Here is a 56,477-nt window from a genome sequence, read left to right on the forward strand (position 1 = left end):
GCACGGGCGAGCCGTGGTCCCAGGTCTCGGTCGGGGAGCCGGCGTCGTAGGTGGCGCCGCGGCTGACGACCGTCACGACCGGCCGACCGGCGAGCGGCTGGACGTCCCCGGCGAGGACCCCGGGCACGTGGACCCGGTCGATCCAGGCCTTGAGGGTCGACGGCACCGTGTAGTTGTACAGCGGCGCCCCGACGACGACGGCGTCCGCGGCGAGGAGCTCGTCGATGACCTCCTGGCGGAGTGCCTCGGCCTCGGGCGCGACGGACTCCTCGGCGGTGCGGTCGGACGCTGCCCAGTGCAGTGCCGAGGTCTCGAGGTGCGGGAGCTGGTCGACGTGCAGGTCCCGGCGCACCACCGTGTACTCCGGGCCGCGGGCGCGCCAGGCGTCCGCGAACGCGGCGGTCAGGGCGCGCGAACGCGAGTGGGCGAGGTCGGCGGAGGAGTCGATGTGCAGCAGCGTGGGCATGCGGCCCACGCTACCGACGCGTGCCCCGGTGGGACGGGCAGCCGACGGCCCGTGTCCCCGTGGACGTGGCGCGGCCCCGTCGTGTCCGCGAGGGACACGGCGGGGCCGCGGGAGGAGCCTCCCGGCCGGCCACGGCGTGACGGGGCGGACGGGAGGCTGCGGGTCAGCGGTGCACGGACGCCGCCGCGCGTTCGAGGGCGTCGCGGAGCGCACGGACCGCCGGGGAGGACGACCCTGCGGCGCGGACCACGGTGAAGATCGTCCGTCGCGGACGATCGGGCAGGTCGACGAGCCGGCACGTGGTGGTCCGACCCGTCCACATCAGGTCGGGCATGAGGCTGACGGCGTTCCCGGACTCGACCAGGCGGATCTGGGTCTGCAGGTCGGCGGTCTCGTACCGCACGTCGGGCTCGAAGCCCCACCGGCGGCAGACCTGCTCGGCGAAGTGCCGCGACGCCGTTCCGCGGGGCTCCATCACCCACGGCATCGCCTCGGCGTCCTCGATGGACGACACCGGCGCCAGGGCCGTGTCGACCGGCGGCAGCGCGAGGCGCACCTCGTCCGTCGTCAGGTCCGACCGGTGCAGCCCGGACAGGTGCGGCGCGGTGTGTGCCGGGTACTGCTCGGCGATCACCATGTCGAACTCGCGGGCCCACGTCTCGTGCAGTGCCGTCTCGGGCTCGCGCTGGACCATCTCGATGCGCACGTCCGGGTGCGCGACGGCCATCTCGTGCAGCGCGTTCGGCATGAGGGCGAGGGCGGCCGACTGGAACACCGCCACGCGGACCCGTCCCTGCACCGTGGGGAGCGACGACTCCACCTGCGCCTGCGCCTGGTCGAGCACGTCGAGCACGTGCCCGGCGGCCTGCACGAGCACCTCGGCCTGCGGGGTGAGCTGCAGGCGACGGCCGACCTTGCGGAGCAGGGGCACGCCGGCCTCACGCTCGAGCACGGCGAGCTGTTGCGACACCGCGGACGGCGTGAAGTTGAGGGCCTCCGCGACGGCTGCCACGGTGCCCCGGATCGAGAGCTCCCGGAGGAGGACGAGACGACGGACATCGAGCATGCAGAAACAGTAGCTGTCCTGCACGGTACGCATCAGCAGGAGTTGCTTCCGCTTACGCTTCTCGAACTCCACACTGAACCCATGACCGACCTCCAGGCACGCGACGCCGAAGCCGCACCGACCCCGCACGACGACCTGGCGGACCAGTCCGTCGCCCTCGTCCGCCAGTGGTTGGCCGAGGCCGAGACCTACCCGGTCGACGGCTCGGCGAAGCAGCTCGCAGGCGTCCTCGCCGACCCGGCCGGGCTCGACTTCGCGGTCGGGTTCGTCGACGGCGTCGTCCGGCCCGAGGACCTCGGGGTGGCCGCCCGGAAGCTCCGGCAGATCGCGCCCGGTGCGCCGGGGTTCCTGCCCGCCGCGCTCCGCGGGCTCGTCCGGCTCGGCGGTGGCATGGCCCCGGTGCTGCCCGGTGTCGTCGTCCCGATCGCGCGGCGGGTGCTCCGCGAGATGGTCGGACACCTCATCGTCGACGCGACCGACGCCAAGCTGGGGCCGGCGATCGCGAAGATCAAGCGCGACGGCGTCCGACTGAACGTGAACCTGCTCGGCGAGGCGGTGCTCGGTGAGAAGGAGGCCTCGCGCCGGCTCCAGGGCACGCAGCGGCTCCTCGCCCGTGACGACGTCGACTACGTCTCGATCAAGGTCTCGTCGACCGTGCACCCGCACTCGCCGTGGGCGTTCGACCACGCCGTCGAGGACATCATCGCGAAGCTCCGCCCGCTCTTCCGTCGCGCCGTGCAGAGCTCGCCGCGCAAGTTCATCAACCTCGACATGGAGGAGTACAAGGACCTCGACCTGACGATCGCGGTCTTCACGAAGCTCCTCGACGAGCCGGAGTTCACCGACCTCGAAGCCGGCATCGTGCTCCAGGCGTACCTGCCGGACGCGCTCGCCGCGATGCAGCACCTGCAGGATTGGTCGGCCGCTCGTCGTGCTCGCGGCGGTGCCGACATCAAGGTCCGCCTCGTCAAGGGCGCGAACCTGCCGATGGAGCAGGTCGAGGCCTCGGTGCACGGGTGGCCGCTCGCCACCTGGCACACGAAGCAGGACTCGGACACCAACTACAAGCGCGTGCTCGACTGGGCCCTCACGCCCGAGCGCATCGCGAACGTGCGCGTCGGCGTCGCCGGGCACAACCTGTTCGACGTCGCGCACGCCTGGCTGCTCGCCGGGGAGCGCGGCGTCCGTGACGGCATCGAGTTCGAGATGCTGCTCGGCATGGCGCAGGGGCAGGCCGAGGCGGTCCGTCGCACGGTCGGCTCGCTGCTGCTCTACACGCCGGTCGTCCACCCGGGCGAGTTCGACGTGGCGATCGCCTACCTGATCCGACGGCTCGAGGAAGGCGCGTCGCAGGAGAACTTCATGTCGGCGGTCTTCTCGCTGGCGTCGTCGCCCGCGCTCTTCGCCCGCGAGGAAGCACGGTTCCGCGACTCCCTGGCCCCGCTCTCGCAGCCCGGCGGCCTGGACGCCCCGGCGCCGCACCGCGTCGGCGACCGGTACGCGGCGGTCGAGCGGCCCCGCCCCGGTCACTTCGAGAACACGCCGGACAGCGACCCGTCGGTCGCGACGGTCCGCGAGTGGGGTGCGGCGATCACGTCGCGCGTCGCCACGTCGACGCTCGGGGAACGCGCCGTCCAGGAGGCCCGGCTCACCTCCGCCGAGCAGCTCGAGACCGTCCTGGGTCGCGTCCGCGCCGCCGGGACCGAGTGGGGCTCGTGGTCCGGTGCTGCGCGCGGCGCGGTGCTCCACGCCGTCGGTGACGCGCTGGAGGCGAACCGCGCCGCCCTCGTCGAGGTCATGGCGGCCGAGGCCGGCAAGACGATCGACCAGGCCGACGTCGAGGTGTCCGAGGCGATCGACTTCGCGCACTTCTACGGCGAGCTCGCCGCGCAGCTCGACGACGTCGACGGCGCGTCCTTCTCGCCGGCCGCGCTGACGCTGGTCACGCCGCCGTGGAACTTCCCCGTCGCGATCCCGGCCGGCTCGACCCTGGCGGCCCTCGCTGCCGGGTCGGCCGTCGTGCTGAAGCCCGCGCCGCCGGCCGAGCGCTGCGGTGCCGTGCTGGCGACGGTCATCGAGACCGCGCTCGACGCCCACGGCGTCCCGGCCGACGTGCTCGCCTTCGTCCAGGTGGCCGAGGACGACCTCGGCAAGCAGCTCGTCGCTGCTCCCCAGGTCGACCGGGTGATCCTCACCGGCGCGTACGAGACGGCCGAGTTGTTCCGGTCGTTCCGTCCGGACCTGCCGCTGCTCGCGGAGACGTCGGGCAAGAACGCGATCATCGTCACCCCGTCCGCCGACCTCGACCTCGCGGTCAAGGACGTCGTCGCCTCCGCCTTCGGGCACGCCGGGCAGAAGTGCTCCGCCGCCTCGCTCGTGGTGCTCGTCGGGTCCGTCGCGTCGTCGCGCCGCTTCCGCTCGCAGCTCCTCGACGCCGTGTCCTCGCTCACCGTCGGGTACCCGACCGACCCGACGACGCAGATGGGGCCGATCATCGAGCCCGCCGCCGGCAAGCTGCTCGAGGGTCTGACGAGGCTCGGCTCGGGGGAGTCGTGGGCGGTCGCACCGAAGCGCCTCGACGACACCGGCAAGCTGTGGAGCCCCGGTGTCCGCGACGGCGTCCGGCGTGGGTCGGCATTCCACCGCACCGAGTACTTCGGCCCGATCCTCGGCATCATGACCGCGAAGACCCTCGACGAGGCGATCGACATCGTGAACGAGGTCGACTACGGCCTGACCTCGGGACTGCACTCGCTCGACGCGTCCGAGATCGGCACGTGGCTCGACCGGATCGAGGCGGGCAACCTCTACGTCAACCGCGGGATCACCGGTGCCATCGTGCGGCGGCAGCCCTTCGGCGGGTGGAAGAAGTCCGCCGTCGGAGCCGGCACCAAGGCGGGCGGGCTGAACTACCTGCTCGGGCTCGGTTCGTGGTCGCCGGCACCGGCGTCGGCCGGTGGGGCGACGTCCGCCCCCGTGCGCTCGTTCCTCCGCGCAGCCGGGGTCACGTCGGAGTCGCTCGAGCGGGCCGCCGCGTCCGACGAGCAGGCCTGGTCGTCGCTCTTCGGTGCAGCGGTCGACGTCTCGGCGCTCTCGGCCGAGCGGAACATCGCGCGGTACCTGCCGTACCCCGGAGTCCACGTCCGCCTGGCGTCGGCGGAGGAGCCCGCGGTCGAAGACCTCGTGCGTGTCGTGGCCGCGGCGGTCCGCGCCGGGACGACGATCGACGTCTCGTCGGTGGCCGCGCTGCCGTCGGTCGTCGCATCGGCCGTCCGGGCCCTCCCGAACGTCCGGTCCGTCGCCGAGGGGCAGTCCGACGAGGCCTTCGCGAAGCGCATCGAGCGTGGCGAGTCCACCCGCGTGCGGCTCGTCGGCGGCGACACCGCGGCGCTGACGACCGCGATCGGTGGCCGTCCGGACGTCGCCGTGTACGGGGAGCCCGTGACCGAGGCCGGGCGGATCGAACTGCTCCCGTTCCTCCGCGAGCAGGCGGTGTCGATCACGGCGCACCGCTTCGGCACGCCGAACCACCTCACCGACGCGCTGATCTGACCGGCGTCGGGCGGCTCGACCGGGCCGCCCGACGCGCGGGCGGCCGGAGTCGAACCACGGAAGCGACATCGAACCAGCACCGCGCGCTGGTTCGATGTCGCATTCGTGGTTCGATCCGTGAGGCGGTCCGTGCGCCTTCCGGACCGTCGGACGCGTGGGGGACGGTGCGCCGTACCGTCCGGCAGCCGCGCTGCGTACCGTCGATCGCATGTGCGAGTCCGTCCAGTGCCCGGTGTGCGGCAAGACCTCGTGGACCGGCTGCGGCGACCACGTGCGCGATGTCTTCCGAGGCGTCCGACGTCGAGATCGCTGCACGGGCCACGGGCTCCCTCGGCACGTCCTCGACACCGCGGGCTTCCGGTGAGGACGGCCGACGGCGGCATCGTCGATCCGCAGGGGTTCGCGCACGTCCGGTTGACCGTGACGGACATCCGACGGAGCAAGGCGTTCTACGCACAGCTGTTCGGCACGGCCCCCGGGAGCGACTTCAGCGACGAGATCGACGACCCCACGATCCACGACGACCCCTGGCGGACGTACGGCGGGTGCTCGTTCACGTTCCACGGGCAGACGCTCGGGCTCCGACCGGTCGCTTCCGCGGGGGACCGCTTCGACCCCGACCGGGTGGGCCTCGACCACCTCAGCCTCCGGGTCCGGTCCGTGGACGACCTCTACCGCGCCGTCGAACGGCTCGACGCGGCGGGCATCGTGCACGGGGCGGTGACGGACCTCGAACCGTTCGGACTCGTCATCCTGTCGCTGCAGGACCCGGACGACATCAACCTCGAGCTCGCGGCGCCGCGACCGTCGGACGCCTGACCGACCGGGTGCGCCGGGCTGGCCGGTAGCCGCACGCTGCCCGGTGTCGCTCAGCCCTCCGGCGTTGGCTCGGGTGCATGAGCGAACAGATCGTCAAGCCCCTCGGCCTCGCCCACGTGCGGGTCACCGTCACCGACATCCACCGCAGCAAGGCCTTCTACGAGCAGCTGCTCGGTACGGCACCGGCGATGGACTTCAGCGAGCACGCCGACGAGCCCGGCATCACCGAGGACCGTGAGCGGCTCTACGGCGGCGCGATCTTCCCGGTCGGCGACCAGCTCTTCGGGCTGCGTCCGGTCGCGCCGAGCGGACAGCGCTTCGACCCGGACACCGTCGGCCTCGACCACGTGAGCTTCGTCGTGGGTTCCGTCGACGAACTGCACGCTGCTGCCGAACGCCTCGACGCCGCCGGCATCGAGCACGGCGAGGTCACCGACCTCGGGGACGCCGGCATGGTCATCCTCTCGGTGCAGGACCCGGACGACATCAACCTGGAGCTCGCCGCGCAGAAGTGACCGGACGGCGACGGGCCCCGGCCGTCACGGGCGGAGGATGTACGCGAACGTCGTCCTCGCCCGGACGGGATCGGGGTCGTCGCCGGAGATCAGGTCCGCGTAGGTGAACGACTCCGACACGCGGACCAGCAGCCGTGCGAGCTCCTCAGCGGACAGCGGTGCCGGGTCGAACGCCCCGGCCTCCTGTTCCGTCGCGATGACGGAGGTCACGACGGCGACGAACCGGCGCTGCACGTCGCTGTCGGTCGTCGTGAGCAGGCGCAGGGCGCGGCTCGGTTCGCGGGTCAGGAAGGCGCGGAAGTACGGCGCGCGGATGAGGTCCGCCGTGAAGTGGTCGAGCACGTCGACGATCCGCGCCGCGCCGGACGGGGCCGCCGCCCGCCCCGCGGCGTCCAACGTCGGTACGGCGAGCGACCACAGGATCTCCGAGAGCAACTGGTCGCGGTTGCCGACCCACCGGAACAGCGAGGTGCGGTCGACACCGAGCGACGACGCGAGCGAGCCCATGTCGATGCGCGCTCCGTCGATGAACGCACGTCGCGCCGACCGGAACGCGCGCTGGGAGTCGCCGTGGGCCTCCAGTCTGGCCGCGAGCGCGCTCGGGACGAGCGTCGACCCGAGCGTGCCGAGTGGTTCGTTCCTCACCGTTCCCCCAGAGTGCCGATGCCGGTCTTGCAACGTTTTCGAGAATGATGCATCGTTGGTGTCATGTCAACGTCGATCACCGACACGCCTCTGCTCGAGTCCGACTTCTACCGGTTCCAGGAGGGGCTCACGGCCCGTGAGCGGGAGTCGCTCGGGCAGCTGCGTGCGTACCTCGAGGCCGAGGTCCGTCCGATCGCCGACCAGTACTGGGCCCGTGCGGAGTTCCCGGTGCAGACCATCGCGCCGCTCGCCGAGCTCGGCATGTACGGCCCGGGCATCCCGCTCGTGCGGCACTTCGAGAACTCGGCCGTGTACCGCGGTTGGGCGGCGCTCGAACTCGGTCGCATCGACGCCGGCGTCTCCACGTTCATCGGGGTGCAGTCCGGCCTCGCGATGAACTCGATCGCCGTCGGCGGCAGCGACGAGCAGCAGCAGGAGTGGCTGCCGCGGATGGCTCGCGGCGAGGTCGTCGGCGCGTTCGGGTTGACCGAGCCGCTGTCGGGCAGTGACTCGGCGCGCGGGCTCCGCACCACGGCGCGGCGCGAGGGCGACACCTGGGTGCTGGACGGCGAGAAGCGGTGGATCGGCAACGCGACCTTCGCGGACGTCGTCGTGATCTGGGCGAAGGACGTCGCCGACCAGCAGGTCAAGGGCTTCCTCGTCACCACGGACACGCCGGGCTTCACCGCCACCAAGATCGAGGACAAGATCGCGCTGCGCACCGTGCAGAACGCCGACATCGTGCTCGACGGCGTCCGGGTGCCCGAGTCGCGCCGACTCCAGCGCGCGGACTCGTTCCGCACCACGGCGGCGGTGCTCCGGCTCACCCGTACGGAGGTCGCCTGGCAGGCCGTCGGCATCGCGATCGGTGCCTACGAGGCAGCGCTCGCCTACGCCCGCGAGCGCGTGCAGTTCGGCAAGCCGATCGCCGCGCACCAGATGGTGCAGGACCTGCTCGTGCGGTCCCTGATGAACATCACCGCGTCGATCGCGCTGTGCACGCAGGCCTCGGCGATGCAGGACCAGGGGATCGGCGGCGACGAGCACTCCGCGATGGCGAAGGCGTTCGCGACGGCGAAGATGCGCGAGACCGTCGGCTGGTGCCGCGAGGTCCAGGGCGGCAACGGCATCGTCCTCGACAAGGGTGTCGCGCGGTTCTTCTCCGACGCCGAGGCGATCTACTCGTACGAGGGGACGCGCGAGGTGAACACCCTCATCGTGGGCCGGGCGATCACGGGCGAGGCCGCCTTCGTCTGACGGCTGCCGCCCGTCCTCGCGACGTTGCACGCGTCGATCGACGCGTGCAACGTCGGAGCATGCGACCGCACCCGGTGCGCGTGCATCGTGCGACACGGCACCCGTCGATCGACGGGTGTGATGTCGCGGACCGCGCGCTCGAGACCTGACGGGCACCGCGCCGGCGACCGTCGACGGCTACGCCCAGAACGCCGCGATCGCCTCCGCCGCCGCCTCGCCCTGCCGACGACCCTCGGTCGCCGAGGGCGCCTGCGTCGACAGCGACAACGAGTTGTCCCCGAACGCGTGCTGCGCCCCGCTGTCCGCCACGATCGTCTCGACCGAGCTGCCACCGGCCCGCAGGGACTCCACCGCCAGGTCGAGCCACGGCCCGAGCGGCGACGGTCCCTCCGGCCCGCACGCGACGACGAGCACGCGCTCGTACCCGGCGGCGACGTCCGCGTTGGTGGCCGAGCGGAGACCACCGTCGTAGTGCGGGACGCCGTCGATGTGCACGGGGGACCACACGAACGGCACGGAGCAGCTCGCGGCCACGGCGCGGGGGAGCGGCACGCCCGACTCCGCGGTCAGCACCCGGAACGCCCCGTCGAGGGCGTCGATCGTGGTCAGCGCGAGTCGCTTCGCCGGCCAGTCGGTCGACGGCAGCGTCTCGGTGAAGGTCGCGGTGCGCTCGTCGTCGGACTGCCCGGTGACGACCTGCTGCGCCACGGCGCCGAGCCGCGCGCGGGCGTCCTGCTCCGAGGTCGCGCCCGCGAGCACCTGCAGCAGGCGGTCCTGGAAGTCCTCGCCGGCGATCCGCTCCGGCTCGACGTAGGTGCTCGGCAGCGGCGCGTGCTGCTGCTCCCACGCCTGGGCCACGGCGCCGGCGCGGACGAACGACCCGACGACGCTGCCGGCGCTCGTCCCGACGACGAGGTCCGCTGCATCGAGGTCGACCCCGGCGTCCTGCAGGGCGGAGAGGACCCCGACCTCCCACGCGATGCCGGCGACGCCGCCACCCCCGAGGACGAGTGCTCTGGTTCCGGGCGCGGGCGTCGAGACGTCGGTCATGGGTCCTGTGTACCAGGTGGGCGCGGGACGGCCGGGAGGCGCGGGGCGGATCCGCCACGCGCCTCCCGGCCGTCACCGGGTCGCCTCGGTGACGCGGCGTCCGGACGCGGGTCGCGCCTCCCGTCCGTCACCCGGTCGCGTCGGTGACCGGTCCTACTCGGACGCGACGTCGATCAGGACCTTGCCGACCGCGTCGCCCTCGACGGCGTCGTGCGCGGCCGCGGTGTCCTCGAGCGCGAAGCGCGTCAGGGGGAGGCCGACGTCCTCGCCGACGGGCAGGACGTCGGCGCGCAGCGCGGCGGTGACGTCCTCGGCGGCGGCAGCCAGCGCTCGGTCGCCGATCGTGTACAGCAGCAGGAACTGGTAGCGCGCGTTGACCGACATGTTCGGGCGGATCGGCAGCGTCGCGTCGTCGCCACCGTTGTTCGCGTAGATCGACACGACGCCGTGGTTCGCCAGGACGTCGGCGACGAGCTGGGCGTTCTGCGGGATCGAGACCTCCACGACGATGTCGACGCCGTCCGGGGCGATCTCGTGGATGCGCGCGGCGGCGTCCTCGTCGCGGTAGTTCACGGTGTGGTGCGCGCCGGCGGCGGTCGCCAGGGCAGCCTTCTCGTCGGAGCTGATCGTGCTGATCACGGTCGCGCCGGCCCACCGGGCGAGCTGGATCGCGGCGTGCCCCACCGCCCCGGCGCCACCGGCGACCAGGACCGTGCGGCCCTCGAGCGCACCGGGGGTCAGGCGGTCCGGACCGTCCTCGTGGGTGGTGAGTGCGCGGTGGGCGGTCATCGCCGGGACACCGAGCGAGGCACCGACGTCGAAGCTCGTGCCCTCGGGCAGCACGACCGCGCGCTCTGCCGGGACGACGGTGTACTCCTGCGCGGTGCCGGTGGGACGGCTGGCGGCTGCCATGTACAGCCACACGCGGTCTCCCTCGTGCAGGGTCTCGACGCCCTCGCCGACGGCGTCGACCACGCCGGCACCGTCCTGGTTCGGGGTGATCTCAGGGAAGGGCAGGCCGTCGCCGTAGGTACCGCCGGCGCGGGCCTTCCAATCGGTGGGGTTTACACCGGAGACGACCACGCGGACGCGGACCTCGCCGGGGCCGGGCTGGGGGACCTCCCGCTCGACCAGGTCGAGGACGCTGCTGTCACCGGGCTTCGTGTAGACGATCGATCGCATGTGTCCAGGCAACCACCGCCGGTTCCCGAGTCTTCCTGCGGACGGTCAGCGGCGGTCGGCCGCGCGTGTCCGCGGCGCCGCGTGACGCCGCACCGGTGCCGTGCGGGTCCCGGTGCTGCGCGGTACAGCGGCACACGGCGACGCGCTCAGCGCGCGTCGTACACGTCGCGCGAGTCCTGCACGTCCGCCATGTGCGACGTCGCCCAGTCCTCGAGCGGCGCCAGCACCGCGCGTAGCGAGCGACCCCGCTCGGTGAGCTCGTACTCGACCCGCGGCGGGATCTCGGGGAAGACCGTGCGTGTCACCAGTCCGTCCCGCTCGAGCGCGCGCAGCGTCTGCGTGAGCATCTTCTGCGACACCCCCTGCACCCGGTTCGCGACGGCGGAGTAGCGCTGCGGTCCGTCGACGAGCGACCCGATCACCAGCACGCTCCACCGGTCGCCGATGCGGTCGAGCAGCTGCCGCGAGGGGCAGTCCGCCGCGTAGGGGCTGTACTCGAGTGCTGACATCCCGACCTCCGCTACGCACTCTGAGGTGCCTACTTCCCAGGAGAGAGTAACGCGAGTACCGTCGGTCGCACCAGTCACGGAAGGACTCTCATGACCAACATCGTCGTCTTCGGCGGCACCGGGTACGCCGGCTCCGCCATCGTCCGCGAGGCCCTGTCCCGCGGTCTCGCCGTCACCGCCGTCGCCCGCGACACCTCCAAGCTCGACGACGCCGAGGGGCTCACCCTCGCGCAGGGCGACGCCTTCGACCCGTCGTTCGTGGCGGACGTCACGAAGGACGCCGACGTCGTCGTGGTCTCGCTGCACGCGGTCCAGGCGGACGGCAGTGAGCTCAAGGACAAGTTCCAGCACTTCGTCGACGCAGCGGCTGCTGCCGGCGCCCGGCTCGGCATCGTCGGTGGTGCGGGTTCGCTGCTCGTCGCCGAGGGCGGTCCGGCGCTCTACGAGACCGCCGAGTTCCCCGACGCCTTCAAGGGCGAGGCGAAGAGCCACGGTGAGATCCTCGACCGCCTGCGTTCCGGCGGGTACACCGGCGACGTCGACTGGTTCTACGTGAGCCCGGCCGCGGCCTTCGGCGGGTACAACCCCGGCGAGCGTCGGGGCACCTACCGCACCACGGACGACCTGCTCCTCACCGATGCCGAGGGCAACTCGGACATCTCCGGTGCGGACTACGCGATCGCGATCGTCGACGAGATCGAGCACCCGGCGCACCACCGCGCGCGGTTCGGCGTCGCGTACTGACGCGAGCGGCCGGCGCGACCGGCTCACGGACGGGAGGCACGGTGCGGGGTGGCACCGTGCCTCCCGTCCGTTGCGTGGTGCGGCGTGCTCCTGCACAACGGAACGCACGTCGCGCCGTGTGTTTCCGTGGCGCGACGTTCGTTCGGTTGTGCCGCGCCCCTGCGCGTGTTCCGTTGCCGGACGGGAGGCGCGGTGCGAGGTGGCACCGTGCCTCCCGTCCGCCTCGTGGTGCCGCGTGCTCCTGCACAACGGAAAGCACGTCGTGCCACGTGATCCCGTGGCGCGACGTGCCTTCGGTTGTGCCGCGCCCCTGCGCCTGTTCCGTCGCCGGACGGGAGGCGCGGTGCGGGGTCGGCCCGTGCCTCCCGTCCGTCGCGTGGTGCGGCGTGCTCCTGCACAAGGGAAAGCACGTCGTGCCACGTGTCCCCGTGGCGCGACGTGCTTTCGGTTGTGCTCCAGCGCCGCGCGCCCCGCAGCCGCGCGCCCCGTGCGCCGCGGGCCGCGGGCCGCGTGCGCTACCGCGCCTCGATCGCGGGCAGCGGCACGTGGTGCCGCATCCGCACCGCCAGGTGCAGCCCGCCCCGCCGTGCGAGCACGACGCCGGCGACGACCGCCGCCACCGCGGGGACGCCCCCGGCGACCACCATGCCGACGTGCGCGCCGAAGTGGTCGACGACCTGCCCCATGACCGGCCCGCCCACGGCCTGGCCGCCGAGCAGCACGAGCACGTAGAGCGACATCACCCGGCCTCGGATCGCGACGTTCGACGACAGCTGCACGAGCGAGTTCGACGCCGTCATGAACAGCAGTTGTGACATCCCGACCGCGACGAGCGCCACGGTGAACGGCGCGATCACCGGGATCGAGCCGCTCACGACGAGCAGCACGCCCGTCCAGAACACCCCGCCGACGATCGTCCGCAGCCGCACGGTCGCGCGCCTGGTCGAGAGCAGCGCCCCGGCGAGGGCTCCGACCGCGACCGCGGAGTTGAACACCCCGTAGCCGCCCGCGCCCACGTCGTAGACCTCGGACGCGAAGGCCGAGAGCAGCACCGGCATCGTCAGGGCGAACACCGAGAAGAACGCCATGAGCACGACCGGCACCAGGATCGTCGGCTTCCGGACGGCGTAGCGCAGGCCCTCGACGAGCTGTCCCTTGGCGCGCGGCATCGGCGGTGTCCGGTGGAGCTCCGAGGTCCGGAGGAACCCGAGCGTCACGACCACGGCGACGCAGGCGATCGCGTTCACCCCGAACGACCACCCCGCCCCGACGGCGACGAGCAGCGCTCCGGACAGCGCGGGCCCGATCATCCCGCCGAGCTGGAACACGCTCGAGTTGACGCTGATCGCGTTCCGCAGGTGCTGGTGCCCGACGATCTCGGTGACGAAGACCTGCCGCGCGGGGTTGTCGATGACGGTGACCATCCCGACGAGGAACGCGATGACCCAGATGTGCCACGCCTCGACCACGCCGGTGAGGGTCAGGACGGCGAGCAGTGCGGAGAGCACCGCGAAGGCGCCCTGGGTGAGCATCATGAGCGCGCGCTTCGAGAACCGGTCGACGAGCACCCCGCCCCAGAGCCCGAAGAACAGCATCGGCGCGAACTGGCACGCGACGGTGATGCCGACCTGCGCGACGGAGCCGGTGAGCTGCAGGACGAGCCAGTCCTGCGCGATCCGCTGCATCCAGCCCGCGGTCATCGCGACGAGGTTGGTCGCGGTGAACAGCCGGAAGTTCGGGACCGACAGGGCGATGAGGGTGTGCCGCCACGGTGGACGCTCAGCCTGGATCGGGAGTGGTTCGGTGGGTGGAGGGAGGGTCGTCGATGACGCACTCACGGTGGTGGGGCTCCGGATCGTCGGGGGTGGAGTCAGTACCCGTTCGAAACTACGTGGCGCCGGCCCATTCGACACCCCTATGGTGGCTATCACTCCATTGCGATGTCGAATGGCGGCGGCCCCTCCGCCGGAGGAGGTCACGTGCTCGACCCGGTGCTGCTCCGCACGTTCCTCGCCGTCGCCGAGACCGGCAGCTTCACGCTCGCCGGGCAGCGCCTCGGCATCAGCCAGCCGACCGTCTCGCAGCACGTACGACGGCTCGAGACCGCGGTGGCGCGGACCCTCGTGGCCCGGGACACCCGCGGGGTGGCGCTCACCGACAACGGCGACGCGATGGCCGGGTTCGCCCGCTCGATCCTCGCCGCGCACGCGACCGCCGACGCCTACTTCTCGGGGGCGGCGACCCGGGGACGCCTGCGCTTCGGGGCGGCGGACGACCTCGCGATCACCCAGCTGCCGCGGATCCTGCGGGACTTCCGCCGGCTGCACCCGCAGGTGAACCTCGAGCTGACGGTGAACCAGTCCGCGCCGCTCCTCCGCCGGGTGCACGCGGGTCAGCTCGACCTCGTGTTCATCAAGCAGACCGCGGGGGAGTCCGCCGAGGGCACCCGCGTCGCGACCGACCAGATGGTGTGGATGGCGCAGGACGGCATCGCGCTCGAAGCCGACGAGCCCGTCCCGCTGATCGCGTACCAGGCGCCGAGCATCAGCCGGCAGATGGCGATCGACGCGCTGGAGTCCGCCGGGCGCACCTGGCGGATCACCTGCAACACCCGTGACGTGAACGGCGTGCTCGCGGCGGTCCGGGCGGGCATCGGGGTCGCGGTGTTCCCGCACTCGCTGATCCCGGCCGACCTCGTGAAGGTGTCGCAGCGGCTCTCGCTGCCCGACCTGCCCGCCGTCGACTACGTGCTCATCGCGAACCCGACCGTGCAGCGCGAGCCGATCGACGCCCTGACGAGCGCGATCCTGTCCCGCGGGGTCGTCCGCGCCGTCTGAGCGCTACGGCGCGAGGGTCGGCGTCGTCCCCGTGCCGGTGAGGTCGGGCAGCGTCACGCCGGCGGGTGCCAGCAGCGCCGCGGCGACCGCCCAGAGGAGCACGAGCGTGCCGACACCGCCGAGCACCGCCCCGAGGAGCGCCACCGGTCGCTGCCACGTCGCCGCGGGGGTCCGGAGGGCCGTCACCGACAGCGCGAGTGCGAGCACTCCGAGGACCAGTCCGGTCGCGTGCACCGTCGCCGGCGCCGTGAACCACAAGGCGGCGAGGGCGAGGGCGGCGACACCGGTCACCGCCCCGAGCACGGCTGCCGGGGTCGCCCCGATCGCGGTGCGGCTGCGGTCGCGGGACGCCCGACGGTCGGCCTGGAGGCCCTGCTCACCGTCTTCGTGTCCGCCCACCTCGGCGTCGGTGCCGGTGCGAGCCGCGGCCGGTCCCGACCGGCGACCCCGCCGGTAGGGCGCGGACACACCGCCGGCGACCGGGGCACCGGCTGCCGACGGCCCGGCCGCCGCCGTGGGTGCGGCAGCCGCTGCCGTGGGCACGGCGGCCGCCGGCGTCGACGCGGCGGCGGGTCCGCCCGGGAAGACCGACGGTGCCTGGACGGTGGGCGCGGCGGGCGCTGCGATGACGGCGTCGAAGCCGGACGGCGCGGGGTCGACGACGGTCGGCCGCGGTGCCTGCTGCCGGGCGAAGCGCGCCGGCGTGCGGTACCCGATCGGTCCGGAGGGCTCGGGTTCCGCGCCCTCGACCAGGACGTGCTCGAGTCCGGGGACCGAGAAGCGGGGCTGTCCGACGACGGGGGCGGCGGGAGCGGGGGGCTGCACCGGTGCCGGGGCGTGAGCGCTGTGCGTCGGGTCGACCGGCGGAGTGAGGGGGCCGCCCGACTCGGCGGCGTCGACGGGGGACACCGGCAGGGGTGCGGTGTCGAACGGCGGCACCTGCACCGTGGGCGAGGTCGGGGCCGGCGGGAGCAGGTGCTCCTGCGGCGGGTAGTCGGGCACGACGACGTCGACGGCGGGCAGCGCGTCGGTCGGGTCCTGCGGCGGCGTCGGACCTGCCGCACCCGGCATCCCGGGGGTGACCACGGGGACGGCCGCGACCGCGTCGAGGACGGGTGCCTGCGGGGCGGGGGCGAGTGGTGCCTCCCGGCCGACGGCGGTGTCCTCGGGGGGTGCGACGACCCACGCAGGGACCGCTCGACGCGGCCGGTCTCGGTCCGGCATGCGGTGCGACGCCACTCGTGCTCCCTCGCTCTTCTGATCCATCGTCATTTCTATCCGCGTGCATGGACCGCTGCGCAGCCCCAGTTCCGGGGTCGCGCAGTCCACTTCGCGCAGGATGCCTCGCGGCCGGGGCTCGCGAGACGCAACGAAGGCGGCTCCGCGCCGAGCTGTACCGCTGCGGGGAACCGCCTTCGTGGCGTGTTGCGGAGGTGGGGGCTACATGTCGCGGTAGCGCTCCGCCTCGGCGAGCTTCGCCCGGAGCTCGTCGGCGGTGTACCGCGTGACGTACCCGGGGGTGTCGCGCTGGATGCGCCAGCCCTCGGCGAGGGGGCCCGCGTCGACCACGTCGAACCCGAACTCGTCGATCAGGTCGGCGACGACCCGCTTGGCGTCGGCGTCGTCGCCCGCGACCACCAGGGCGCGGCGGTCGGGGGTGCCGGCGGGGGTGCCCTCGTCGGTCAGCGCCGTGGCGGCGATGTGGTTGAACGCCTTGACGACCCGGGCACCGCGCAGGTGGTCCTGCAGGAGCTCGGCGGTGGTCGTCGTCTCCTCGTCGAGGGACGCGATGTGGCCGTCGCGCTGCGGGTAGTAGTTGTTGGTGTCGATGACGACCTTGCCGACCAGGGGCTCGACCGGGATCGTCTCGATCGCCGCGAGCGGGGTGGTCACGACGACGATGTCGCCCGCTGCTGCCGCCTCGTCGCGGGTGGCCGCGCGGGCGTGCTCGCCGAGCTCCGAGACCAGGTCCTGCAGGGTCTCGGGGCCGCGCGAGTTGGCGATCACGACCTCGTGGCCGTGCTGCACGGCGAGGCGCGCGAGCTGGGATCCGATGTTGCCTGCTCCGATGATGCCGATCGTTGTCATGCGGTCGTGCAACGCGGCGCCGAGCAGTGCATTCCCACCGGCGGTCGCCCCGGGCCGTCGTCGCCGTGCGGCCGCTGCCCGTCGGGTGCATGATGGCGCCATGGCCCACGAGTTCCGCGACGAAGCCGACCGCGACCGCTACGCGATGTACGTCGACGGCGAGCTCGTGAGCGTGCTCGACTACCGGGCCGCGGAGGACGCCGTGTCGTTCCCGCACACGTACACGGTCCCGAGCCACCGCGGGCACGGCTACGCGGCGGAGCTCGTCGCGCACGCCGTCGCCGACGTCGAGGCGAGGACCACGAAGCGCATCGTGCCGATGTGCTGGTTCGTCGGCAAGTGGTTCGACGAACACCCCGAGAAGGCCGACCTGCTCAGCCGCGGCACCGCGGACTGACCCACCCCACGCTCCGGCCGCAGCGTCGCGGCCGCACCCGAGCACCCGGAGGCACCGTGCCCACGATCACCCCGTTCCTCTGGTTCGACGACCAGGCCGAACAGGCCGCCACGACCTACACGTCGCTCTTCCCGGACAGTCGGGTCGACAGCGTCGCCCGGACGCCGGACGGCACCGCCCTCGTCGTCGAGTTCACGCTCCTCGGACAGCCCTACCGGGCGATGAACGGCGGCCCGGGGCACCCGCACACCGACGCCGTGTCCTTCCAGGTCGACGTCGACACGCAGGACGAGCTCGACCGGGTGTGGGACGCGCTCCTCGCCGACGGCGGCCGACCGCTCGCGTGCGGGTGGCTGCACGACCGCTGGGGCCTGACGTGGCAGGTGACCCCGTCGATGATGGGCGACCTGATGACCGGCGGCGGTGACCCCGAGGCCAACGCCCGGGTGTTCAAGGCGATGCAGGACATGGTCAAGCTCGACATCCCCGCGCTGCAGGCCGCAGCCGCCGGTCACTGAGGGGGAGCAGCCCGTGACCGCCGGTAGGGTGGCGGCACCCACCAGCGCCGAGCACCCGGCGCACGCAGTGACAGGCTGGAGAACGCGATGAGCAGCCCGAGCTCGGCGGTCCGTGACGCCGGACGCCCCGACGACGAGGTCCGCAACGGCGACATAGGACGCGCCTACACCGAACTCGCCCGCATCACGCGACGTGCGAGCATCCGGGCGCGCGGCGACGACCTCGTGCTCAGCGTCGTCGACCAGTCCCTCGTCGACTTCGTCGTGCAGCACCCCGGGTGCATGGCGATCGACATCGCCCGGTACCTGCGGCTCAACCGCTCGACGATCTCGCGGCAGCTGTCCGGCCTGCTCGCGGCGGGGCTCGTGCGGACCACCGACGGTGGCTCCGGCAACGCGAAGCCCCTCGAGGCGACCGACGCCGGCCGTGCCGCCCTCGACCGCTCGGTGCGCCTGCACCGCGACGCGCTCGAGGAACGGCTCGCCGACTGGTCGGACGACGACATCGCGCTCCTCGCCGGGCTGCTCGAACGACTCGGCGCCGCCGACGAGGCCGGTCTGCCGATGCCCGCCCGCGCGACGCCGGACGGCCACGCCGGTACGGACGGTCCCGACGCCCCGTGACCACCTCGTTCGTCCTGCTCTCCGACACCCACCTGCCGAAGCGCGCGAAGGACCTGCCGGCTGGGCTCTGGGCGGACGTCGACGCGGCGGACCTCGTCGTGCACGCGGGGGACTGGGTCGACCTCGCCACCCTCGACGCCGTGCAGGGGCGCTCCCGTCGGTTCGAGGGCGTCCGCGGCAACAACGACGGCCCCGAGTTCGACGACCGGCTGCCGCTGGTGGCCCGCTTCACGGTGGAGGACCTCCGCTTCGCCCTGGTGCACGAGACCGGTGCGGCGACGGGTCGCGAGCGCCGGGCGGACGCCGCGTACCCGGACACCGACGTGCTCGTGTTCGGGCACTCGCACATCCCGTGGGACTCGGTCGCGCCGTCGGGGATGCGCCTGCTCAACCCCGGGTCGCCGACGGACCGCCGCAGGCAGCCCGACTTCACGTGGATGCGGGGCACGGTGGACGGGCGCGCGCTGACGGTCGAGACGGTCCGGCTGCAGCCGGCGGCGCGCTGACGCGACCGCACGACCACCGGACGGGCGAGTCGGCAGACGGAGGATGCACCGGCCGGGAGGCACGGCTCGGGTCCGCCCCGTGCCTCCCGTCCGTCCCGTGCCGCGTGTGACGGCGGTGGTCCGGTCAGTCGCGCTGCGCCGGCGGGTCCGCCGGGGCCGACGGGCCCACGTGTTCCGTCGGCATCCGGAAGAACGCGAGTTCCCACTCGGTCGACCGTCGGTGCGCCCGCGCCATCCGCCCCCGCTCGGACGGGTCCGCGGCGGCCCCGAGCCCCTCGACGCGCGCGGTCGCCTCGGCGCTCGCCGCAGCGAACGCCGGGTCGCCGTACGCGCCGAGCCAGTCCGCGAAGGGGTGTCCCTCCGGGGCGCGGCCGAGCTGCGTGCCGACCCAGGCGTAGACCCGGAAGCACGGCAGCACGGCGGCGGCGAGCACCGCGACCGACCCGCTGTCGGCCGCGGCCTGCAGGTGGGCGAGGTACCCGGCGCACGTCGGGTGGACCGGGTCGTCGGCGTGCGTGCCCGCCAGGCGGCGGTGGTGCAGGTCGCGTGCCTCGTCAGCACAGCCCGCGGCGGCCGAGGCCCAGAACGCCGCGGGCTCGCCGTCCGTGGTGGCGGCCAGCCGTCGCAGGTGCTGCTCGTAGGCCCGCAGGTAGTGGACGTCCTGCGCGAGGTACCGGGCGAACACGTCCCCGTCGAGCGTGCCGTCACGCAGGCCCTCGAGGAAGGAGCACGAGAGCGTCCGGTCGAGGGTCTCGGCGACGTCCGCCCACCACCGGTCCGTCCAGGTCGTCGCGGGGAGCGCGGCACGGGTGAGCGCACCGTGGTCGACCGGTCCGTTGCCCGTCCCCACCCGGAGCGCGTCGGCGCCACGGAGTGCGGCGGTGAGCCACGTCTTCGCCCCGCCGACCGCGAGCTCCCAGTCGCCGTCCCGTGCGGCGAGCGTCGCGATCGCGCTCGACAGGGAGCACCCCGTTCCGTGCGTGTTGGTCGTCGCGATGCGCGGGCCCCGGAAGGTGCGGGCGGAGCCGTCGGGCCGGACGAGCACGTCGTCGGCGGTCGGCCCCGTGTCGTGCCCGCCCTTCGCGAGCACCAGGACGTCCCATCGACGGGCCACGAGCCGTGCGGCTTCGAGGGGCGTCGGTGCGGTGCCCCCGGCGAGCGCGACGAGGTCGGTCAGCTCCGCGCGGTTCGGGGTCACGAGGTCGGCGAGCGCGAGCAGGTCGCCCATCGCGGCGGTCGCCTGCCGGTCGAGCAGCCGGTCGCCGCTCGTGGCCACCATCACCGGGTCCACGACGACCACGGGCGGGCGGTGGTCGCGGAGCCAGTCCGTGACCGTACGGACGACGTCGACGGTGCCGAGCATCCCGATCTTGACGGCGTCGACCACCACGTCGTCCGACACGGCGTCGAGCTGGTCGCGGAGGACCCCGACGTCGGGGACGTGCACCGACCGCACGCCGTGGGTGTTCTGCGCGACCAGGGCCGTCACGACGCCCATGCCGTAGCCGTCGTGCGCCGTGATCGCCTTGAGGTCCGCGTGGAGTCCGGCGCCGCCCGTCGGGTCGGTGCCCGCGATGCTGAGGACCCGCGGCACGTGCGGCCGCCCCGGCACCGGCACCGGCGGCACCGGCGGCGACGTCGAGCCCACGGCGGGCTCGGCGGCGGTCACGACCCGCTCCAGGCGCGGAGGTACGCCGCCGCTGCCACGTGCGGGTCGGCGGCGGCGCAGATCCCGGACACCACCGCGACACCGGCGACACCGGCCGCACGCAGCGGCGCGACGTCGTCCAGGGTCACGCCGCCGATCGCGACACACGGGACCCCGAGCGGGCGCGCCGCACCGGTGATCCGGGCGACGCCGTCCACGCCGAGCGCCGGCGGGTGGTCCGGCTTCGTCGAGGTCGGGTGGACGACACCGACGCCGAGCAGGTCGACGGTGCCGCGGGGCAGCTCCGCGAGGGCCGCCAGGTGGGCCGGGGTGTTCGCGGTGAGCCCCACGTGGGCGTCCGGCCCGAGGAGCGCGCGGGCCGCCGCGACGGGCAGGTCCGACTGGCCGAGGTGCACGCCCGCGACCCGGTGTCCGGCACGTCGGGCGGCGAGCGCGACGTCCGTCCGGTCGTCCACCACGACGGTCGCACGGTCCCCGACGGCGTCGGCCACCGCGGCGGTCAGGGCGAGGAGGTCGCGGACCGGTGCCTGCTTGTCGCGCACCTGCACGAGCCGCACCCCGGCGTCGACCGCGGCACGGACGACGCCGAGCACGCCCCTGCCGTGCCGGTCGACGAGCACCGGGTCGGTGACCAGGTAGACGCCCAGGTCCGTCGGGGCGCTCACGGTCGGACCACCGTCGGCGCTGCAGCGGATCCCGGGATCGTCGGTGGTGCGGACTCCGTGGTGATGCGCGCCACCCGGAGGACGTCCTCGGGGGTCAGCGTCGCCAGCCGGTCGAGGAACAGCGGCTGGAAGGTCCCCGGGCCGCCGGCGTCACGCGCGGCGAGCTCGGCGGCGACCGTGTGCACCACCGTCCCGGCGACGGCTGCTGCGCCCGGGTCGTCCGGGACCACCGCCGCGAAGGCGGCGACCACCGCGCCGAGCGCGCACCCGCCCCCGGTGATGCGGGTCAGCAGCGGCGACCCGTTCGCGACCCGCACCACGCCGGTGCCCGGCGCGACCAGCAGGTCGACGGGACCGGACACGGCCACGGCGCCCACGAGCCTCCCGTCCGACGCCCGGAGCGCTGCCGCCCGCGCCTCGTCCGTGCCGGCGGTGCTGTCGACCCCGCGGCCGCCGTCGGCGTCGCCGAGCAGGGCGAGGACCTCCGAGGCGTTCCCGCGCAGCACGGTCGGCCGGAGCGCGAGGAGCTCGCGGGCGAGGGCGGTGCGGACCGGCAGCGCGCCGACCGCGACGGGGTCCAGGACCCACGGTGTGCCGACGTCGACGGCCGCGGATGCCGCCTCGACCGACGCCGCACGCGGCTCCGGGTGCGGGGTGCCGGTGTTGACGAGCAGGGCGTCGGCGACGCGGGCGAACGGGCCGGCCTCGGTGGTGACGTCGACCATCGCCGCGGAGGCGCCGAGGGCGAGCAGGACGTTCGCCGTGACGTTCTGCACCACGGTGTTCGTGATGCACTGCACCAGGGGGCTGCGGGCGCGCACCTCCTCGAGCAGCGTGGCGGTGCGGTCGGCCCAGTCCGGGGACGGGGAGCCGGCGGGTCCGGGTACGGGCGCAGCAGTGTGCATGGACGATCCCTTCGCGAGTACGAGCTCGAGCAGGTTCGACGGGTGTGATCTCAGCCGCTCGGTGCGGCACCCCGTGTCTCGGACGACACCGTACACGACGTCCGACGACCTCCTCCGGGCACTCCGGGGGTGCGGTGTGCCAGTGTTGACGGGTGCCTGACGTGACCCCTCCCGGACCGCCGCCCGGACCCCGCGACCCCGGCGACGCGTGGGCCGTCGGACCGGACGGCACCAAGGCCTGGGGACGCTTCGGCGCGGCCGGCCTGCTCGTCGACGACGGTGCCGGCCGGGTGCTCCTGCAGCACCGCGTCGAGTGGAGCCACCACGGCGGCACGTGGGGGATCCCCGGTGGTGCACGCCACCAGGACGAGGACGCCGTCACCGCCGCGCTCCGGGAGTCCGCGGAGGAGGCCGGGGTGCCCGAGGACGGCATCGACCTGCGGCACGCCGCCGTGCTCGACCTGGGCTTCTGGACCTACACGACCGTCGTCGGTCGCGCCCGCCGCCCGTTCGAGCCGGTGATCGCGGACCGCGAGAGCCTCGCGCTGTCGTGGGTCCCCGTCGCCGAGGTCGACGCGCTGCCGCTGCACCCGGGCTTCGGTGCCTCGTGGCCGGCGCTGCGCGGCGCGATCGAGACGGTCCCGCACGTGGTGGTGGACGCGGCGAACGTCGTCGGCAGCGTCCCGGACGGCTGGTGGAAGGACCGTGCGGGCGCGGCGGAACGGCTGCTGTCGTCCGTGGCGGCGCTCGCCGGACGGGGCGTGGGCGCGGGGGAGCTCGGGTTGCCCTTCGCCCGCTGGTGGCCGCGGTGGACGGTGGTGCTCGAGGGCGAGGCACGGGCGGCCGGCGCGGGTGCCGGTGCTGCGGGCACGGCGGCGGGGGCCGTCGGTGCCGGCGACCTCGGCGGTGCGGCCGACTCGGTCGGGATCGTCCGCGCCGAGGGCTCCGGCGACGACGCGATCGTCGAGGCCGCCCGGTCGGCGCTCGGCGACGGACACGCACCGGTCGTCGTCGTCACGGCGGACCGGGAGCTCCGCACCCGGGTCGAGGCCCTGGGCGCCGAGGTCCGCGGCCCCGGCTGGTTCCGCGAGCAGTAGCCCGCCGCAGCCGCGTCGGTCCGCTGCTGCGTCGGTCCGGTGCGGCGTCAGCCCTCCGGCACGTACCGCTTCGACGACACCAGCAGCGCCACCCACGACACCACCCCGAGCCCGACCACGACGGCCAGGATCACCGACACCGGGACCCCGGCACCGCCCGCGATCGCCGCGATGACCGCCGGTGCCAGGAACCCGCTGTACGCCACCGCGTAGAACGCTCCCGTCAGGCCGGCGAGGTCGCGCGACCCGGCGATCCGCTGGACCTCGAGCAACGAGGACACGAGCGCGGTCCCCATCCCGACGCCGATCACCACGTTCGCCGCGAGCCCGACCCACACCGACTGCAGCTCCACCGCCAGGAGCACGACCCCGATCCCGACGGTCATCACGGCGACGGCGGTGACGAGCCCGCGCGCCGAGGACACCGAGTGCACGCGCTTGGCGAGCGGCTGCACCGCGCTCGAGACCCCGAGGGCGACGACGGTCGCGGCGGTCGCGAACACCAGGCCCCACGGACCGGTCGCCCCCGCGAGCCGGGTCGGCAGGTACCCGTAGCCGATCGCAGCGGACCCGAAGATCCACGGTGCCGCGACGGCGACCACCCGCGTGAACCGTCGGTGCCCGGCACTCGGGATCGCGAGCTGCCGCCACCACGGACCGGCGAGGCCACCGTTCACCGCGGTCTCCGGCGCTCGCCACACGACGAGGGCGAACGGCGCCGCGACGCAGATGTGCACGAGGAACGGCAGGACCTCGGGCACCGGCCCCCACTGCGCGATCCCACCGGCGACGAGGGCACCGATCCCGGACCCCAGCGTGAAGGCCAGCGACGCGCGCCGTGCCCCGGAGCCGGCATCGGCCGAGGGGTCGTGGCGGCCCTGCGAGAGCTCCTTCACCCAGCTGTTGCCGACCGCCATCGCGATGCCGACCGTGATGCCGGAGAACAGCCGGCCGGCCGCGAGGAAGCCGGGTCCGAACGGCCCGAGTGCCAGGAGTCCGCTGCCGACGACGGCCGCGGCGATGCCGACGAGCATGAGCGGCTTCCGCCCGTGCCGGTCCGAGAGCGACCCGGCGACGAGCAGCGCGGGTGCGAGCCCGAGGACGTAGACCCCGAGGAAGACGTTGACGAGCACGGACGAGTAGTGCGCCCGCTCCTCGTACATGAGCAGCAGCGGCGAGAACTGGTTGCCGCCCCACGAGCACACGAAGACCGCGCCCCAGACCATCGCCCACGGGGCCACCCGGCTGACCGGCACCGGCACGGAGCCGGTGGTCGGGATGCTCCCGGTCGCGCCGCTCACAGCGCGCCCCGGTGGGACGCGACGTGCGCTCGGAGGACCGCCGCGTACCGCTCGGCGTCCCCGTCGTCGAGGGCCGCGGCGAGCGCCCGGTGCTCGTCGAGCGACGCCTGCAACTGCTCCGGTCGCACGCGCATCAGCTGGTGCCGCAGCCGCTGCTGCCGGTCGCCGAGCGTCCGCGCGAAGCGGACGGCGATCGCGTTCCGCGACGCCGCGACGACGGCGCCGTGGAACGCCGCGTCCCGCTCGACGAAGCGGTCGACGTCCCCGGCGGCCACCGCCGCCTCCTGCTCCGCCAGCTCGGCCTGGAGGAGCGGTGCCAGTTCCGGCACGCGGCCGTCGGTGACGACGCGGGTCGCCGCGGTCGACTCGATCGCCTCACGCACCTCGAGCACGTCCGCCGCCTCGTTCGGGGACATCGGGCGCACGACGGCGCCCCGGCGGGCGCCGAGCAGGATGAGGTCCTCGGCCGCCAGGCGCAGGAACGCCTCGTGCACGGGTGTCCGCGAGACGCCGATCTCCCGGCAGAGCACGTTCTCGCTGATCGCCGTGCCGCCCGGCAGGTCGCCGCGGATGATCGCCCGCTTGACGTGCTCGTACGCCCGTCCTGCGGCGGAGACCTCGGTGCTGGTGTCACTCACGGCAGCCGATCCTACGCCTTGCATGCAAGCTTGCACACGTTGTGGAGCGAGATCGTCACGCGGTCGTCGTGACCGGATCGAGACACCGCCCACCCGGCGTCGCTACGCTGACCCTCACGTCAACGGAGACGTACCGATCAGGAGGTCACGATGGAGCGTGTCACCAGAGCCGACGACCGTGTGCACCGCCCTGCGGGGCCCTGGACACCGACGGTGCACCGGCTGCTCGCGCACCTGCACGAGCAGGGCTTCGTCGCGGCACCCGAACCGATCGCCGTCGGGGACGCCCTCGAGACGGTGAGCTTCGTGCCGGGCACGGCGGGCAACTACCCCTGGAGCACCGAGATCGCGAGCGAGGCGGCCCTCGTCACGTCCGCGCGACTGCTGCGCCAGTACCACGACGTCGCGGCGACCTACCCGCGCGACGACGCGGTCGACGTCTGGTCGCAGGCAGAACGGCTGCCGGTCGAGACGATCGTGCACGGTGACTTCGCGCCGTACAACTGCGTGTACGACGGCATCGCCGCGGTCGGGCTCATCGACTTCGACACCGCGCACCCCGGGCCGCGCGTCTGGGACGTCGCGAGCGCGGTCTACCGCTTCGCGCCGTTCACCACCGGTCTCGTCGAGGGCAGTTCGGCGCCGGGACTCGACGAGCGCCTCGACCGCGCGGCGGAGTTCTGCCGCGCCTACGGGCTCGACGACCGTTCCCGCGGGGTGCTCGTCGAGACGATCACGGCCTCGCTCGTCGCCCTCGTCACGACGATGGAGACCGAGGCCGCCGCGGGGAACCCGAAGTTCCTCAGCGACCTCGAGCACGGGCACGCCGACCTGTACCGGGCCGACGTGGCGTGGATCGAGTCCCACGCGGACCTGATCCGCGCGGCCGTCACCGCCGACTGACGTCCGCGCGGACGAGCTGCGCTGCGCACCGGCGTCGGTGCGGGACACCGGCGTGCACGTGAGACGCCGGCCTCGGTGCGAGACGCCGCTGTGCACGCGAGACGCCGGCGTCGGTGCCGGACGCCGCGGAGCCGTCGAGACGCCGCCGGATCCCGCGGCGTCTCGATCGGCGGACGGCGTCTCGCACCGACGCCGTCGTCTCGCCGGTGTGGGACGCGCGTCGGACCGCGGCGTCCCGAGCAGACGCCGGCGTCTCGGGGCGCGACGCGCGCGTCGGACGTGCACCGGGCCTCCCGGCAGCTCCCAGCCCGCACGCGGCGGACTCCGATGCTCCAGCGGGTAGTGTCGCAGGGCCATGACCGACAGCCCGGCCGACGCCACCCCGTACGAGGTCCTCGGCGTACCCGCGACCGCCGACGACGACGCGCTCCGCCGTGCGTACCGTCGTGCCGCCCGCGAGACCCACCCCGACCTCGGTGGTGACGCCCGGCGCTTCCGCCAGGTGCAGATCGCGTGGGAGCGCATCGGGACCCCGGCTGCCCGCCGGGCGTACGACGCGGGCTCCCGCACGTCGACCCCCAGCGCGGCGTCCGGTCCGTCCGGGTCCTCGGTCTGGTCGCACGACGGCGAGGGGTTCGCGCCCCCGACGGCTCGGCGCGACTCCCGGCCGCGGGCGCGCTCGTACGGGCACCCGGGTGGTCGTTCCCGCGAGGTCTTCCTGCAGGCCGAACGCGAGTGGGTCGGTCTCGGCGACCCCGTCGAGGACCCGTACGACCCGGCGCTGGTCCGCTCCGCGCCGCGGCACATCCGCCGACTGCTCGCCGAGGCCCTCGCGGAGGAGGCGACGGCGTCGATCATCGCGGGGATGGGCATCGGTGTGACCGTGTGGCACGACCTCGACGCCGGTGCCGAGGGCAAGCTCGACCACGCCGTGCTGACCCCGAGCGGACTCTGGGCCGTCGAGTCGATCGACTGGGGCGCTCCCGTGCGCATCGAGCACGGTGACATCGCCGGCGAGACCCTGGCGCCGGGCGAGCGTCCGGTCAAGGAGCTCGTGCGGGCGGCCCGAGCGGTACAGAAGCAGACCCGCGTGAAGTTCACCGGACGGCTGATGGTCGTGCCGGACTCCGCCGTCGACGAGGACGTCCAGGTCGTCGGGTCGGCGCGCAAGCCCACCGCGCTCGTGGTCCGTCGCAGTGCGCTCGGTCAGGTCCTGAACGGGGTGTTCTCCCCGGAGGGCTCGGTCGACGTGTTCGACGTCCGCGACCGCCTGCAGCAGACCGTCCGCTTCGTCTGACGGCGGCGCGACGCCCGGTCGCGTCAGTGGCCGCGGAGCTTCTCGAGGTCGCGGCGCTCCCGCTTGCTCGGACGACCGGCGCCTCGGTCCCGGGTCGGGACGAACCCGGCCTCCTCGCGGGGGAGCCGGGGCGGGGTCCGGTCCTCGAAGTGCTTCGCCGCCTCGGTCGCGCTCGTCCGCTTGAGGATGATGCCCGTCACGACGACGATGCGGTCGAACCCGTGCTGACGGACCCGCACCTCGTCCCCGGGGGCGATCGGCTGCGCCGGCTTCGCACGTTCCCCGTTCACCCGGACGTGGCCGGCCTTGCACGCACTGGTCGCGGCGGACCGGGTCTTCGTGATCCGCACCGCCCAGATCCAGCTGTCGACGCGCGCCTTCTCCATCCCACCACCCTAGGCGGCGCAGCCCTGCGAGCAGCCCGCGCCGGGGAGCCGAGCGGGCCGACACCCGAGCCGTGCGACCGGGCCGTACGCTCGACGGGTGCAGGAACCGCGGCAGCAGGACCCGGACGGCCGGGCTCCGAGCGAGCAGGATGCCCTCGCCCGGGCGCTGGCGCTCGGCGTCCTGCGTGCGGCGTCCCCCGGCGACCGGCTCGTCGTGCGGGCACGGGTCGGGGACGGCGCTCGCGACGCCCTCGGCACCCTGTCCGCACGGACCGTCGACACGGTCACGATCGAGACGCGACGGGGGCACGTCGACGTCCCGCTCGCCGACGTGGTCGCGGCGAAGCACGTGCCCCCGCCGCCGACACCGCGGACGCGCCGCCCCTGAAGGGCCAGGGGACGCAGCCGCGCGACGCAGCCCGGCAACGCAGCCCGCGACGCGGCCGGCAACGCAGCCTCGCGACGCAGCCCGCGACGCAGCTCCACCCACCTCGCCCGACGGCGAGCAGGCTCCGCCCGCGCGGCGCACCGGCGAGCCGTCGCCGTCCCCGCAGCCGTCGCCACGTAGCCTCGACCCATGGCCGTCCCCGTCCCGCTCGGTACCGAGGACCGAACCTCCCGCCTGACGCTCCGCCGCCCCGACCGCTGGCGCCGCGAGGACTCCCCGCAGGCCGACCTCCGGCTGACCGGTGACGACGTCGTCCTGACCGTCCGGTCCCGCCCCTCGGAGCGCACCGTCGCCGAGGAGCACACCAGCCTGCTCGAACGCCTGCCCGGGTCGGTCGAGGGCCTGCGGCTCATCGGCTGCGACCCGTGGACGACCGCGGGCGCCCCGGCACGCCTGGTCGAGTACGTCCGCCCCGACGAGGACGGCGACGTCGCGGGCGCCCACCTGCTCTTCGTGACCGGCCGGCACCGGGTCGACCTGACCGTCGAGCGGCCGCTCACCCGGATGCTCGCGACCGACGACCTGGTCTCGACCGTGCTCGAGTCGGTCCGTGCCACCGAGCCGGCACCCTCCCGCCCGCAGCGCGAGCTCGAGGCCCTGCCGGTCGCGGCGCCGGTCCCGCAGCTCGACGGGACGCACCTCGGTCCCGACGCGCTCACGACCCTGCGCAGCCTGGCAGGACGCCGGTGGGACCCGATGCTCCTGCGCTCGCCCGCCGGTCGCGAGCTCGTGCAGACGGGGCTCGTCGGCCGCCTCGGGACGCTCCCCGAGACCACCCAGGAGCTCCTGGCGCCGTGGGCCGACGACACCCGGCCGGTCACCCTCGAACAGCGCCTGCCCGACGGGCGGACCACGCGCCTCCAGGCCTGGTCGGAGACCGTCGTGGACGGGACGGACGAGACGGGCGGCACCGTGGCCCGGCTGCCGGTCGAGCGCGTGGTCGCGCTGGCGGCCGGGAGGCTCGGCATCCGCCCGTCGTGGACCTTCCCCTTCCGCACGGGGTCGCTCCACGCAGACCTGCTGGCCCGCAGGACGGGTGCGGCCGACACCGCGCCGGACCTGCCGGTGGCCGTCGCCGAGGCCGACCCGCGGCTCGCGCGCTTCTGGGCCGCGCCGTGGACGGTCTCGTCGATCCGTCGCCCGGGTCGACCGGCCCCCGTCGTCGTCGTGCACGCCGAGGGCATCGGGTTCGCCCGGGTCGGACGCACGGAGGCCGGGGAGACGGCCTTCCGGTCCGACTCCCCGGCGAACGTGTACCGGTCCGTGGTGCGCGCGCTGCTCGGCTGAGGCTGCTGCTGCTGCTACCGCTGCTGCTGCTGGCGCTCGCGCGGCGCCCTCGCTAGGCGGCGGGGCCTGCGGTCAGGGTCACCGTCACGGTGTGCGCCGTGCCCGAGGCATCGGTGTAGCCGACCTGCACCCGGTCACCGACGGCGTGCGAGCGGATCGCGGACGTCAGTGCGTCGTTGCTCGTGACCGCCGTGCCGTCGAGGCTCGTGATGGTGTCGCCGGCGACCAGTCCCGCTGCTGCGGCGCCCGAACCGTCGACCGTCCCGGCGACCGGCACACCCGCGGTGGTCTGCGTCGTCGCGGTCGAGCCGACCTCCACGCCGAGGAACGCCGGCAGGCCGATCGTGACGGTGTCCGAGGACTCCCCGGCGAGGATCTTGTCGGCGATGGCCTTCGCGGTCGTGATCGGGATCGCGTACCCGGTGACCTCGGCGGAGCCCGACGACGCTGCGGTGGCCATGCCGACCACCTCGCCCTCGCTGTCCAGGACCGGACCGCCGGAGTCGCCCGGGACGATCTGCGCGGCGACCTCGATCAGGCCCTGCAACGACTCCGTGCCCGTGCCGGACTCGCTCTGCACCTGGATGTCCTGGTCGAGGGCGGTGACCGTGCCCGCGGCGGCGACGAGGTTGCCCGTGCCCTCCGCGTTGCCGACGTCGGTCACCGCGTCCCCCGTCGACGGTTCGCCGTCGTCGTCGAGCGTCACCGTGGACAGGCCGGACGCGTCCTGCAGCTTGAGCACGGCCACGTCGTGCGTGGCATCGGTGCCGACGACCTCGGCCCGGTACTGCTTGCCGGTCGTCTCGTCGGTGACCGCGATGCTCGTGGCGCCCTGCACCACGTGGTTGTTCGTCAGGACGAAGCCGTCCGCGGTGAGGACCATGCCGGTGCCCGCGGCCTGCGACGAGGTGTCGTAGTTCATCACGGTGTCGATCGTCACGACGCCCTTCGTCTGGGCCGCGGTCGCCGGGGTCGCGGCGGTCTGCGTGCCCGTGCCCGTGCCGGTACCGCTGCCGCTGCCGCTGCCGCTGCCGCTGCTGCCGTCGCTGCCCGAGCCGTTCCCGTACCCGGGCACGGTGAAGCCGTTCGTCCCGCCGCTCGTGCCGGAGCCACCGCCCGGCAGCGTCGTGGTGCCCTGCGACTGGCTCGACGTGGTCGTGGTGCCCTGCGAGGACAGGCCGAGCGCCGTCCCACCGGCCGCGCCGATGATCGCCAGCGCCGCTACGCCCGAGCCGATGACGAGTCCGAGCCGCCGGGGGCGCTTCGCGCCGGGGTGGTTCGCTGCCGCCGCGCCCGAGGTCCAACCCCAGGGGGTGCTGCCGGCCGTCGCGCCTGCTGCCGCCGTGCTCGTGCTCGCGGTACCGGGACGCGGGTCGGTCGGACCGCCGAGGGCCGCGCTGCCGAGCAGGTACGGGCCGCGACCGTCCGGGGTGTAGGCGTACGGCCCCGAGCCGTCGGTGCCGTACAGCCACGGGCCGCTGCCGTCGAAGGCGTACGCCGGGCGGAGGGCGTCGCGGTCGGCGTGCGGGGCCTCCCAGCCGGGACGGTCGGTCGCGCGCTGGTCGTCGGCGGGGTTCTCGTTCATGGGTGCTCTCCGGTCGTCCCTCGACCACCCGAGGGGTGGCGGTTCGTTCCTCGACGACCCGGTCGGGCGTCGACGGAGACCAGTACAGGAGCCGAACCCATGACGACCCTATGAACCGACCCTGCGCCGGCTCCGGGCTTCCTCGGGGGCCGCCGAACGAGGGGCGGGATTAGGCTTGCCGCACTTCCCATGCGCGCGTCCTCACCCGTCACCCCTGCAGTCCGGCCCCGCCCGGCACCCGCCTCGCGGTCCCGTCTCGTCGGGGCAGCGCTGCTCGCCGTCGCCGTCCTCGTGGTGGCCGTCGCGCTCTCCGTGGCGTTCGGCTCGCGCCCGATCCCGCTCGGCACCGTCCTCGACGTCGTCCTGCACCCGCACCGGGACGACGAGGTGGGACTCATCGTGCTCGGCAACCGCGTCCCGCGTACCGTCGTGGGGCTGCTCGCCGGCGCCGCGCTCGGGGTGGCCGGTGCCGTGATGCAGGGCGTGACCCGGAACCCGCTGGCCGACCCGAGCATCCTCGGCATCAACGCCGGAGCAGCCCTCGCCGTGGTCGTCGGGATCGCGGTGTTCGGCATCAGCGGGACCGCCGCGTACCTGCCCTTCGCCTTCGTCGGGGCCGGGCTCGCGGCGCTGCTCGTCTACGGCATCGCTGCCGTCGCCCGGCGGGGCCTGTCGCCGGTGGGCCTCGCGCTCGCCGGAGCGGTCGTCGCCGCCGCCCTGTCGTCGGTCACCACGGCGGTCCTCGTGTCGAGCCAGAGCCTGCTCGACCAGCTGCGCTTCTGGCAGGTCGGAGCGCTCGCCGGCAAGGACCTCGGCACCGCCGGCGTCGTGGCCGTCCCCGTCCTCGTCGGACTCGTCGTGGCCGCCGGGCTGGGACGCTCCCTGAACACCCTCGCGCTCGGGGACGAGCTCGCCGCGTCGCTCGGGCAGCGGGTCGTGCTCGTCCGCATCGTCGGCGGTGTCGTGACGGTCCTGCTCGCGGGGTCCGCGGTGGCAGCCGCCGGACCGATCGCGTTCGTCGGCCTCGCCGTCCCGCACGCCGTCCGCCGACTGAGCGGGCCCGACCAGCGCTGGACGATCCTCCTGTCCGCCCTCGTCGCACCCGCCCTCCTGCTCGTCGCCGACGTGATCGGGCGGGTCGTCGCGTACCCCGGGGAGCTGCAGGTCGGCATCGTGACCGCGCTCATCGGCGCCCCGGTGTTCATCTGGCTCGTCCGGTCGCGGGTGGTGACCGGCCTGTGACCGCGGTCCGTCGCGAGCTCGCCGTCCTCGGCGCGGTGCTCGTGCTCCTGGTCGCCCTCGTGCTCGTCGGGCTCGGGGTGGGGGAGATCCCGCTCTCGCCGCTGCAGGTCGCCGGCGCCCTGGTCGGACACGGCGACACCGTGTCGGACTTCGTGGTCGGGCAGCTCCGCGGCCCCCGGGTCGCCGGTGCCGTGCTGGTCGGTGCCGCGCTGGGCGCCGCCGGCGGCATCGTGCAGAGCGTCGTCCGCAACCCGATCGCGAGCCCCGACGTCATCGGCATCACCTCGGGCGCGAGTGCCTCGGGGCTGACCGCGATCGTGCTCTTCGGGGCGAGCGGCGGTGTGCTCTTCGGGTCCGTCGTCGTCGGCGCCCTGCTCGTGTCGGTCGTCATCGCCGCGCTCTCCTGGCGTCGGGGGATCACCGGCAACCGCGTCGTCCTGGTCGGCATCGGGGTGGCGGCGATCTGCCTCAGCATCACCGGCTGGATGCTGACCGCGGGCACCGTGCAGCAGGCGGGCACCGCGCTCCTCTGGCTCTCGGGCAGCCTGAACGCGGTGGACCGCACCCTCGTCGGCATCCTCGCGGTCGCCGTCGTCCTGCTCCTGGCCGCTGCGCTCGCGCAGTCCCGCCGGCTGACGGTCCTCGCGCTCGGGGACGAGGTGGCCGCCGCCCTCGGACTCCGGCCCGACCGCGCGAAGTCGCTCCTGCTCCTCACCGCCGTCGGCCTCACCGCGGGAGCGGTCGCGACGGCGGGCCCGGTCGCCTTCGTCGCGCTGATGGCGGCACCGATCGGTCGCCGCCTCGTCGGCAACGGGCGGGTCGCGCTCGGCGTCGTCGCGGCCGTCGGCGCGGTCGTCACGCTCGCGAGCGATCTGCTGGCGCAGTTCGCGATCCCCGGCAACGCCCTGCCGGTCGGTGTGGTCACGGGCGTGGTCGGGGCGCCGTACCTGCTCTGGCTCCTCGCACGCGGGCGGTAGGCGCGGTACCCGCCCTGCCTGGCGTACCTGGCCCTGCCGGGCGTGCCTGGTCGTTCCGGGCGTACCCGGCCCTGCGAGGCGTACCTGGTCGTTCCGGGCGTACCCGGCCCTGCGAGGCGTACCTGGTCGTTCCGGGCGTACCTGATCGTCCTGATCCACCAGGTACGCCCGTTCCCGCAAGGCATCCCACCCGTTCTGGGAAGGAACGGGCGCACGGAACGGGTGTCGGGGATCGACGCATGCACGGACGGACGGGAGGCGCGGTGCGGGCCGGCACCGCGCCTCCCGTCCGTCACATGGTCGCGCTGGCGGCCCTGGCGGCCCTGGCGGCCCTGGTGGCGCTGGTGGCGCTGGTGACCCGGGGCGCTGGCGGCGCTGGTGACCCGGGGCGCTGCCGGCCGAAGCGGCGAGGCGTGCCCCCCCCCCGTGCGGGAAACCGCGCGCGGTCCCGCGATGCCGCACCGCGCTGCGTGATGCCGCACACAACCGCCAGGACCCCCCGTTCGGGTGTCGGCGGCCTGCGGGATCTCTCGTACCGTCGTCCCGACCGACCGGACCCCCGACAGCGCCCGACCCGACGGAGCGCTGGTCCGGAAGGAACGAAGGACTGCCATGCCCGATCCGTCTGCCGGCGCACCGACGCGCCGTCGTCAGTGGGGTGCCGAGCGCCGGACCCGTCCGCTCGACACCCTGCACGCACGCCCCTCCGACCGGAAGCTCGTCTCCGGTCGCGTGGCGATCATCCTGACCGTCGCCTTCTGGCTGGCGTACGTCGTCTACACCGTGATCCGCCAGTTCCTCGACTACGGCACCGAGAGCTTCCGCTTCACCACCGAGGCGATCTCGTACCTCGTCGTCGTCACCTTCCTGACCTTCTCCGCGCTCATGCACCTGGTGGCCCGCCAGGGTGCGATGGAGCGGTTCGCGAGCCACGTGCGGGTCCCGCGCGCCGAGCTCGACCGACACTTCGCCTCCGGCCACGAGGCGCCGATGACCGTCCTCGTCCCGAGCTACGCCGAGGAGCCGGACGTCGTCGCGACCACGCTCTGGTCGGCAGCGCTCCAGGAGTACCCGTCCCTGCGGGTCGTCCTGCTCGTCGACGACGCGCCGTTCCCGACCGACCCGGCGACGCTCGACAAGCTGGAGCGCACGCGCGCGGTCGCGGACCGCATCCAGGCGCAGCTCGAGGTCCCCTCGCGCCGGTTCCAGGAAGCGCTCTTCTCGGCCGAGGTCGAGGCGGACGCCGCACCGTTCGCCAGCACGCACGCGCTCCGGACCCTCGTCGAGCACCACCGCTGGGCCGACGCGTGGCTCCGCCGGAACGCCCGGGAACACGAGGTCGCCGACCACGTCGACCGGTTCTTCCACGACCAGGTGCTCGTCGGGCTCGCCGACGAGTTCCGGCTGACCGCCGAGGCCCTCGAAGCGGCCATCGCCGACGCCGTCGCCCTCGGTCAGGACTTCAGCGAGGTGACCTCGGCGCGGGCGCTCGAGCTGCAGCGCCGTCTCGCCTGGACCTTCACCGCGGAGCTGACCACGTTCGAGCGGAAGCGGTACGTGAACCTCTCCGACGAGGCCAACAAGGCGATGAACCTCAACGCCTACATCGGACTCATGGGCGGGGCGTACGCGTTCGACGAGACCGCGTCCGGGACCGTCCTGCGCACCGTGGACGACGCCGGCGCGGCCGACCTCGTGGTCCCGGCGTCGGACTACCTCCTGACGCTCGATGCCGACTCCGTCCTGCTCCGCGACTACTGCCTGCGCCTGGTCTACTTCCTCGAGCAGCCGGAGAACGCCCGGGTCGCCGTGACGCAGACCCCGTACTCGTCCTTCCGCGGCGCTGCCACGCGCATCGAGCGGCTCGCGGGGGCCACCACCGACATCCAGCACATCCTCCACCAGGGGATGTCCCGGTACGACGCGACGTTCTGGGTCGGGGCGAACGCCGTCATCCGCACCCAGGCGCTCCGTGACATCGAGGAGGTCGAGACCGTCGGCGGCTTCGAGGTGAAGCGCTACGTCCAGGACCGCACCGTGATCGAGGACACCGAGTCGAGCGTCGACCTCGGCATGCACGGCTGGACGCTCGTCAACTACCCGGAGCGGCTCTCGTACAGTGCCACGCCGCCGGACTTCGGGTCGCTCGTCGTCCAGCGCCGCCGCTGGGCGAACGGCGGCCTCCTCATCCTGCCGAAGTACGTCCGCCAGGTCCGTGAGCGCCGGGCACGAGGCGAGCGGGTCGGTCTCGTCGAGATGGCGCTGCGCGTCAACTACATGGCGTCGATCACCTGGGCGTCGTTCGGGCTCGTCTTCCTGCTCGCGTACCCGTACGACTCGCGGCTGCTCAGCCCGATGGTGCTGCTCGCAGCGCTGCCCTACTTCTGGCTGCTGTCGAGCGACCTGCGGTACTGCGGCTACAAGCGCACGGACGTCTTCCGCATCTACGGCTTCAACCTCATCCTCACGCCGGTGAACGTCGCGGGCGTGCTCAAGAGCATCCAGCAGGCCCTCACGGCGAAGAAGATCCCGTTCGCGCGGACGCCCAAGGTGCGGGACCGCACGGCCTCGCCGGCGCTCTACGTCCTCGCGCCCTACGCGATCGTCGCCTTCTCGGTCTTCACCTTCGTCCGCGACTACGGCGCGCAGAACTGGGGGAACGCGGTCTTCGCCGCCTTCAACGCGCTCCTCGCCACCTACGCGATCGTCGCCTACATCGGCGTGTGGAACTCCGTGGTCGACGTCTGGCTGTGGGCCACGCGCTGGATGTACTACGACCCGTCGGCGCGCGCAGCCCGTCGTGCCGCTCGTCGTACCGCTCGTGCGGCCGCCCGTGCCGACCGTCGGCGCGGACGTCGTCGCGGCGGCGTCCGCCCGGTCCCGGAGCCCGTCCTCGAGGACTGGCACGCGGTCCTGTACTTCGGACACGGCGGCGGCAACCTGCCCGTCCGGCACGACGCCGACGTCGTCGGGGCGGCGGGCGCACGTGCCACCGCGTCCGCCCAGGCCGACGCGACCGGCCCGCGCCAGGAACGGAGCGCAGCCTGATGTCGACGACGAGACGACTCTCCCCGGTCCGGGTCACCATCGCGGTCGTGGTCGCCGCCGCCGTCGCCGTCGCCGGGTACGCCGGCTTCGACCGCTGGCACTCGGCGCAGGCGACCGAACGGCAACCAGCGTGGTTCGCCGCCTACACCGACGTCACCGCGACCCCGGTCTTCGCGTTCGAGGACGTCAAGTCGGCCAAGGGACGCAACGTCATGCTGTCCTTCGTCGTCGCCGACCACGACGACGCCTGCTCGCCGACCTGGGGCTCGTACTACTCGCTGCAGGGTGCGGCGGACCAGCTCGACCTCGACCGCCGTGTCGCCCGTCTGCAGCAGCAGCACGGCGAGGTCGGGGTGTCGTTCGGCGGCCTGGCGAACGACGAGCTCGCCACCACCTGCACGAAGGCGTCCGACCTGCTGGGTGCCTACCGGCAGGTCGTGCAGCGCTACGACCTGTCGACCGTCGACTTCGACGTCGAGGGCGACGACCTCACGAACCGCGCTGCGGGGGAGCGGCGTGCGAAGGCGGTGGCGGCGCTCCAGGACGAGCGCCGGGCCGCCGGTCACCCGCTCGCGGTGTGGCTCACCCTGCCGGCCGCGCCCTCGGGGCTGACGTCCGACGGGACCACCGCGGTCGCGCAGTTCCTCGCCGCCGGCGTGGACCTCGCCGGGGTGAACGCGATGACGATGGACTACGGCGAGGCCAAGGGGTCGAGCCAGAGCATGTACTCGGCGTCGGTGCAGGCGCTGCAGGAGGTCCAGCGACAGCTCGGTGTCCTGTACCAGCGCGCGGGCACGCCCCTCGGTGACGGCACCCTCTGGCACAAGGTCGGGGCGACGCCCATGATCGGGCAGAACGACGTCCGTGACGAGGTGTTCTCGCTCAGCGATGCCCGGAAGCTCAACGCCTGGGCGCGCGACCGCGGGCTGGGGCGCATGTCGATGTGGTCGCTCAACCGTGACACCACGTGTGGGTCGAACTACGTGAACCTGTCGACCGTCTCGAACTCGTGCTCCGGCGTCGACCAGGACGGACTGCTCTTCGCCGACGTGCTCGGCAAGGGGTTCGGCGGCGGGATCGTCGCGGCGGCCTCCGACGTCACGGAGGCCGAGCCCTCCGCCACCGAGCAGCCCACCGACGACCCGAAGACCAGTCCCTACCCGGTCTGGGACCAGGACGCGTCCTACCTCGAGGGCACGAAGGTGGTGTGGCACCGCAACGTCTACGAGGCGAAGTGGTGGACGTCGGGCGACCTGCCGGACGATCCGGTGCTCAGCGCGTACGAGACGCCGTGGCAGATCATCGGCCCGGTCCTGCCGGGGGAGAAGCCCGTGGAACCGCTGACGCTGCCCGACGGGACCTACGCCGCGTGGTCGGGGACGAAGCAGTACGACACGGGCGCCCGCGTCCTGTTCCACGGCATCCCGTACCAGTCGAAGTGGTGGAACACCGGCGACAGCCCCGAGGCGTCCACGAGCGACCCGGACGGGTCGCCCTGGGTCCGTCTGAAGGATGCCGAGGTGCGTCGGATCCTCGACGGGCTCGCCTCGGGCGAGCCGGCGCCGACCGCCACCGCGACGGCGACGCCGGCTCCGTGACGACGCACCTCGTGATCCGGTCCGGCCTGGAGGCACGGTGCGGGTCCGCCCCGTGCCTCCCGTCCGTCGGCTGGGTCACGGCGGTGTGTTCGCTGTGCGCGTGCTCCTGAGTTCTCCCCAGCCCCGTTCGGGGCTCCCGCGAGGTCACCCGTTTCCGATACGCTGGTGCGCCAAGAGGAGGAGGTCCACGATGCCAGAGCCAGTGGTCCCGCAGCCGGGTGGTCAGAAGACTCCGGAACAGCGGCTGGTCGACACGACCCTGACCTTCAGCATGGACATGGGAGCGGCCCTGACGGCCGAGTCCGGTGTCTCGACCGAGGAGCGCGAGGCGATCAACGCCCTGCCCTCGGGTTCGGCGTTGCTGGTGGTCCGGCGTGGTCCGAACGTCGGCGCGCGGTTCCTCCTCGACTCCGACGTCACGACGGCCGGTCGGCACCCCGCTGCCGACATCTTCCTCGACGACGTGACGGTGTCGCGGAAGCACGCGCAGTTCCTGCGCCACGGCACGGCCTTCAGCGTCAAGGACAACGGGTCGCTGAACGGCACCTACTTCGACGGCGTACGCATCGACGAGGCACTCCTGACCGACGGCGCCGAGGTGCAGGTCGGCAAGTTCCGCCTCACGTTCTACGCATCCCGGGTCGACCTGGCGCGCCTGGCGACCGCGTAGTGGCTGCGCGGTCCGCCGCAGCCCGGGCCGGTGCTGCGGTACCGGACCTGCTCACCATCGGGCAGGTCATCGCCCGGTTGAAGCCCGACTTCCCCGACCTGTCGAGCTCGAAGCTCCGCTTCCTCGAGGAACGCGAGCTCGTCACGCCGATCCGCACCGCCAGCGGGTACCGGAAGTTCTCGGCGGCCGACGTCGAGCGGCTCCGGATCGTGCTCGGTCTGCAGCGTGACCACTACCTGCCGCTCAAGGTCATCAAGGACTACCTCGCCGATCTCGACGCGGGGCGCGAGCCCGTCCTGCCCGGCGGCGGTGACGCCCCGAGACCGTCGATCCTCGGCCGCGAGCGTCGGTACACGCGGGACGAGACCGTCCGCGCTGCAGGTGCCTCGCCGATGCTGCTGACCGACGCGGTCTCGGCGTCGCTGCTGCCCGCGGCCGACACCTACGGCGACGACGCTGTGGCGGTGCTCAAGGCCCTCGTCGAACTGCAGCGCACCGGCATCGAGCCGCGGCACCTGCGCACCATGCGCGGTGTCGTCGAGCGCGAGGTCGGCCTGATCGAGTCGGCCCTCATGCCGGTGTCCCGCCGGGGCGACGCCACCTCGCGGGCCAAGGCGACGGAGCTCGCGCGCGAGATCGCCGGGCAGCTCGAGGTCGTCCGGTCGAACCTGATCCGCACGGCGATCGGCCGACTCGACGCATGACCGGCGACCGGTCGGCGTCCGGACCGGGGCTGCGCCCTGTCGACCGTCGGTGGTCGGGGCGTATCCTCGACACGCCGGACGCGCCGGTGCGGATGTGCCGGGCAGACCGTGTCCGAGTCGCTACCGTGGACCTCGGAACAACTCTCAACCCGTCGTTGAACCTTCTGGTGGGAGCTCGAACGTCGTGGAAGGCATGCACATGAGTGGGACTGACACCCCCGGTACCGAGTCCGAGATGACTCGGTACGACCTCGGCCTGCTCTTCACCGACGGCCTCCCCGAGCACGACGAGCAGAACGGCTACCGCGGCACCGTCGCCGCACGCGCGGCCGGCATCTCGTACCGACAGCTCGACTACTGGGCCCGCACCGAGCTCGTGCAGCCGACCATCCGCGGCGCTGCCGGGTCGGGGTCGCAGCGGCTCTACGGCTTCCGGGACATCCTCGTGCTCAAGCTCGTCAAGCGACTCCTCGACACCGGGATCTCGCTGCAGCAGATCCGCACCGCCGTGAACCAGCTCCGCGAGTCCGGCGTGTCCGACCTCGCCCAGACGACGCTGATGTCCGACGGGGCGTCGGTCTACCTGTGCACCTCGGACGACGAGGTCATCGACCTGGTGTCCCGCGGCCAGGGCGTGTTCGGCATCGCGGTCGGCAAGGTCCTGCGCGAGGTCGAGAGCTCCCTGGTCGAGCTCGACGCCACCCCTGCTGCGGACCCCGCCGACGAGCTCGCCGCCCGCCGGGCGAACCGCGCGTCCTAGCCGCTCCTCGCCCTCCCGCTCGTCCGGCTCCGCCGGAGAGTCGTCGGTGCCCTCGACCGGGCCAGATCTGTCACCCTCGCGCCGTCCGACGACGTCCCGGACCCACTCGGCGTCCCACCAGCGGCGTGTCGTGCCCACTCGGCACTCGGCAGACCCCGCCCGGCGGCCCACAGCCCGCGTGTCCTGCCCACTCGGCGTTCGAGCACCGACCTTCGGCTGCTGAGACCCGAGCCCCGACCCCCGGGACGCGAGCCCCGACCCCGAGCCCCGACTTCCCGCGCGGGTGGTTCCGGTCGCGCGAACTGCCGCGAGTGTCCGTCTCGGTCGGACGACTTGCCGCTCAGCTCCCGTGCGGACGGCATGTCGTGCGACCAGGACCGTCGACGACTGCATCGAGTCGAGCGTGCGACATCTCGGCTGTTCAGCGGATGACGGGCCCGAACGGTCGAGGGCTCGCCTCGGTGCGCAGCGGCACGAGTGCGCGCCGATCCGAGCGAGCACGACATGCCGCGGGGTCGTCACGGCGCGGGCGGGATCCGTCGTCCGGGGACCTCGACCGTGACAGATGTTGCACGCTCGACGGCCGGCCCAGCGAGGAGCCGGCCGGGGAGCAGCCGGTCCGGGGGAGGAAGCCGGCCCGGAGAGGCGGCAGCGCCTAGGCGGCGCCGCCCTCGGCGTAGGGACCGATCTTGCCCGTGCGCATGATGCGCTCGAGCAGCTGGTCGAAGTTCTTCGCCATCTCCTGCGCCGACTCGCCGGGCCACACGTGCAGGGGCTTCGCCGCGCCCTGCGCCTGCTGCAGCGACGTGCGCTCCGGCAGCTGCGGCGAGAGCACGAGCGGGCCGAACATGTCCCGGAGTTCCTTGATGCGGAACTGGTGCTCGAGCGACTGCACGCGCGCCCGGTTCACGATGATGCCGAGCGGCTGCAGGCGGGGGGAGAGCCCGCGGCGGATCTCCTCGATCGCACGGAGTGCGCGGTCCGCGGCGGCGACGGAGAACAGGCCCGGCTCGGTGACCACGGTCACGCGGTCCGAGGCAGCCCAGGCGGTGCGGGTCAGGGCGTTGAGCGACGGGGCGCAGTCGATGAGGACCAGCTCGTAGTCCTGCTCGACGTTCGCCAGCGCCTCCTCCAGCTTCCAGATGTCCCGGATGGAGGGGTGGGGGCCGTCGAAGTTGATGGCGGACGGCGACCCGACGAGCACGTCGACCTTGCCCTGCGAGCCCTTCGTCCACCCGGACGGGGCGATCGCCTGGCGGACGATCTTCTCCTTCGGGTTCTCGAGGACGTCGGCGACGTTGAGGTGGCCGGAGATGTCGATGTCGAGGCCGGTCGAGACGTCGGACTGCGGGTCGAGGTCCACCACCAGCGTGCGCAGTCCCTTGGCGAACGCGGCCGATGTCAGGCCGAGCGTCACCGTCGTCTTGCCGACACCACCCTTGAGGGAGCTCACGCTGAGTACATGCACGGTGAGCCACGTTACCGCCAGTAAGGTTGTGACACCTCAACCCGGGCTGAAAGGGACGTCGTGTTCAGCAAGATCCTCGTGGCGAACCGTGGCGAGATCGCCATCCGCGCGTTCCGTGCCGCGTACGAGCTGGGGGCCCGGACGGTGGCCGTCTACCCGTACGAGGACCGCGGATCCCTGCACCGGCTGAAGGCCGACGAGGCCTACGTCATCGGCGAGCCGGGGCACCCGGTCCGCGCCTACCTGGACGTCTCCGAGATCATCCGTGTCGCCCGCGAGTCGGGTGCCGACGCGATCTACCCGGGGTACGGCTTCCTCTCCGAGAACCCGGAGCTGGCCGCCGCTGCCGCCGCTGCGGGGATCACGTTCATCGGGCCGGGCGAGCACGTCCTCGAGATGGCCGGCAACAAGGTCACCGCGAAGGAGCACGCGATCGCCGCCGGTGTCCCGGTCCTCGCGAGCACCCCACCGAGCCGCGACGTCGACGAGTTGCTCGCGGGCGCCGACGCCGTCGGGTTCCCGGTCTTCGCGAAGGCGGTCGCCGGCGGCGGTGGGCGCGGGATGCGCCGCGTGGAGACGAAGGCCGAACTCCGCGAGGCGCTCGAGGCCGCGATGCGCGAGGCCGACAGCGCGTTCGGCGACCCGACCATGTTCCTGGAGCAGGCCGTCCTGCGTCCGCGGCACATCGAGGTGCAGATCCTCGCGGACGCCACGGGCACGGACGCCGGCACGATCCACCTCTTCGAGCGCGACTGCTCCGTGCAGCGCCGCCACCAGAAGGTGGTGGAGATCGCACCGGCGCCCGACCTCGATCCGGCGATCGCTGCGGCGCTCCACCGTGACGCCGTCGCCTTCGCCCGGTCGATCGGCTACGTCAACGCCGGCACCGTCGAGTTCCTCCTCGACACCGAGGGCGAGCGTGCCGGCCAGCACGTCTTCATCGAGATGAACCCGCGCATCCAGGTCGAGCACACCGTGACGGAGGAGGTGACGGACGTCGACCTCGTGCAGTCGCAGATGCGCATCGCCGCGGGGGAGACCCTCGCCGACCTCGGGCTCGCGCAGGACACCGTCGCCGTGCACGGTGCGGCGCTGCAGACCCGCATCACGACCGAGGACCCGACGCAGGGCTTCCGTCCGGACACCGGACGCATCACGACCTACCGCAGTCCGGGTGGCGCGGGCGTCCGGCTCGACGGCGGCACGGTCGCGACGGGTGCGCAGATCAGCCCGCACTTCGACTCGATGCTCGCGAAGATGACCTGCCGCGGGCGGGACTTCCCGGCGGCCGTCGCCCGGGCGAAGCGTGCCCTGGCCGAGTTCCGCATCCGCGGCGTGAGCACGAACATCCCGTTCCTGCAGGCCGTGCTCGACGACCCGGACTTCGCCCGCGGTGACGTCTCGACGCAGTTCATCGAGGAGCGCCCGCAGCTCTTCGGCGGCCACGTGTCGAAGGACCGCGGCACGAAGGTGCTCGGGTGGCTCGCCGACGTGACGGTGAACAAGCCGAACGGCGAGCGTCGCCCGCAGACCGTCGAACCGGTCGAGAAGCTCCCGGCCGTCGACCTGTCCGCCGCGCCGCCGTCCGGGCAGCGCGACCTGCTGCTGCAGGTCGGCCCCGCCGAGTGGGCGCGACGGCTCCGCGCCCAGACCGCGCTCGCGGTCACCGAGACGACGATGCGTGACGCCCACCAGTCGCTGCTCGCCACGCGCGTCCGGACGAAGGACCTGGTCGCCGTGGCGCCGCACGTGGCCCGGCTCACCCCGCAGCTGCTGAGCGTCGAGGCCTGGGGCGGAGCGACCTACGACGTCGCCCTGCGCTTCCTCGGCGAGGACCCGTGGGAGCGCCTGGCGGCACTCCGCGGGGCGATCCCGAACATCCCGGTGCAGATGCTGCTGCGCGGGCGCAACACGGTCGGCTACACCCCGTACCCGACCGAGGTCACCGACGCCTTCGTCGCCGAGGCCGCCGCGAGCGGCGTCGACGTCTTCCGCGTGTTCGACGCGCTGAACGACGTCAGCCAGCTGCGTCCCGCCCTGGATGCCGTGCTCGCGACCGGCACGGCCGTCGCCGAGGCGGCGCTCTGCTACTCCGGCGACCTCCTCGACCCGGCAGAGGACCTCTACACGCTCGACTACTACCTGCGGCTCGCCGAGCAGATGGTGGAGGCCGGCGCGCACGTCATCGGCATCAAGGACATGGCCGGTCTGCTCCGCGCGGGAGCGGCCGAGCGGCTCGTGGGCGCGCTGCGCGAGCGGTTCGACCAGCCCGTGCACGTGCACACGCACGACACCGCCGGCGGGCAGCTCGCGACGCTCCTGGCGGCCAGCCGGGCCGGCGCCGACGCGGTCGACGTCGCGGCGGCGCCGATGGCCGGGACGACGAGCCAGCCGAGCATGTCCGCGCTCGTGGCGGCGCTGGCGCACACCGAGCGCGACACCGGCCTCGACCTGACCGCGGTCGGCGCGCTCGAGCCCTACTGGGAGGCGGTCCGTCGCGCGTACGCCCCGTTCGAGTCCGGCCTGCCCGGTCCGACCGGCCGCGTGTACCAGCACGAGATCCCCGGCGGGCAGTTGTCGAACCTCCGGCAGCAGGCCATCGCCCTGGGACTCGGCGACCGCTTCGAGCAGGTCGAGGACTGGTACGCCGCGGCGAACCGCATCCTCGGCCGCCCGACCAAGGTCACGCCGTCCTCGAAGGTCGTCGGCGACCTGGCGCTGCAGCTGGCCGCGGTCGGCGCCGACCCCGACGACTTCGAGCAGAACCCGCAGCAGTACGACATCCCCGACTCGGTGATCGGCTTCATGGCCGGCGAGCTCGGCGACCTGCCCGGCGGGTGGCCGGAGCCGTTCCGGTCGAAGGTGCTCGAGGGCCGCGAGGTGCACGTCGGGACGACCCCCGTGCCGGAGTCGGAGCGCGCCGCGCTCGCGACCGCCGGACCCGAGCGGCAGCAGGCCCTCAACCGACTGCTCTTCCCGCAGCCGACCCGGCAGTTCGCCGCGGTGCGGGAGCAGTACGGCGACCTCTCGGTGCTGCCGACCCTCGACTACCTCTACGGTCTGCGTCCCGGGCAGGAGCACGTCGTGCCGCTCGGGCGCGGCGTGGAGTTGCTCGTCGGGCTCGAGGCGATCGGCGAGGTCGACGAGCGGGGCATGCGCACGGTCATGACGACGCTGAACGGGCAGCTCCGCCCGGTCGCCGTCCGTGACCGCTCGGTCGAGGTCGCGACGAAGGTCGCCGAGCAGGCGGACCCGTCCGACCCGAAGCACGTCGCCGCACCGTTCTCCGGTGTGGTGACGCTCAAGGTCGCCGTCGGTGACGTCGTCCGGGCTGGTCAGCCCGTGGCGAGCATCGAGGCGATGAAGATGGAAGCGGCCATCACGGCGCCCGTGTCGGGCACCGTCGGCCGTCTCGCGATCCCGGTGACCCAGCAAGTGGACGCCGGCGACCTCCTGGTGGTGCTGCAGTAACGTGACCGTCCGTCCCATCCGCCTGTTCGGCGACCCCGTCCTCCGTTCCCCCGCGGACCCGATCGCACCGGACGCCCTCGGTTCGCCGGGCGTGCGCGACCTCGTGCAGGACCTCCTCGACACCGTGCGCGAGCCCGGTCGTGCCGGCGTGGCCGCTCCGCAGATCGGTGTCGGCCTGCGCGCGTTCTCGTACAACGTCGACGGCGAGGTCGGGTACGTGCTCAACCCCGAGGTCGTCGAGGTGCGCGGCGAGGTCGAGCTCATGGACGAGGGCTGCCTGTCCGTCCCCGGGCTCTCCTACCCGACCCCGCGCCACCCGTGGGCCAGGGTCCGCGGCGTCGACGTCGACGGCGCCGAGGTCGTCCTCGAGGGCACCGGGCTGATGGCGGAGGCGCTGCAGCACGAGGTCGACCACCTCGACGGCACCGTCTACGTGATGACCCTCGCCCCTGAGGTCCGTCGCGCCGCACTGCGTGACGTCCGCGCCCAGTCCTGGTTCCACTGACCACGATCCGGTTGAGCGGGGCAGGGGCGTCCTGCCCCCGAAGACGGGTGCGGTTGTCCCCGTGAATGCGGACTGACGCGCCGCCGGGCGCTGGGTACGGTCGCTGACGTGCCGTCACGGTGACGGTGCAGGGCAGGGGATCACCAGCATGCAGCACCGTCAGCGGGCGACACGTCGTGCCGCCTTCGTCGTCATCACCGCAGCCGTCGCGGCCGTCGTCGGCACCACCGTGAGCGTGGTGCCGCAGGCGGCTCCTGCGGCAGCGGCGACCCAGGAGGTGGAGGCTCCGGACTTCGCGTCCGAGGTGTACGGCGATCCGTGGGACTACTCGCAGACCACCGACCAGAACACCGACGCCGTCGGGACGTCGGCGTCGATCAGCGGTGGCAAGCTCCGGGTCGCGCTCCGCTCGGGCGACTCGGTGTCGCTCGTCGACACCGTCAGCGGCAGCTTGCCGTACGGCCGTGACGGTGCGGTGCTGCCGGTCGACGCCTCGCGGTACAAGCGGCTCTCCTTCAAGATGGACCAGCCGTTCGACCGCCAGATCGGGGCGGTCTACTGGTGGACCTGCCGCGAGAAGACCTCGGCGTGCGGGGGCGGCATCACCTTCCCGGTGACCCCGGGCTCGCAGGTGTACGACCTGCCCCTGACGAAGGCGTCGACGCTGCAGGCCGGGCGGCCCTGGTCGGGGAAGATCGTCGCGTTCCGGCTCGACCCGGTGGTCCTGCCCGCGGGGAAGTCCGGCACCGCGCTCATCGACTGGACGAGGCTGCGCGGCAGCGGCGGCTCGCACGCTGCGTACCCGCCGGGGACGTACGGCGACGCCGTCGTCGCCCGACGACCGCGCCCGGTCGTCGACTCGCCGAACGTCCGTCAGGGGGTCGACCTGGCGACCCGGCAGCGCGGTACACCGTGGGTCTTCACGAACGCATCGGCGGCGCGGGGCATCGGCATCGAGAACGCCACGATCCTGGGCTACGGCGCGAGCGGCATGACGGCCCGGAACTCCGGAGCACACCCCGGCGACTCGCAGCTGTCGCTCCCGGTCTCGAGGTTCAAGGCGGACTCCTACCACCACCTCTCGCTCGAGTACACCTACGACGGACCGTTCTCGCTCGCCGGTACTCCCGGCGGTGGCAAGATGGCCCGGCTCATCTGGTGGGACCCGTCGTCCACGACGCCGCAGATCGGGAACGACGTGCTGACCTGGTCGGGGCAGAACGCGCGGCGCATCGAGATCGACCTCAGCAAGCAGGACGACCTCGACGAGGACGCGCTGTCGCCGGAACTCGGGTGGAACGGCCGGACGATCTCCCGGTTGCGGTTCGACCCGAACGAGGACCCGGGAGCCCTGACCTGGCACCTCGAGGCGATCCACCTGCGGACCGACCCGAGCGCCACGCGCACCACGACGGTGAAGTTCCACGACGCAGCCTGGGTGGCCGGCGCGACGGCGACCGTCTCCGTCGCGCAGAGCGGCTCCGGCAAGTGGCAGACGATCCGGTCCGGTGTCGCGGTCCAGCAGGGCACGAACTCGGTGCGCTTCGACCTCGGCAGCCGTCCCGCGGCGAAGTACCGCGTCCGTGTCGCCATCACGCACCCGGGTGTCGCGACCGCCAGCGCGTCCTCCACGGCGGTCATCGCGATGCGGAAGTGACCGTCCCCGGGGTGTTCGCCGGAGGTCCGTGCGTGACACCCCTTCGCGGGATTGTCCGAACATCCCGGTCGCGAGGTACCGTGTCCGCGTCGGCTTCCCACCGACACGGCTCCCACACCCTCAGGACACCCAGCATGACCGTTCAGAACGACGAGCTCAGCTCGCACCGCACCCGCACCAACCGCCGCCCCGACCCCGCGCCGACGACGTCGTCGGTCGCCGTCCTCGACGCGCCGGAGGTGCAGGCCCCGGAGGCCTGATCCGGAGCGCGTCCGCGACCCGTCGACGGGTCGCGCCCCGCGCGCAGACGACACACGGGAGGCCCGGTGTCGGTCCGTCGGACCGGCACCGGGCCTCCCGTCCGTCGTCCCTACGCGCGGCCCCGTCGTCGGGACGCGACCACGGGGGTGGCCGTGGTCTGGACCTTCGACCCCGAGTAGATGTGCTCGACGTCCGCGGCGAAGTCCCGCAGCACGACGGCGCGCTTGATCGTCAGCTTCGGGGTGAGGTGGCCGGAGGCCTCCGTCAGCTCGGTGTCGACGATGGTGAAGGACCGCACGGACTCGGCCCGGGACACCCGCTGGTTCGCGGTGTCCACGGCCTCCTGCACGGCGACGTGCACGCGCTCGTCGTAGGCGGCCTCGCGCGGCGTGAGCGCGGGGGTGATGCCGCGGGCCTCGCACCACCCGGGGAGCATCTCCCGGTCGAGCGTGACGAGCGCGGCGACGAAGGGCTTGCCCTCGCCGACGACCACCACCTGCCCGACCAGCGGGTGCTCGCGGATGCCGTCCTCGAGCGGTGCCGGCGCGACGTTCTTGCCGCTCGCGGTGACGATGAGCTCCTTCGCCCGACCGGTCACGGTGAGCACCCCGTCGGCGTCGAGCCGCCCGAGGTCGCCCGTGCGGAACCACCCGTCGCTGAAGGCCTTCGCGGTCGCCTCGTCGTTGTGCCAGTAGCGGTCGAACACGTCGACGCCGCGGATCAGGATCTCGCCGTCCTCGGCGATCCGTACCTCGACGCCCGGGAGTGCTCGACCGACCGTGCCGATGCGGAGCTCGCGCGCCCGGTTCACGGTCGCGGGCGCGGTCGTCTCGGTCAGGCCGTAGCCCTCGAGGATGTGCATGCCGATCGAGCGGAAGAAGTGCGACAGGCGGGGGGAGAGCGGAGCGGAGCCGCTGATCGCGTACTGCACGCGTCCACCGATCGCGTCGCGCAGCTTGGCGTAGACCAGCTTGTCGAACAGCGCGAACCGCAGCTTCAGGCCGAGGGGCACCCGTCCCGCGGCCACCGCCTCGGAGTGCGCGACCGCGACGTCGGCTGCGGCACGGAAGATCCGACCCTTGCCGCCGAGGTCGGCCTTCTGCTCGGCCGAGTTGTAGATCTTCTCGAAGACGCGGGGCACCGCCAGCAGGAAGGTCGGCTTGAACGTCGACACGGCCCGCATGAGGTCGCGGGTGTCCGGCTCGTGGCCGACGAGCACCCCGGTCGAGATCGACATGACCGCGATGAAGCGGGCGAAGACGTGGGCCATCGGGATGAACAGCAGCGTGGAGGACCCGTCGGCGACGACCTCGGGCATCGCCTCGGTGGCGCCCTCGACCGTGCCGGTGAAGTTGTCGTGCCGCAGGACGCACCCCTTCGGGCGTCCGGTGGTGCCCGACGTGTAGATGATCGTCGCGTCGTCGTGCCCGTGCACGTCCGCCGTGCGGGCGTCGAGCTCGGCGTCGGTGACCGTCTCGCCGAGACGGACCAGGTCGTCGAGACCGCCGCCGTCGATCGTCCAGTGCTGTCCGAGGTGCGGCAGGTCCGGGGCGATCGACGCCACCCGGCGTGCGTGCTCCTCCTGCTCGACCACGATCGCCACGGTCTCCGAGTCGGAGAGGATCCAGCGCACCTGGTCGGGGGAGCTCGTCTCGTAGACCGGCACGGACACGAGCCCCGCGGTCCAGACGGCGAAGTCGACGAGCGTCCACTCCATCCGGGTGCGGGACAGGATCGCGACGTGCGCACCCGGTTCGAGCCCGGCGGCGACGAAGCCCTTCGCGATCCCGCGGACGCGCGCGAGGGTGTCCGCGGCGCTGACGGTCGTCCAGGTGTCGCCGTGCCGCTGGGCGAGGATCGGCCGGTCGGGCGTCCGACGCGCCCGGTCGGAGAGCAGTCGGGCGGCGGAGCCGTGGTCGGGTGCGGAGTTGGGTGCGGGCTGCCGCTGATCGTTCACGGTTGACTCCCTTGTCGGCCGGTGCGATACGAGGACGCCTCGACGATGAGACGTCACCGCCAGCATACGGGCGGAGCGGCACGGGACGGACGGGCTCCGGTGCGGTTCGCAGCACCTCGTCAGCCGTCGGGCGGCGTCGGCCGGCTCCGAGCGGGCGAGCGGTGCCCGGCACCCGCCTCGGTCGCGTTGCCGGCGTTCGGCGTCGCCACGCGGAGACGGTAGGCTCGACCCTCGTGCATGCCATCGGAATCGACATCGGGGGCACCAAGATCGCGGGAGCGGTCGTCTCGGAGCTCGGCGAGATCCTCGCCGAGGACCGCGTCGCCACCAACGCGGCGGACCCGGACGCCATGCTCGACGACGTCGTGACGATGGTCACCCGTCTGCGAGCCGCCCACGACGTGGGAGCGGTCGGTGTCGCGGCACCGGGCTTCATCGACGCGTCGCAGTCGATCGTCTACTACACGCCGAACATCCGCTGGCGGAACGAGCCCCTCCGGCAGAAGCTCCAGGAGCGCCTCGGCGACCTGCACATCACCGTCGACAACGACGCGAACGCCGCCGGCTGGGCGGAGTTCCGCTTCGGTGCCGGTCGCCTCGTGTCCGACATGACGATGCTCACGATCGGGACCGGTGTCGGTGGCGCGATCGTGACCGAGGACCGGCTCTTCCGCGGCGGCTTCGGCACCGGCGGCGAGATCGGTCACCTGCGGATCGTCCCGAACGGCCTGCCCTGCGGCTGCGGCGCCCGCGGCTGCATCGAGCAGTACGGCTCCGGCCGTGCCCTGCAGCGCATGGCGAACGACGTCGCCGACGCCGGCGGCATCGGTTCGGCACTCGCCGACGCGCGCGAGCAGAACGGCGGGCAGCTCGACGGCGCGATCGTCGGCGACCTGATCCTGGCCGACGACCCGGGCGCCCTCGCCGCGCTCCGTCGCCTCGGTCGCCACCTCGGCGAGGCCTGTGCGTCACTGTCCGCGGTGCTCGACCCGCAGCTGTTCGTCTTCGGCGGCGGTGTCGCGAGCGCCGGCGACCGTCTGCTCGAGCCGATCAAGCAGGCGTACCTCAACAACCTGCCGGCGCGCGGGTACCACCCGGAGCCCGACTTCGTGATCGCCGAGCTCGTGAACGACGCCGGCGTCGTCGGCGCCGCCGACCTCGCCCGCATCCACGCCCGCACGGCGTAGGGTCACCCCGACGGTACGCGCGTCCCGAACTGGAGTCGACGATGACCTACTGGCTGCTCAAGAACTTCCTGCTCGGCCCGCTCATCCTGACGCTCTTCCGACCCTGGGTCGTCGGCCGTGAGCACGTGCCCGCGAAGGGCCCGGTGATCTTCGCGTCGAACCACATCTCGTTCATCGACTCGGTGATCCTGCCGGCGGTGCTCGACCGGCGGATCTCCTTCCTGGCGAAGAGCGACTACTTCACCGGTCGTGGCCTCAAGGGCTGGGCGACGAAGACCTTCTTCAACGCCATCGGGCAGCTGCCCATCGACCGCTCCGGCGGCAAGGCGTCCGAGGCGTCGCTCCACACCGGGCTCCAGGTCCTGGCACGCGGCGAGCAGCTCGGCATCTACCCCGAGGGCACCCGCAGCCCGGACGGCAAGCTCTACCGCGGCCGCACCGGCATCGCCCGGATGATCCTCGAGGGCCGGGTGACCGTCGTGCCGGTCGCGATGGTCGGCACGCGCGAGGTGCAGCAGATCGGCCAGAAGTTCCCCAAGTTCAAGCGCGTCGGCGTCGTCTTCGGCAGGCCGCTCGACTTCTCGCGCTTCGAGGGCTTCGAGACCGACCGGTTCATCCTGCGCAGCGTCACCGACGAGGTCATGCACGAACTCGCCGGTCTGAGCCGCCAGGAGTACGTCGACGTCTACGCGACGAGCGTCAAGGAGCGTGCCAGCAGCGCTCGAGAGCAGGTCATGAAGGACCGCCGCACGCCGACGGCCTGACGGGCGACCGCCGTCGTCGCCCCCGCGTCACGCGGGAGCGGCGGGTCGGGCGCGGACGGTAGGATCTGAGGACTCCGGCCCCGGCCGGACCGGCCTGCGCGCAGGCCTCCCGCTCCCGCCCGACCCAGAACACCGAGGTACCGCCTTGATCGAGTCGACCGACGTCGTCGCCCTGCAGGATCCGGACGTGATCGAGGGTCTCGACCACTGGCGCACCCTGCCGATCAAGCAGCAGCCGACCTGGCCCGACCGCGCCGCGGCCGAGGCGGCGTCCGCCGAGATCGCGACGCTGCCGCCGCTCGTCTTCGCGGGCGAGGTCGACAAGCTCCGTGACCGGCTCGCCGCAGCGGCGCAGGGCAAGGCGTTCCTGCTGCAGGGCGGCGACTGCGCCGAGACCTTCGCCGGAGCCACGGCGGACTCGATCCGTGACCGTGTGAAGACCATCCTCCAGATGGCCGTCGTGCTCACCTACGGTGCCTCGACACCGGTGATCAAGATGGGACGCATGGCGGGGCAGTTCGCCAAGCCGCGGTCGAGTGACTTCGAGACGCGCGGCGACGTGACGCTGCCGGCGTACCGCGGCGACATCGTGAACGGCTACGACTTCACCCCGGAGAGCCGCCAGGCCGACCCCCGCCGCCTGGTGCAGGGCTACCACACGGCCGCGTCGACGCTGAACCTGGTCCGTGCCTTCACGCAGGGCGGGTTCGCCGACCTGCGGCAGGTGCACTCGTGGAACAAGGGCTTCGCGTCGAACCCGGCGAACGCCCGCTACGAGCACCTCGCGAAGGAGATCGACCGCGCGATCCGCTTCATGGACGCCTGCGGAGCCGACTTCGAGGCGCTGAAGCACACCGAGTTCTACGCCTCGCACGAGGGGCTCCTCATGGACTACGAGCGGCCGATGACCCGTATCGACTCGCGCTCCGGTCTCGCCTACGACACCTCCGGCCACTTCATCTGGATCGGCGAGCGGACCCGCGACCTCGACGGCGCCCACGTCGACTTCCTGTCCCGCGTGCGGAACCCGATCGGCGTGAAGCTCGGCCCGACGACGACCGTGGACGACATGAAGGCCCTGGTCGACACGCTCGACCCGGAGCGCGAGCCCGGTCGTCTGACGTTCATCACCCGGATGGGTGCGGGCAGGATCCGCGACGAGCTGCCGAAGCTGCTCGAGGCGATCAAGGGCATGGACGCGAACCCGCTCTGGGTGACCGACCCGATGCACGGCAACGGCCTGACGACCCCGACGGGCTACAAGACCCGTCGCTTCGACGACGTCGTGGACGAGGTCCTCGGCTTCTTCGAGGCGCACCGCCAGGTCGGCACCTACCCGGGCGGCATGCACGTCGAGCTCACCGGTGACGACGTCACCGAGTGCCTGGGCGGCTCCGAGCAGATCGACGAGGCGACCCTGGCGACGCGCTACGAGTCGCTGTGCGACCCGCGGCTCAACCACATGCAGTCGCTCGAGCTCGCCTTCCTGGTGGCCGAGGAGCTGAGCGCCCACCCCTACCAGCGGCCGTAGTCGCGACCGTACGACGGACGGGAGGCACGGTGCCAGCCGGCACCGCGCCTCCCGTCCGTCCGTCCGCTCGTCTCCGGCCCGGCTCCGGTCGCCTGTCCTGTCCTGCCCGGCTCCGGTCGCCCGTCCTGCCCGTCTCCGGTCGCACGACCTGGCGGCTACTGCTCGTAGGAGAGCGTGATCGTGTCGCCCCGGTGGACGGTCGATCCCTGGATCGGGTCCGTCGCGGTCACCGGCAGCGCTGACTTCCAGTCGTAGAACCGGCAGAGCACGTTCGTGCAGTCCGGGACGGAGACGTCGAGGCCGAGGTTCTCCAGGGTCGAGGTCGCCTCGTCGATGGTCTTGCCGGCGACGTCGGGCAGCGTGATCGGCGTCGGGCCCTTCGAGAGCACGAGGTCGACGGCAGAGCCCTGCACGGCGGGGGAGTCCTCGACGCTGGACGAGATGACCTGCCCCTTCGGCACGTCGTCGCTGTAGCGCTCCTGCTGCGCCCCGACGACCAGACCGACGGCGTCGAGCGCGGCGGTCGCGCCGTCGAGGGTCTTGCCCGTGACGTCCGGGACGGCGCCGAGCGAGACCGTGAGCGTGACCGGCCCGCGTTCGGCGTACTCGCCGACGGAGGACAGGTCGACCGTCTGCCCGTCGGTGCCCAGGCCCTTCGCCGCGATCACGGTGTCCTCCGGAGCGTCGGCCGAGAACTCGTACTGGTCGTCCTGCAGCTGGAAGTCGTCGTCCAGTGCGGCCGTCACGGTCGACAGCGGTTGCCCGACGATCGCGGGCAGGGCGATCATCCGCGGGCCGTCCGACACGACGATCCGCACCGGGGTGCCCTTGCGGACCTCGCGTTCGGCCGCCGGCTTGGTCGTCGACACCTGCCCCTTCGCCACGACGGCGTCGTACCGGCTGTCGGTCTCGGCGGTGGGTTGGAGCCCCTGTGCCTGGAGCAGCTGCCGGGCCTGTGCCACGGACTTCCCGGCGACCTCGGGGATGCGGACGTTGCCCCAGGGCCCCGGACCGAGGGCCCAGCCGGCGACGCCGGCGATGATCGCGAGGACCACGACGACCGCGAGCAGGATCCACCCGCGCTTCCGACGCTTGACGGACTTGTCGGCGAGGCGTTGCGCCGCCGGGGAGAGCGTCCCGGGCTGGGCTCCCGTGCGTCGGGGGCCGGGCGCACCGCGGCGGGCCGGAGCAGCGGGCGCACCGCCCGTCGAGTCGGCGATCACCCGGGTGGCGTCGTCCTGCTCGGGGCCGTCCCACCGTCCGGACGCATCGGCCGAGGAGGGCGACGCGCTGCCGGCCGGCAGGATCGCGGTGGCGTTCTCCGGACGCAGCACCGCGGTGCGGTACTGGCCGGTCGCGCGCTGCTGGTTGCCCGACATGTGGTCGAGCATCTCGCGGGCGTCGCGCGGACGGTCTGCGGGGTCGCGGGCGGTGGCCCAGGCGACCAGGTCGTCGAGCTCCGGCGGGACGCCCGGCTCCGCGGCGCTCGGCACCGGGACCGTGTCGTTGGCGTGCTGGTAGGCGATCTGCATCGGCTGGTCGCCCTTGTAGGGCTGCTCGCCGGTGAGCATCTCGTAGAGCATGATGCCGAGTGCGTAGATGTCGCTGCGCGAGTCGGCGGCGCCGCGCGTCACGAGCTCGGGGGACAGGTACGCGATCGTGCCGAGCAGGGCTGCTCCGGTGGCCGTGTTCGCCGTGGTCGCCCGCGCCAGGCCGAAGTCGCCGAGCTTGATGCGCCCGTCGTCGGCGAGCAGGACGTTCTCGGGCTTGAGGTCGCGGTGCACGATGCCGGCCCGGTGCGCCGACGCGAGGCCGGCGAGCACGGCGCGCAGGATGTCGGTGGCCTGCTCCGGGGTGAGCGCCCGGTGCTCCTGCAGCAGGTCGCGCAGGGTGATGCCCGGGATGTACTCCATGACGATGTACGCCGTGTCGTCCTCGGCGCCCTGGTCGTACACGCCGACGAGGTTCGGGTGGGAGAGCCGGGCGGCCGAGCGGGCCTCCTGGATGAAGCGCTCACGGAAGGCCTGGTCGTCGGCCAGGTGCCCGTGCATGATCTTGATCGCGACGCGACGCTCGAGCCGGACGTCGGTGGCGAGGTACACCGTCGCCATGCCCCCGCGCGCGATGCGCGAGCGCACGCGGTACCGCTGGTCGATCATGCGACCGATCATCGGGTCCGTTGCGGCGTTCGTGGTCATCGGCGGCATTCTACGAAGGGCTGCCGGTACGGTCCGACCTGACGCACCGACCGTGACCCAATCTCGATCTCGAGGATGAGTCGGCTGTCCGGCCGACCAGGCGGGCGGGAGCTCAGAGCGAGGCCAGCAGGGCGCGCGCGGTCTGCTCCCACTTCGCGTACTCGTTCGGGTACGCGGAGACCTGGACCGCCTGGGCGGCGTCGGTCAGGGCCATCGACGACCACCCACGCACGCCGAGCAGGCCGCGGGTCTTGCCGGGGTTGCCGACGAAGAACAGCTCGGCGGCGGTGGCCGGGTCCTGCAGTGCGGCCTTCGTGCCCCAGCCCTGGCTCGGACGCTGCTGGAACAGGCCGACGGAGTCGCGGTCGCCGTGCGACAGGTTGCGCAGGCTCGACTCCTGCAGAGCCGCTGCGAGGGCGATGACGATGCCGCGGTCGGGGACGCCGAGGGTCCGGCCGACGCTGACGATGGTGGCCGCGTTGCGCCGCTGCTCACCGGTCAGCTCGACGCCGTTGACGCTGCCGACGGCCGTGGTCACGGCACTCCCGGTCGGGGTGGTCGTCGGCTTCGAGGTCGCAGCGGGCAGCACGAGGGTCTTCCCCGCGTAGATCGTGCTCGTGTAGCTGAGGCCGTTCGCCGCGAGGAGGGCCTTCACCGACACCCCGTGCTTCGCCGCGATCGCCCCGATGGTGTCGCCGGCGACGATCTTCACGCTCGACGCCCGGGCGGGTGCGGCCGGCGCGGTGCTCACGGCAGGCGCCGGCTTCGCGGCGGGTGCCGTCCCGGCGCGGGGGATCGTCAGGGTCTGGCCCGGGTAGATCAGCGAGCGCTGCGAGAGGTCGTTCGCGGCGAGGATCGCCGAGGTCGACACGCCCACGCGGGCGGCGATGCCGGACACGGTGTCGCCCGACCTCACGTGGTAGCTGCCGCTCGTGCTCGACGTCGCCGGTGCTGCTGCGGGGGCGGCGGGTGTCGAGGACAGGTGCAGCGTCTGCCCGGGGTGGATGATCGTGTTCCAGCCGAGGCCGTTGCGGACCAGGACCTCCTGCGCCGAGAGCCCGAAGCGCGCGGCGATGCCCGAGACGGTGTCGCCCTGACGCACCGTGTAGGTGGTGGGGGCCTTCGACACCGCGGCGACCGTGGTGACGGTGGTGGTCGACGGGCGGGCGACGGCGGTGCCGAACACCGGGCGCTGGCCCACGTTCCGGTCCTCGTCCACGTGCCGCTTCTTCGCGGCGTCGTCGTGCCGGGGCTCGGCGTGCGCCACCGGGCCGGTGAGGCCGGCGGTCACGGCGATCGTGCCCGCGAGGACGATGGGCATGGTGGCGAACCGGGCGGATCGAGCGCGCCGGGCGGCGTCGTCTGCAGCGTTGTCCACGGGTTGTCTCCTGTCCTGGGTGAGCCGTGCGCGGGAGCGGGTACTCACAGGTGGCTCCACGCTGACATGGCGTGATTCCCAAGTCAACCAGAGAGCCGCGTGTTGCGCGTGTGACTCGTGTGATCAGCGTGACGGCACGACGCAG

At 73.2% G+C, this 56,477-nt stretch carries 49 protein-coding genes and 1 riboswitch (1 of these 50 only partly in view); of the genes, 29 read left to right on the top strand and 20 right to left on the bottom strand.

Going from position 1 to position 56,477, the window contains the following annotated elements; all coding sequences use genetic code 11:
* Window positions 1–466: the 5' portion of an FMN-dependent NADH-azoreductase gene (locus ACIQFY_RS00285; protein ID WP_066653625.1), read on the bottom strand. 167 nt of this gene lie to the left of the window's left edge; the window shows 466 of its 633 coding nt (coding positions 1–466); it begins with the start codon at window positions 464–466; the stop codon falls past the left edge of the window.
* 163 nt (window positions 467–629) lie between these two features.
* On the bottom strand, window positions 630–1,532 hold the full coding sequence (locus ACIQFY_RS00290; protein WP_209683161.1) for a LysR family transcriptional regulator: 903 nt from the start codon (window positions 1,530–1,532) through the stop codon (window positions 630–632).
* A gap of 81 nt (window positions 1,533–1,613) precedes the next feature.
* Between ACIQFY_RS00290 and ACIQFY_RS00295 the strand changes: the two genes are divergently transcribed.
* From ACIQFY_RS00295 to ACIQFY_RS00305, 3 genes are all read left to right on the top strand, one after another.
* A complete protein-coding gene (locus ACIQFY_RS00295; protein WP_400337712.1) occupies window positions 1,614–5,084 on the top strand; it encodes a proline dehydrogenase family protein in 3,471 nt (1,156 codons plus the stop codon).
* A gap of 360 nt (window positions 5,085–5,444) precedes the next feature.
* Window positions 5,445–5,903 carry a VOC family protein gene (locus tag ACIQFY_RS00300; protein ID WP_400337715.1) on the top strand — a complete coding sequence of 153 codons (459 nt, stop codon included), beginning with the start codon at window positions 5,445–5,447 and terminating at the stop codon, window positions 5,901–5,903.
* Between the two features lie 77 nt (window positions 5,904–5,980).
* Window positions 5,981–6,418: a VOC family protein gene (locus ACIQFY_RS00305; protein WP_209683155.1), complete on the top strand. Its 438-nt coding sequence runs from the start codon at window positions 5,981–5,983 to the stop codon at window positions 6,416–6,418.
* A gap of 24 nt (window positions 6,419–6,442) precedes the next feature.
* Here the strand turns inward: ACIQFY_RS00305 and ACIQFY_RS00310 are convergent, their stop codons facing one another.
* Window positions 6,443–7,063 carry a QsdR family transcriptional regulator gene (locus ACIQFY_RS00310; RefSeq protein WP_066653639.1) on the bottom strand — a complete coding sequence of 207 codons (621 nt, stop codon included), beginning with the start codon at window positions 7,061–7,063 and terminating at the stop codon, window positions 6,443–6,445.
* Window positions 7,064–7,126: 63 nt separating this feature from the next.
* Between ACIQFY_RS00310 and ACIQFY_RS00315 the strand changes: the two genes are divergently transcribed.
* Window positions 7,127–8,320 (top strand): acyl-CoA dehydrogenase family protein, encoded by a 1,194-nt coding sequence (locus tag ACIQFY_RS00315; RefSeq protein ID WP_066653643.1) that lies wholly within the window; start codon window positions 7,127–7,129, stop codon window positions 8,318–8,320.
* Window positions 8,321–8,497: 177 nt separating this feature from the next.
* Here the strand turns inward: ACIQFY_RS00315 and ACIQFY_RS00320 are convergent, their stop codons facing one another.
* From ACIQFY_RS00320 to ACIQFY_RS00330, 3 genes are all read right to left on the bottom strand, one after another.
* Complete coding sequence (locus ACIQFY_RS00320; RefSeq protein WP_400337719.1) at window positions 8,498–9,370, bottom strand: patatin-like phospholipase family protein; 873 nt, start codon at window positions 9,368–9,370, stop codon at window positions 8,498–8,500.
* 153 nt (window positions 9,371–9,523) lie between these two features.
* Entirely contained in the window at window positions 9,524–10,552 is a 1,029-nt protein-coding gene (locus ACIQFY_RS00325) for an NADPH:quinone reductase (protein WP_400337722.1), read from the bottom strand.
* A 146-nt stretch (window positions 10,553–10,698) separates the two neighbouring features.
* Entirely contained in the window at window positions 10,699–11,061 is a 363-nt protein-coding gene (locus ACIQFY_RS00330; RefSeq protein WP_251154911.1) for a helix-turn-helix domain-containing protein, read from the bottom strand.
* Between the two features lie 90 nt (window positions 11,062–11,151).
* On the opposite strand from ACIQFY_RS00330, the gene ACIQFY_RS00335 reads away from it, so the two are divergent.
* Complete coding sequence (locus ACIQFY_RS00335) at window positions 11,152–11,805, top strand: NAD(P)-dependent oxidoreductase (RefSeq protein WP_400337723.1); 654 nt, start codon at window positions 11,152–11,154, stop codon at window positions 11,803–11,805.
* Between the two features lie 515 nt (window positions 11,806–12,320).
* On the opposite strand, the gene ACIQFY_RS00340 is transcribed toward ACIQFY_RS00335, so the two are convergent.
* The gene (locus ACIQFY_RS00340) at window positions 12,321–13,643 is read right to left on the bottom strand and encodes an MFS transporter (RefSeq protein WP_066653656.1); all 1,323 of its coding nucleotides are present in this window, start codon (window positions 13,641–13,643) and stop codon (window positions 12,321–12,323) included.
* A gap of 141 nt (window positions 13,644–13,784) precedes the next feature.
* Here ACIQFY_RS00340 and ACIQFY_RS00345 point away from each other — a divergent pair, with 141 nt between their 5' ends.
* Entirely contained in the window at window positions 13,785–14,642 is an 858-nt protein-coding gene (locus tag ACIQFY_RS00345; protein WP_066653658.1) for a LysR substrate-binding domain-containing protein, read from the top strand.
* A 3-nt stretch (window positions 14,643–14,645) separates the two neighbouring features.
* On the opposite strand, the gene ACIQFY_RS00350 is transcribed toward ACIQFY_RS00345, so the two are convergent.
* Window positions 14,646–15,908: a hypothetical protein gene (locus tag ACIQFY_RS00350; RefSeq protein ID WP_400337726.1), complete on the bottom strand. Its 1,263-nt coding sequence runs from the start codon at window positions 15,906–15,908 to the stop codon at window positions 14,646–14,648.
* A 174-nt stretch (window positions 15,909–16,082) separates the two neighbouring features.
* Window positions 16,083–16,832, bottom strand: coding sequence for an NADPH-dependent F420 reductase (locus tag ACIQFY_RS00355; RefSeq protein ID WP_400337729.1), 750 nt, complete (start codon window positions 16,830–16,832; stop codon window positions 16,083–16,085).
* Between ACIQFY_RS00355 and ACIQFY_RS00360 the strand changes: the two genes are divergently transcribed.
* The 4 genes from ACIQFY_RS00360 (at window position 16,831) to ACIQFY_RS00375 (ending at window position 18,775) form a co-directional block, all read left to right on the top strand.
* Complete coding sequence (locus tag ACIQFY_RS00360; RefSeq protein ID WP_066653669.1) at window positions 16,831–17,127, top strand: GNAT family N-acetyltransferase; 297 nt, start codon at window positions 16,831–16,833, stop codon at window positions 17,125–17,127. The two genes, ACIQFY_RS00355 and ACIQFY_RS00360, sit on opposite strands and share 2 nt — an antisense overlap.
* 56 nt (window positions 17,128–17,183) lie before the next feature.
* Complete coding sequence (locus ACIQFY_RS00365; protein ID WP_066653671.1) at window positions 17,184–17,645, top strand: VOC family protein; 462 nt, start codon at window positions 17,184–17,186, stop codon at window positions 17,643–17,645.
* 87 nt (window positions 17,646–17,732) lie between these two features.
* Entirely contained in the window at window positions 17,733–18,269 is a 537-nt protein-coding gene (locus ACIQFY_RS00370; protein WP_400337732.1) for a MarR family winged helix-turn-helix transcriptional regulator, read from the top strand.
* A complete protein-coding gene (locus ACIQFY_RS00375) occupies window positions 18,266–18,775 on the top strand; it encodes a metallophosphoesterase (RefSeq protein WP_209683136.1) in 510 nt (169 codons plus the stop codon). Before ACIQFY_RS00370 ends, ACIQFY_RS00375 begins: the two co-directional genes overlap by 4 nt.
* Window positions 18,776–18,899: 124 nt before the next feature.
* On the opposite strand, the gene thiD is transcribed toward ACIQFY_RS00375, so the two are convergent.
* The 3 genes from thiD to thiM form a co-directional block, all read right to left on the bottom strand.
* Window positions 18,900–20,444: a bifunctional hydroxymethylpyrimidine kinase/phosphomethylpyrimidine kinase gene (gene thiD, locus ACIQFY_RS00380; RefSeq protein WP_400337735.1), complete on the bottom strand. Its 1,545-nt coding sequence runs from the start codon at window positions 20,442–20,444 to the stop codon at window positions 18,900–18,902.
* Entirely contained in the window at window positions 20,441–21,109 is a 669-nt protein-coding gene (gene thiE, locus ACIQFY_RS00385; RefSeq protein ID WP_311205273.1) for a thiamine phosphate synthase, read from the bottom strand. The genes thiD and thiE overlap by 4 nt, the downstream gene beginning before the upstream one ends.
* Window positions 21,106–22,014, bottom strand: coding sequence for a hydroxyethylthiazole kinase (gene thiM, locus ACIQFY_RS00390; protein ID WP_081985263.1), 909 nt, complete (start codon window positions 22,012–22,014; stop codon window positions 21,106–21,108). Before thiM ends, thiE begins: the two co-directional genes overlap by 4 nt.
* Window positions 22,003–22,098, bottom strand: a riboswitch (TPP riboswitch). It overlaps the preceding gene by 12 nt.
* 68 nt (window positions 22,099–22,166) lie before the next feature.
* Here thiM and ACIQFY_RS00395 point away from each other — a divergent pair.
* On the top strand, window positions 22,167–23,111 hold the full coding sequence (locus tag ACIQFY_RS00395) for an NUDIX domain-containing protein (RefSeq protein WP_400337740.1): 945 nt from the start codon (window positions 22,167–22,169) through the stop codon (window positions 23,109–23,111).
* Window positions 23,112–23,158: 47 nt separating this feature from the next.
* Here ACIQFY_RS00395 and ACIQFY_RS00400 read toward each other — a convergent pair whose 3' ends face one another.
* Both ACIQFY_RS00400 and ACIQFY_RS00405 read right to left on the bottom strand, forming a co-directional pair.
* The gene (locus ACIQFY_RS00400) at window positions 23,159–24,412 is read right to left on the bottom strand and encodes an MFS transporter (RefSeq protein WP_400337743.1); all 1,254 of its coding nucleotides are present in this window, start codon (window positions 24,410–24,412) and stop codon (window positions 23,159–23,161) included.
* Window positions 24,409–25,050: a GntR family transcriptional regulator gene (locus ACIQFY_RS00405; protein WP_066653683.1), complete on the bottom strand. Its 642-nt coding sequence runs from the start codon at window positions 25,048–25,050 to the stop codon at window positions 24,409–24,411. The genes ACIQFY_RS00400 and ACIQFY_RS00405 overlap by 4 nt, the downstream gene beginning before the upstream one ends.
* Window positions 25,051–25,200: 150 nt before the next feature.
* Between ACIQFY_RS00405 and ACIQFY_RS00410 the strand changes: the two genes are divergently transcribed.
* Entirely contained in the window at window positions 25,201–25,953 is a 753-nt protein-coding gene (locus ACIQFY_RS00410) for a phosphotransferase enzyme family protein (RefSeq protein ID WP_081984784.1), read from the top strand.
* Window positions 25,954–26,308: 355 nt separating this feature from the next.
* A complete protein-coding gene (locus tag ACIQFY_RS00415) occupies window positions 26,309–27,250 on the top strand; it encodes a J domain-containing protein (RefSeq protein WP_400337747.1) in 942 nt (313 codons plus the stop codon).
* Between the two features lie 23 nt (window positions 27,251–27,273).
* Here ACIQFY_RS00415 and ACIQFY_RS00420 read toward each other — a convergent pair whose 3' ends face one another.
* Window positions 27,274–27,636 (bottom strand): RNA-binding S4 domain-containing protein, encoded by a 363-nt coding sequence (locus ACIQFY_RS00420; RefSeq protein WP_066653687.1) that lies wholly within the window; start codon window positions 27,634–27,636, stop codon window positions 27,274–27,276.
* A 97-nt stretch (window positions 27,637–27,733) separates the two neighbouring features.
* Between ACIQFY_RS00420 and ACIQFY_RS00425 the strand changes: the two genes are divergently transcribed.
* Window positions 27,734–28,024, top strand: a complete 291-nt coding sequence (locus ACIQFY_RS00425; RefSeq protein WP_235426549.1) for a hypothetical protein — start codon at window positions 27,734–27,736, stop codon at window positions 28,022–28,024.
* 189 nt (window positions 28,025–28,213) lie between these two features.
* Window positions 28,214–29,371: a hypothetical protein gene (locus ACIQFY_RS00430; protein WP_251160135.1), complete on the top strand. Its 1,158-nt coding sequence runs from the start codon at window positions 28,214–28,216 to the stop codon at window positions 29,369–29,371.
* A gap of 52 nt (window positions 29,372–29,423) precedes the next feature.
* Here ACIQFY_RS00430 and ACIQFY_RS00435 read toward each other — a convergent pair whose 3' ends face one another.
* The gene (locus tag ACIQFY_RS00435) at window positions 29,424–30,956 is read right to left on the bottom strand and encodes a S1C family serine protease (protein ID WP_400337752.1); all 1,533 of its coding nucleotides are present in this window, start codon (window positions 30,954–30,956) and stop codon (window positions 29,424–29,426) included.
* A gap of 189 nt (window positions 30,957–31,145) precedes the next feature.
* On the opposite strand from ACIQFY_RS00435, the gene ACIQFY_RS00440 reads away from it, so the two are divergent.
* The 7 genes from ACIQFY_RS00440 to ACIQFY_RS00470 all read left to right on the top strand — a co-directional run bounded on the left by ACIQFY_RS00440 (window position 31,146) and on the right by ACIQFY_RS00470 (window position 39,955).
* Window positions 31,146–32,198, top strand: coding sequence for a FecCD family ABC transporter permease (locus ACIQFY_RS00440; protein ID WP_400337755.1), 1,053 nt, complete (start codon window positions 31,146–31,148; stop codon window positions 32,196–32,198).
* On the top strand, window positions 32,195–33,175 hold the full coding sequence (locus tag ACIQFY_RS00445; protein WP_326496221.1) for an iron chelate uptake ABC transporter family permease subunit: 981 nt from the start codon (window positions 32,195–32,197) through the stop codon (window positions 33,173–33,175). Before ACIQFY_RS00440 ends, ACIQFY_RS00445 begins: the two co-directional genes overlap by 4 nt.
* A gap of 612 nt (window positions 33,176–33,787) precedes the next feature.
* A complete protein-coding gene (locus ACIQFY_RS00450; protein ID WP_271826838.1) occupies window positions 33,788–36,223 on the top strand; it encodes a glycosyltransferase family 2 protein in 2,436 nt (811 codons plus the stop codon).
* Window positions 36,223–37,821, top strand: coding sequence for a chitinase (locus ACIQFY_RS00455; RefSeq protein ID WP_066653695.1), 1,599 nt, complete (start codon window positions 36,223–36,225; stop codon window positions 37,819–37,821). The genes ACIQFY_RS00450 and ACIQFY_RS00455 overlap by 1 nt, the downstream gene beginning before the upstream one ends.
* Window positions 37,822–38,011: 190 nt before the next feature.
* Window positions 38,012–38,491 carry an FHA domain-containing protein gene (locus ACIQFY_RS00460; RefSeq protein ID WP_066653698.1) on the top strand — a complete coding sequence of 160 codons (480 nt, stop codon included), beginning with the start codon at window positions 38,012–38,014 and terminating at the stop codon, window positions 38,489–38,491.
* Window positions 38,491–39,195, top strand: a complete 705-nt coding sequence (locus ACIQFY_RS00465; RefSeq protein ID WP_066653699.1) for a MerR family transcriptional regulator — start codon at window positions 38,491–38,493, stop codon at window positions 39,193–39,195. The genes ACIQFY_RS00460 and ACIQFY_RS00465 overlap by 1 nt, the downstream gene beginning before the upstream one ends.
* Before the next feature lie 199 nt (window positions 39,196–39,394).
* Window positions 39,395–39,955 carry a MerR family transcriptional regulator gene (locus ACIQFY_RS00470; protein ID WP_066658032.1) on the top strand — a complete coding sequence of 187 codons (561 nt, stop codon included), beginning with the start codon at window positions 39,395–39,397 and terminating at the stop codon, window positions 39,953–39,955.
* A 655-nt stretch (window positions 39,956–40,610) separates the two neighbouring features.
* On the opposite strand, the gene ACIQFY_RS00475 is transcribed toward ACIQFY_RS00470, so the two are convergent.
* The gene (locus ACIQFY_RS00475) at window positions 40,611–41,423 is read right to left on the bottom strand and encodes a ParA family protein (protein WP_058729211.1); all 813 of its coding nucleotides are present in this window, start codon (window positions 41,421–41,423) and stop codon (window positions 40,611–40,613) included.
* Between the two features lie 60 nt (window positions 41,424–41,483).
* On the opposite strand from ACIQFY_RS00475, the gene ACIQFY_RS00480 reads away from it, so the two are divergent.
* From ACIQFY_RS00480 to ACIQFY_RS00495, 4 genes are all read left to right on the top strand, one after another.
* Complete coding sequence (locus ACIQFY_RS00480) at window positions 41,484–44,894, top strand: pyruvate carboxylase (RefSeq protein WP_326496216.1); 3,411 nt, start codon at window positions 41,484–41,486, stop codon at window positions 44,892–44,894.
* Between the two features lies 1 nt (window position 44,895).
* Window positions 44,896–45,399 (top strand): peptide deformylase, encoded by a 504-nt coding sequence (locus tag ACIQFY_RS00485; RefSeq protein WP_066653701.1) that lies wholly within the window; start codon window positions 44,896–44,898, stop codon window positions 45,397–45,399.
* Between the two features lie 148 nt (window positions 45,400–45,547).
* On the top strand, window positions 45,548–47,056 hold the full coding sequence (locus ACIQFY_RS00490) for a hypothetical protein (protein ID WP_400337761.1): 1,509 nt from the start codon (window positions 45,548–45,550) through the stop codon (window positions 47,054–47,056).
* A gap of 134 nt (window positions 47,057–47,190) precedes the next feature.
* A complete protein-coding gene (locus tag ACIQFY_RS00495; protein WP_268746771.1) occupies window positions 47,191–47,316 on the top strand; it encodes a hypothetical protein in 126 nt (41 codons plus the stop codon).
* Window positions 47,317–47,426: 110 nt separating this feature from the next.
* Here ACIQFY_RS00495 and ACIQFY_RS00500 read toward each other — a convergent pair whose 3' ends face one another.
* Window positions 47,427–49,274 carry an AMP-dependent synthetase/ligase gene (locus ACIQFY_RS00500; protein ID WP_400337764.1) on the bottom strand — a complete coding sequence of 616 codons (1,848 nt, stop codon included), beginning with the start codon at window positions 49,272–49,274 and terminating at the stop codon, window positions 47,427–47,429.
* Between the two features lie 233 nt (window positions 49,275–49,507).
* On the opposite strand from ACIQFY_RS00500, the gene ACIQFY_RS00505 reads away from it, so the two are divergent.
* The 3 genes from ACIQFY_RS00505 (at window position 49,508) to ACIQFY_RS00515 (ending at window position 52,756) form a co-directional block, all read left to right on the top strand.
* Window positions 49,508–50,461 (top strand): ROK family glucokinase, encoded by a 954-nt coding sequence (locus ACIQFY_RS00505; protein WP_066653706.1) that lies wholly within the window; start codon window positions 49,508–49,510, stop codon window positions 50,459–50,461.
* 41 nt (window positions 50,462–50,502) lie between these two features.
* Window positions 50,503–51,225, top strand: a complete 723-nt coding sequence (locus ACIQFY_RS00510; RefSeq protein WP_066653708.1) for a 1-acyl-sn-glycerol-3-phosphate acyltransferase — start codon at window positions 50,503–50,505, stop codon at window positions 51,223–51,225.
* A gap of 187 nt (window positions 51,226–51,412) precedes the next feature.
* Entirely contained in the window at window positions 51,413–52,756 is a 1,344-nt protein-coding gene (locus tag ACIQFY_RS00515; protein WP_326496290.1) for a class II 3-deoxy-7-phosphoheptulonate synthase, read from the top strand.
* A 155-nt stretch (window positions 52,757–52,911) separates the two neighbouring features.
* Here the strand turns inward: ACIQFY_RS00515 and pknB are convergent, their stop codons facing one another.
* Window positions 52,912–54,954, bottom strand: a complete 2,043-nt coding sequence (gene pknB, locus ACIQFY_RS00520; RefSeq protein WP_400337768.1) for a Stk1 family PASTA domain-containing Ser/Thr kinase — start codon at window positions 54,952–54,954, stop codon at window positions 52,912–52,914.
* 112 nt (window positions 54,955–55,066) lie between these two features.
* Window positions 55,067–56,332, bottom strand: coding sequence for a LysM peptidoglycan-binding domain-containing protein (locus ACIQFY_RS00525; RefSeq protein ID WP_400337771.1), 1,266 nt, complete (start codon window positions 56,330–56,332; stop codon window positions 55,067–55,069).
* Window positions 56,333–56,477 lie beyond the last annotated feature (145 nt).

It is taken from the genome of Curtobacterium sp. NPDC092190, from assembly GCF_044755625.1.
Taxonomy (GTDB): Bacteria; Actinomycetota; Actinomycetes; order Actinomycetales; family Microbacteriaceae; genus Curtobacterium.

Bases quoted from the DNA above. Each gene is read 5' to 3' on its own strand.
- ACIQFY_RS00420 (WP_066653687.1), bottom strand. From the start codon at position 27,636: ATGGAGAAGGCGCGCGTCGACAGCTGGATCTGGGCGGTGCGGATCACG.
- ACIQFY_RS00460 (WP_066653698.1), top strand. From the start codon at position 38,012: ATGCCAGAGCCAGTGGTCCCGCAGCCGGGTGGTCAGAAGACTCCGGAA.
- ACIQFY_RS00450 (WP_271826838.1), top strand. From the start codon at position 33,788: ATGCCCGATCCGTCTGCCGGCGCACCGACGCGCCGTCGTCAGTGGGGT.
- ACIQFY_RS00350 (WP_400337726.1), bottom strand. From the start codon at position 15,908: ATGGATCAGAAGAGCGAGGGAGCACGAGTGGCGTCGCACCGCATGCCG.
- ACIQFY_RS00335 (WP_400337723.1), top strand. From the start codon at position 11,152: ATGACCAACATCGTCGTCTTCGGCGGCACCGGGTACGCCGGCTCCGCC.
- ACIQFY_RS00510 (WP_066653708.1), top strand. From the start codon at position 50,503: ATGACCTACTGGCTGCTCAAGAACTTCCTGCTCGGCCCGCTCATCCTG.
- ACIQFY_RS00415 (WP_400337747.1), top strand. From the start codon at position 26,309: ATGACCGACAGCCCGGCCGACGCCACCCCGTACGAGGTCCTCGGCGTA.
- ACIQFY_RS00470 (WP_066658032.1), top strand. From the start codon at position 39,395: ATGAGTGGGACTGACACCCCCGGTACCGAGTCCGAGATGACTCGGTAC.
- ACIQFY_RS00360 (WP_066653669.1), top strand. From the start codon at position 16,831: ATGGCCCACGAGTTCCGCGACGAAGCCGACCGCGACCGCTACGCGATG.
- ACIQFY_RS00495 (WP_268746771.1), top strand. From the start codon at position 47,191: ATGACCGTTCAGAACGACGAGCTCAGCTCGCACCGCACCCGCACCAAC.
- ACIQFY_RS00370 (WP_400337732.1), top strand. From the start codon at position 17,733: ATGAGCAGCCCGAGCTCGGCGGTCCGTGACGCCGGACGCCCCGACGAC.
- ACIQFY_RS00490 (WP_400337761.1), top strand. From the start codon at position 45,548: ATGCAGCACCGTCAGCGGGCGACACGTCGTGCCGCCTTCGTCGTCATC.
- ACIQFY_RS00295 (WP_400337712.1), top strand. From the start codon at position 1,614: ATGACCGACCTCCAGGCACGCGACGCCGAAGCCGCACCGACCCCGCAC.
- ACIQFY_RS00325 (WP_400337722.1), bottom strand. From the start codon at position 10,552: ATGCGATCGATCGTCTACACGAAGCCCGGTGACAGCAGCGTCCTCGAC.
- pknB (WP_400337768.1), bottom strand. From the start codon at position 54,954: ATGACCACGAACGCCGCAACGGACCCGATGATCGGTCGCATGATCGAC.
- ACIQFY_RS00455 (WP_066653695.1), top strand. From the start codon at position 36,223: ATGTCGACGACGAGACGACTCTCCCCGGTCCGGGTCACCATCGCGGTC.
- ACIQFY_RS00315 (WP_066653643.1), top strand. From the start codon at position 7,127: ATGTCAACGTCGATCACCGACACGCCTCTGCTCGAGTCCGACTTCTAC.
- ACIQFY_RS00290 (WP_209683161.1), bottom strand. From the start codon at position 1,532: ATGCTCGATGTCCGTCGTCTCGTCCTCCTCCGGGAGCTCTCGATCCGG.
- ACIQFY_RS00320 (WP_400337719.1), bottom strand. From the start codon at position 9,370: ATGACCGACGTCTCGACGCCCGCGCCCGGAACCAGAGCACTCGTCCTC.
- ACIQFY_RS00440 (WP_400337755.1), top strand. From the start codon at position 31,146: ATGCGCGCGTCCTCACCCGTCACCCCTGCAGTCCGGCCCCGCCCGGCA.
- ACIQFY_RS00430 (WP_251160135.1), top strand. From the start codon at position 28,214: ATGGCCGTCCCCGTCCCGCTCGGTACCGAGGACCGAACCTCCCGCCTG.
- ACIQFY_RS00435 (WP_400337752.1), bottom strand. From the start codon at position 30,956: ATGAACGAGAACCCCGCCGACGACCAGCGCGCGACCGACCGTCCCGGC.
- ACIQFY_RS00410 (WP_081984784.1), top strand. From the start codon at position 25,201: ATGGAGCGTGTCACCAGAGCCGACGACCGTGTGCACCGCCCTGCGGGG.
- ACIQFY_RS00355 (WP_400337729.1), bottom strand. From the start codon at position 16,832: ATGGCGCCATCATGCACCCGACGGGCAGCGGCCGCACGGCGACGACGG.
- thiM (WP_081985263.1), bottom strand. From the start codon at position 22,014: ATGCACACTGCTGCGCCCGTACCCGGACCCGCCGGCTCCCCGTCCCCG.
- ACIQFY_RS00330 (WP_251154911.1), bottom strand. From the start codon at position 11,061: ATGTCAGCACTCGAGTACAGCCCCTACGCGGCGGACTGCCCCTCGCGG.
- ACIQFY_RS00305 (WP_209683155.1), top strand. From the start codon at position 5,981: ATGAGCGAACAGATCGTCAAGCCCCTCGGCCTCGCCCACGTGCGGGTC.